The 57,016-nt window shown below is 38.9% G+C and carries 49 protein-coding genes; 46 read left to right on the top strand and 3 right to left on the bottom strand.

The window, feature by feature from the left end:
* Positions 1–307 precede the first annotated feature (307 nt).
* From COD92_RS18065 to COD92_RS17965, 21 genes are all read left to right on the top strand, one after another.
* On the top strand, positions 308–1,480 hold the full coding sequence (locus COD92_RS18065) for an ATP phosphoribosyltransferase regulatory subunit (protein WP_098530391.1): 1,173 nt from the start codon (positions 308–310) through the stop codon (positions 1,478–1,480).
* Positions 1,473–2,096, top strand: coding sequence for an ATP phosphoribosyltransferase (hisG, locus tag COD92_RS18060; RefSeq protein ID WP_098530390.1), 624 nt, complete (start codon positions 1,473–1,475; stop codon positions 2,094–2,096). Before COD92_RS18065 ends, hisG begins: the two co-directional genes overlap by 8 nt.
* Before the next feature lie 12 nt (positions 2,097–2,108).
* Positions 2,109–3,380: a histidinol dehydrogenase gene (hisD, locus tag COD92_RS18055; RefSeq protein WP_098530389.1), complete on the top strand. Its 1,272-nt coding sequence runs from the start codon at positions 2,109–2,111 to the stop codon at positions 3,378–3,380.
* Positions 3,381–3,398: 18 nt separating this feature from the next.
* On the top strand, positions 3,399–3,986 hold the full coding sequence (hisB, locus tag COD92_RS18050; RefSeq protein WP_098530388.1) for an imidazoleglycerol-phosphate dehydratase HisB: 588 nt from the start codon (positions 3,399–3,401) through the stop codon (positions 3,984–3,986).
* 40 nt (positions 3,987–4,026) lie between these two features.
* On the top strand, positions 4,027–4,653 hold the full coding sequence (gene hisH, locus COD92_RS18045) for an imidazole glycerol phosphate synthase subunit HisH (protein WP_098530387.1): 627 nt from the start codon (positions 4,027–4,029) through the stop codon (positions 4,651–4,653).
* Complete coding sequence (gene hisA / locus COD92_RS18040; protein ID WP_098530386.1) at positions 4,650–5,375, top strand: 1-(5-phosphoribosyl)-5-[(5-phosphoribosylamino)methylideneamino]imidazole-4-carboxamide isomerase; 726 nt, start codon at positions 4,650–4,652, stop codon at positions 5,373–5,375. The genes hisH and hisA overlap by 4 nt, the downstream gene beginning before the upstream one ends.
* Complete coding sequence (gene hisF, locus COD92_RS18035; protein WP_098530385.1) at positions 5,372–6,133, top strand: imidazole glycerol phosphate synthase subunit HisF; 762 nt, start codon at positions 5,372–5,374, stop codon at positions 6,131–6,133. Before hisA ends, hisF begins: the two co-directional genes overlap by 4 nt.
* Complete coding sequence (gene hisIE / locus COD92_RS18030) at positions 6,130–6,747, top strand: bifunctional phosphoribosyl-AMP cyclohydrolase/phosphoribosyl-ATP diphosphatase HisIE (RefSeq protein ID WP_098530384.1); 618 nt, start codon at positions 6,130–6,132, stop codon at positions 6,745–6,747. Before hisF ends, hisIE begins: the two co-directional genes overlap by 4 nt.
* A 273-nt stretch (positions 6,748–7,020) precedes the next feature.
* The gene (locus COD92_RS18025) at positions 7,021–7,776 is read left to right on the top strand and encodes a DeoR/GlpR family DNA-binding transcription regulator (protein ID WP_098530383.1); all 756 of its coding nucleotides are present in this window, start codon (positions 7,021–7,023) and stop codon (positions 7,774–7,776) included.
* Between the two features lie 121 nt (positions 7,777–7,897).
* Positions 7,898–8,653 (top strand): DeoR/GlpR family DNA-binding transcription regulator, encoded by a 756-nt coding sequence (locus COD92_RS18020; RefSeq protein ID WP_098530382.1) that lies wholly within the window; start codon positions 7,898–7,900, stop codon positions 8,651–8,653.
* A gap of 223 nt (positions 8,654–8,876) precedes the next feature.
* Positions 8,877–9,740 (top strand): sugar phosphate isomerase/epimerase family protein, encoded by an 864-nt coding sequence (locus COD92_RS18015; protein WP_098530381.1) that lies wholly within the window; start codon positions 8,877–8,879, stop codon positions 9,738–9,740.
* Between the two features lie 279 nt (positions 9,741–10,019).
* Positions 10,020–10,409 carry a tautomerase family protein gene (locus COD92_RS18010; RefSeq protein WP_098530380.1) on the top strand — a complete coding sequence of 130 codons (390 nt, stop codon included), beginning with the start codon at positions 10,020–10,022 and terminating at the stop codon, positions 10,407–10,409.
* A 212-nt stretch (positions 10,410–10,621) separates the two neighbouring features.
* Positions 10,622–12,085, top strand: a complete 1,464-nt coding sequence (locus COD92_RS18005; protein ID WP_098530414.1) for a CoA-acylating methylmalonate-semialdehyde dehydrogenase — start codon at positions 10,622–10,624, stop codon at positions 12,083–12,085.
* 95 nt (positions 12,086–12,180) lie between these two features.
* Positions 12,181–12,999, top strand: a complete 819-nt coding sequence (iolB, locus tag COD92_RS18000) for a 5-deoxy-glucuronate isomerase (RefSeq protein ID WP_098530379.1) — start codon at positions 12,181–12,183, stop codon at positions 12,997–12,999.
* Positions 13,000–13,017: 18 nt separating this feature from the next.
* On the top strand, positions 13,018–14,016 hold the full coding sequence (gene iolC / locus COD92_RS17995) for a 5-dehydro-2-deoxygluconokinase (protein ID WP_098530378.1): 999 nt from the start codon (positions 13,018–13,020) through the stop codon (positions 14,014–14,016).
* Positions 14,017–14,029: 13 nt separating this feature from the next.
* Positions 14,030–15,940 carry a 3D-(3,5/4)-trihydroxycyclohexane-1,2-dione acylhydrolase (decyclizing) gene (gene iolD, locus COD92_RS17990; RefSeq protein ID WP_098530377.1) on the top strand — a complete coding sequence of 637 codons (1,911 nt, stop codon included), beginning with the start codon at positions 14,030–14,032 and terminating at the stop codon, positions 15,938–15,940.
* 92 nt (positions 15,941–16,032) lie between these two features.
* Entirely contained in the window at positions 16,033–16,899 is an 867-nt protein-coding gene (gene fba / locus COD92_RS17985) for a class II fructose-1,6-bisphosphate aldolase (protein WP_098530413.1), read from the top strand.
* A gap of 60 nt (positions 16,900–16,959) precedes the next feature.
* Positions 16,960–18,168: an MFS transporter gene (locus COD92_RS17980; protein ID WP_098530376.1), complete on the top strand. Its 1,209-nt coding sequence runs from the start codon at positions 16,960–16,962 to the stop codon at positions 18,166–18,168.
* 463 nt (positions 18,169–18,631) lie between these two features.
* On the top strand, positions 18,632–19,780 hold the full coding sequence (locus tag COD92_RS17975; protein WP_098530375.1) for a Gfo/Idh/MocA family protein: 1,149 nt from the start codon (positions 18,632–18,634) through the stop codon (positions 19,778–19,780).
* Positions 19,781–19,793: 13 nt separating this feature from the next.
* Positions 19,794–20,675 carry a sugar phosphate isomerase/epimerase family protein gene (locus tag COD92_RS17970; RefSeq protein ID WP_098530374.1) on the top strand — a complete coding sequence of 294 codons (882 nt, stop codon included), beginning with the start codon at positions 19,794–19,796 and terminating at the stop codon, positions 20,673–20,675.
* A gap of 247 nt (positions 20,676–20,922) precedes the next feature.
* Entirely contained in the window at positions 20,923–22,341 is a 1,419-nt protein-coding gene (locus tag COD92_RS17965; protein ID WP_098530373.1) for a sugar porter family MFS transporter, read from the top strand.
* A gap of 82 nt (positions 22,342–22,423) precedes the next feature.
* Here the strand turns inward: COD92_RS17965 and COD92_RS17960 are convergent, their stop codons facing one another.
* Positions 22,424–23,260, bottom strand: a complete 837-nt coding sequence (locus COD92_RS17960; protein ID WP_098530372.1) for a helix-turn-helix transcriptional regulator — start codon at positions 23,258–23,260, stop codon at positions 22,424–22,426.
* A gap of 508 nt (positions 23,261–23,768) precedes the next feature.
* Between COD92_RS17960 and COD92_RS17955 the strand changes: the two genes are divergently transcribed.
* From COD92_RS17955 to COD92_RS17885, 15 genes are all read left to right on the top strand, one after another.
* Positions 23,769–24,791 (top strand): Gfo/Idh/MocA family oxidoreductase, encoded by a 1,023-nt coding sequence (locus COD92_RS17955; RefSeq protein ID WP_098530412.1) that lies wholly within the window; start codon positions 23,769–23,771, stop codon positions 24,789–24,791.
* Positions 24,792–24,867: 76 nt separating this feature from the next.
* On the top strand, positions 24,868–25,893 hold the full coding sequence (locus COD92_RS17950; RefSeq protein ID WP_098530371.1) for a LacI family DNA-binding transcriptional regulator: 1,026 nt from the start codon (positions 24,868–24,870) through the stop codon (positions 25,891–25,893).
* Positions 25,894–26,103: 210 nt separating this feature from the next.
* Positions 26,104–27,552, top strand: a complete 1,449-nt coding sequence (locus COD92_RS17945; protein WP_098530370.1) for a sugar porter family MFS transporter — start codon at positions 26,104–26,106, stop codon at positions 27,550–27,552.
* A gap of 160 nt (positions 27,553–27,712) precedes the next feature.
* A complete protein-coding gene (locus tag COD92_RS17940; protein WP_098530369.1) occupies positions 27,713–28,540 on the top strand; it encodes a sugar phosphate isomerase/epimerase family protein in 828 nt (275 codons plus the stop codon).
* A 301-nt stretch (positions 28,541–28,841) separates the two neighbouring features.
* On the top strand, positions 28,842–30,338 hold the full coding sequence (locus tag COD92_RS17935; RefSeq protein ID WP_098530368.1) for a sugar ABC transporter ATP-binding protein: 1,497 nt from the start codon (positions 28,842–28,844) through the stop codon (positions 30,336–30,338).
* A 4-nt stretch (positions 30,339–30,342) separates the two neighbouring features.
* Entirely contained in the window at positions 30,343–31,359 is a 1,017-nt protein-coding gene (locus tag COD92_RS17930) for an ABC transporter permease (protein WP_098530367.1), read from the top strand.
* A gap of 96 nt (positions 31,360–31,455) precedes the next feature.
* The gene (locus tag COD92_RS17925; protein ID WP_218011280.1) at positions 31,456–32,451 is read left to right on the top strand and encodes a sugar ABC transporter substrate-binding protein; all 996 of its coding nucleotides are present in this window, start codon (positions 31,456–31,458) and stop codon (positions 32,449–32,451) included.
* A gap of 157 nt (positions 32,452–32,608) precedes the next feature.
* The gene (locus tag COD92_RS17920; RefSeq protein ID WP_098530365.1) at positions 32,609–33,616 is read left to right on the top strand and encodes a LacI family DNA-binding transcriptional regulator; all 1,008 of its coding nucleotides are present in this window, start codon (positions 32,609–32,611) and stop codon (positions 33,614–33,616) included.
* A gap of 82 nt (positions 33,617–33,698) precedes the next feature.
* Positions 33,699–34,718 (top strand): inositol 2-dehydrogenase, encoded by a 1,020-nt coding sequence (iolG, locus tag COD92_RS17915; protein ID WP_098530364.1) that lies wholly within the window; start codon positions 33,699–33,701, stop codon positions 34,716–34,718.
* A 154-nt stretch (positions 34,719–34,872) separates the two neighbouring features.
* Positions 34,873–35,769: a myo-inosose-2 dehydratase gene (gene iolE / locus COD92_RS17910; protein ID WP_098530363.1), complete on the top strand. Its 897-nt coding sequence runs from the start codon at positions 34,873–34,875 to the stop codon at positions 35,767–35,769.
* 235 nt (positions 35,770–36,004) lie between these two features.
* Positions 36,005–36,913, top strand: coding sequence for an AraC family transcriptional regulator (locus COD92_RS17905; RefSeq protein ID WP_098530362.1), 909 nt, complete (start codon positions 36,005–36,007; stop codon positions 36,911–36,913).
* 318 nt (positions 36,914–37,231) lie between these two features.
* Positions 37,232–38,173, top strand: coding sequence for a sugar phosphate isomerase/epimerase family protein (locus COD92_RS17900; protein ID WP_098530361.1), 942 nt, complete (start codon positions 37,232–37,234; stop codon positions 38,171–38,173).
* A gap of 57 nt (positions 38,174–38,230) precedes the next feature.
* The gene (locus COD92_RS17895) at positions 38,231–39,430 is read left to right on the top strand and encodes a Gfo/Idh/MocA family protein (protein ID WP_098530360.1); all 1,200 of its coding nucleotides are present in this window, start codon (positions 38,231–38,233) and stop codon (positions 39,428–39,430) included.
* A gap of 279 nt (positions 39,431–39,709) precedes the next feature.
* Positions 39,710–41,059 carry a sugar porter family MFS transporter gene (locus COD92_RS17890; RefSeq protein ID WP_255286647.1) on the top strand — a complete coding sequence of 450 codons (1,350 nt, stop codon included), beginning with the start codon at positions 39,710–39,712 and terminating at the stop codon, positions 41,057–41,059.
* Between the two features lie 263 nt (positions 41,060–41,322).
* Entirely contained in the window at positions 41,323–42,522 is a 1,200-nt protein-coding gene (locus COD92_RS17885) for an FtsW/RodA/SpoVE family cell cycle protein (protein WP_098530358.1), read from the top strand.
* Between the two features lie 132 nt (positions 42,523–42,654).
* Here COD92_RS17885 and COD92_RS32090 read toward each other — a convergent pair whose 3' ends face one another.
* Positions 42,655–42,825 carry a hypothetical protein gene (locus COD92_RS32090; RefSeq protein WP_176541195.1) on the bottom strand — a complete coding sequence of 57 codons (171 nt, stop codon included), beginning with the start codon at positions 42,823–42,825 and terminating at the stop codon, positions 42,655–42,657.
* A 273-nt stretch (positions 42,826–43,098) separates the two neighbouring features.
* Between COD92_RS32090 and COD92_RS17880 the strand changes: the two genes are divergently transcribed.
* The 4 genes from COD92_RS17880 to COD92_RS17865 all read left to right on the top strand — a co-directional run bounded on the left by COD92_RS17880 (position 43,099) and on the right by COD92_RS17865 (position 47,986).
* A complete protein-coding gene (locus COD92_RS17880; protein WP_098530357.1) occupies positions 43,099–43,959 on the top strand; it encodes an AraC family transcriptional regulator in 861 nt (286 codons plus the stop codon).
* A gap of 333 nt (positions 43,960–44,292) precedes the next feature.
* Positions 44,293–45,216 (top strand): sugar phosphate isomerase/epimerase family protein, encoded by a 924-nt coding sequence (locus COD92_RS17875; RefSeq protein ID WP_098530356.1) that lies wholly within the window; start codon positions 44,293–44,295, stop codon positions 45,214–45,216.
* Between the two features lie 28 nt (positions 45,217–45,244).
* Positions 45,245–46,411, top strand: coding sequence for a Gfo/Idh/MocA family protein (locus COD92_RS17870; protein ID WP_098530355.1), 1,167 nt, complete (start codon positions 45,245–45,247; stop codon positions 46,409–46,411).
* 153 nt (positions 46,412–46,564) lie between these two features.
* Positions 46,565–47,986 (top strand): sugar porter family MFS transporter, encoded by a 1,422-nt coding sequence (locus COD92_RS17865; RefSeq protein ID WP_255286646.1) that lies wholly within the window; start codon positions 46,565–46,567, stop codon positions 47,984–47,986.
* Positions 47,987–48,070: 84 nt separating this feature from the next.
* Here the strand turns inward: COD92_RS17865 and COD92_RS17860 are convergent, their stop codons facing one another.
* The gene (locus tag COD92_RS17860; RefSeq protein ID WP_098530354.1) at positions 48,071–48,934 is read right to left on the bottom strand and encodes a sugar phosphate isomerase/epimerase family protein; all 864 of its coding nucleotides are present in this window, start codon (positions 48,932–48,934) and stop codon (positions 48,071–48,073) included.
* Between the two features lie 281 nt (positions 48,935–49,215).
* Here COD92_RS17860 and COD92_RS17855 point away from each other — a divergent pair, with 281 nt between their 5' ends.
* The 6 genes from COD92_RS17855 (at position 49,216) to trxB (ending at position 56,700) form a co-directional block, all read left to right on the top strand.
* Positions 49,216–50,082 (top strand): helix-turn-helix domain-containing protein, encoded by an 867-nt coding sequence (locus tag COD92_RS17855; RefSeq protein WP_098530353.1) that lies wholly within the window; start codon positions 49,216–49,218, stop codon positions 50,080–50,082.
* A gap of 186 nt (positions 50,083–50,268) precedes the next feature.
* A complete protein-coding gene (gene iolE / locus COD92_RS17850) occupies positions 50,269–51,183 on the top strand; it encodes a myo-inosose-2 dehydratase (protein ID WP_098530352.1) in 915 nt (304 codons plus the stop codon).
* 29 nt (positions 51,184–51,212) lie between these two features.
* Entirely contained in the window at positions 51,213–52,640 is a 1,428-nt protein-coding gene (locus COD92_RS17845) for a sugar porter family MFS transporter (RefSeq protein ID WP_098530351.1), read from the top strand.
* Positions 52,641–52,738: 98 nt separating this feature from the next.
* Entirely contained in the window at positions 52,739–53,773 is a 1,035-nt protein-coding gene (gene iolG, locus COD92_RS17840) for a bifunctional inositol 2-dehydrogenase/D-chiro-inositol 1-dehydrogenase (RefSeq protein ID WP_098530350.1), read from the top strand.
* Between the two features lie 392 nt (positions 53,774–54,165).
* The gene (locus tag COD92_RS17835; protein ID WP_098530349.1) at positions 54,166–55,659 is read left to right on the top strand and encodes a tetratricopeptide repeat protein; all 1,494 of its coding nucleotides are present in this window, start codon (positions 54,166–54,168) and stop codon (positions 55,657–55,659) included.
* A 90-nt stretch (positions 55,660–55,749) separates the two neighbouring features.
* Positions 55,750–56,700: a thioredoxin-disulfide reductase gene (gene trxB, locus COD92_RS17830; RefSeq protein ID WP_098530348.1), complete on the top strand. Its 951-nt coding sequence runs from the start codon at positions 55,750–55,752 to the stop codon at positions 56,698–56,700.
* Positions 56,701–57,016 lie beyond the last annotated feature (316 nt).

Genomic DNA, 57,016 nt, shown 5'->3' with positions numbered 1-57,016 from the left:
CTCGAGGTCATGAGCCAATCCGTCCAAAAGGTTAAAAAGCAACGTTTCGGCCAGCTGGTCTTATGCTTGTCGGGGCTGACCAAGGCGCTTGAGCTTTGGTTCCTAAAATAACACAAATTCTGCTGAATCTCGCGAAAATTTGCAAAATTTATGCGTACTCGATGTAAAACTAGTTTAAAATATAAGAAACTTAAGTATTTTTGATTGACGGGTCGTGAGTAAAAAGGTAAACTTTAGTTTATTAGCACATTAGCAGACTAAAGGATTTTTAAAATAATCGCAAATCAGAAGATAAAGGATGAGCAGAATGAGCCGCTTGTTTATGTTTGAAAAGCCGCTGGGGATGCGGGACACATTACCTGAACTATATGAAAAAAAGCATCAAGTCCGCACCGGGGTGGCAGATACCCTGAAACTGTGGGGTTACCAATTTATCGAAACCCCAACACTTGAATATTACGAAACCGTTGGAGCAGCCTCTGCAATCGCAGACCAGCAGTTATTTAAACTGCTCGACAAAGAAGGGCATACTGTCGTACTAAGACCTGATATGACCGCTCCGATTGCCCGGGTAGCTGCCTCTAAGCTTTTAAACGAAGATCTTCCCGTAAGATTAGCCTACTCTGCCAATGTCTTCCGTGCCCAGCAGCGCGAAGGCGGACGTCCGGCAGAATTTGAACAAATCGGCGTTGAATGCCTCAATGAGGAAACTGTTTCTTGTGATGGAGAGGTTATTGCCCTGCTGATTTCTTCATTAAAAAAAGCAGGACTTGAGCAATTTCAAGTCTCAATCGGACATGTAGGCTTTGCGAACGAACTGTTTGTTCAGATCCTTGGTACAAATGGCAGAGCCACCACATTACGAAAATATTTATTTGAAAAAAATTATGTAGGCTACCGCGAGCACGTAAACTCGCTTCCACTATCATCCATTGATAAAAAAAGACTCTTGCAGCTTCTCGAATTACGAGGAGGAGAAGAGATCATTAGTTTGGCTCTCGATATCATCGAGAATGACAAAGGTAAACAGGCCATCCTTGAACTCAAGGAATTGTGGGAGGTTATCAAAGATTATGGCGTGGCAGAATATGTGAAATTTGATTTTACGATTGTCAGCCATATGAGTTATTATTCCGGTATCCTTTTTGAAGCCTATGCCGGAAATGTGGGCTTCCCAATTGGAAATGGCGGCCGCTATAGTTTAATAGAGAAATTTGGCAAAACAGCGAGCGCGACTGGTTTTGCCGTCCGAATGGATATGCTCCTAGAAGCACTTCAAGGCGGGCAGCTGGAAAACACGACACACTGCATCTTCTTCAGTCAGGAAAGACGTAAGGAAGCATTCGAACTGGCTGCAAGCATGCATGAGCAAGGGCAAAAAGCTGTCCTACAGGATATCACCGGCGTTAGAAATCTTGATGCGTTTACGAAACGGTTTGCCGAGACAACCTATTTAATTGGAGGGCGCGCCAATGAGTAACCTATTAACAATTGCGATGCCAAAAGGGCGGATTTTTATAGAGGCCGTAGAACTTCTCCGAAAAGCAGGTTACAAGCTGCCGCCGGAATTTGATGATTCACGAAAGCTGATTATTGACGTTCCCGAAGAGGGCTTACGATTTATTTTAGCAAAGCCGATGGATGTCGCTACCTATGTAGAGCACGGTGTAGCTGATGTCGGAATTGCCGGGAAGGATGTACTACTAGAAGAAGAGCGCGATGTCTACGAACTTCTCGATTTAAAAATCAGCTACTGCTATTTGGCAGTTGCCGGCCTTCCAGATACAAAAATGAATGAAGTTGCTCCTCGAGTCGCAACCAAATATCCGAATGTGGCTGAGGCTTACTTCCGCGAGCAGGGAGAACAGGTTGAAATTATTAAATTAAACGGTTCGATTGAGCTAGCTCCGATCATCGGCCTATCTGACCGGATCGTTGATATTGTGTCAACCGGACGGACATTAAAGGAAAATGGGCTTGTAGAGTATGAAAGAATCAAGGATGTGACCTCACGAATTGTGGTCAATCCTGTCAGTTACCGCCTTAAAGATCAGCAGATCGATGATATGGTGAAACGACTTAGTGAAGTAGTGTAGGGGGCAATAGAGATGAAAATCTTAAAAGTAAATGAACTGGTTTCCATCAAACGGTCGATTGAAGCAGGCACCTCCGAGCAGCTCGCCGTTGTTAAAGGGATTATTACCGAAATCCGTAATCGCGGCGATGAGGCGTTAAAAGAGTTTACGGAAAAATTCGACCGTGTTCAATTACCTTCTTTTTCGGTGACCGAAAGTGAAATAGAAGCTGCTTATTCGCAAGTAGATCAAGAGTATATTGACATCGTACGAGAAGCAGCGGAGAATATTAAGTCTTTTCATGAAAAGCAGCTCCGCCCGTCCTGGATGACTACTGAAGAGAATGGAACAATTCTTGGTCAAAAAATCACCGCGCTTGATTCAGTGGGGGTGTATGTACCAGGCGGCACGGCGGCCTATCCATCTTCCGTTTTAATGAATGTGATTCCGGCGAAGGTAGCTGGGGTGAAGCGGATTGTGATGGTATCTCCTCCAGATGAATCAGGGAAACTTCCTGCAGCGGTGTTAGTTGCCGCAAAAGAAGCAGGTGTCAAAGAAATTTTTAAAGTGGGCGGGGCTCAAGCGGTTGCTGCTCTTGCTTATGGAACAGAATCGATTGCTCCTGTTGATAAAATCACCGGCCCTGGAAATATCTTTGTCGCGCTAGCCAAACGCGAAGTCTTTGGTGATGTGGATATTGATATGATTGCCGGTCCTAGTGAGATTGCCGTTTTAGCAGATGATTCAGCCCGTGCTGATGAAGTGGCGGCTGATTTGTTATCACAAGCCGAGCACGACCCGCGCGCCTGCAGTGTTCTTGTCACACCTTCGCTTGCGTTAGCAGAGGCGGTTTCTTCGGAAGTGGAAAAACAGCTTGCTGTACTGCCACGCAGGGATATCGCTTCTCGTGCCATTGCCGATTACGGTGCGATTTATGTAACAGCTGATCTCGACGAAGCGGTCGAAACGGTAAATCAATTAGCCCCGGAACATCTGGAAGTAATCACCGAAAATGCGATGGAGCTGCTGGGGAAAATTCGTCATGCCGGAGCCATTTTTATCGGACGATATAGCTCAGAGCCGGTCGGCGATTATTTCGCCGGACCGAACCATGTCTTGCCGACAAATGGAACAGCACGGTTCTCCAGCCCGCTGAATGTCGATGATTTTCAGAAGAAATCTAGTGTAATTATATATAGTGAAAAGGCTTTGAAGGAGAACGGAGCTAAAATCGCAGCCTTCGCCCGGATGGAAGGGCTCGAGGCCCACGCTCGTGCAGTTGAGACAAGGCTGAAGAATAAATAAGTTAAAGGAGCACCAGATATGGAAAGATCAGCAAGTATTGAACGATATACAGGCGAAACACAAATTAAACTAGCGTTTGATATTGATGGAGAAGGCCAGTCCAATTTGGAAACCGGCGTCCCGTTCATGAACCACATGCTAGATTTATTCACCAAGCACGGTCAATTTAATTTAACCGTCGATGCCAAAGGGGACATCGAAGTCGATGACCATCATACAACTGAAGATATCGGTATCTGTTTGGGCCAGGCCCTCCGAGAAGCCCTTGGTGACAAACGCGGCATCAAGCGTTACGGAAATGCATTTGTACCAATGGATGAGACGCTTGCACAGGTAGTCGTGGACCTTAGCAACCGCCCGCACCTCGAAATGCGCGCAGAATTCCCAAGCCAAAAGGTGGGAACATTTGATACTGAGCTTGTTCACGAATTCCTCTGGAAGCTTGCCCTAGAGGCCCGGATGAACCTTCATGTCATCGTCCATTATGGTCAGAACACCCACCATATGATTGAAGCCGTTTTTAAGGCATTAGCGAGAGCGTTAGACGAAGCAACGACCGTTGATCCACGCATCAAAGGCGTACCATCAACCAAAGGAATGCTTTAAAGCGAGCAAGGGCAAATACCGACTAAGGAAGGTGACAGAGATGATTGGAATCGTAGATTACGGGATGGGAAACCTGTTTAGCGTCAGCAAAGCCCTTGAGCGGCTAGGAGCAGATTATTTCATTTCCGCTGATAAAGACGAGTTACTCAATGCCGATGCACTCATTCTCCCGGGAGTTGGTTCCTTCCGTGATGCAATGGAACGCTTACAGGTAGATACGATAAAGGAATTCGCTGCAACCGGTAAGCCGCTATTAGGCATCTGCCTTGGCATGCAGCTGCTTTTTGAAGAAAGTGAAGAAAATGGTCCGACAAAAGGACTTGGATTGCTTCCGGGTAAGGTCCGCCGTTTTCCAGGTACTACACCGGCAGGCGAAACCTACAAGGTACCGCATATGGGCTGGAACAGGCTTGAATTTGTTCAAGATTCCCCTCTTTTAAACGACCTAACCGAAGATTACGTTTATTTCGTGCATTCCTATTTTGTTGATGCCGACCGTAATGAGGCACTGTTAGCCAAAGCTGACTACCATGAACAAGTATCCGCAGTAGTAGGACGGGATAATATTTATGGCATGCAATTTCACCCTGAAAAAAGCAGCAAACTGGGGATGGCTCTTTTAGATAACTTTTTAAAAATGGCTTCGGAAAGGGAGACGGTTCGATGAGTTTAACGATTTATCCGGCAATTGATATGCGCGGAGGAAAATGTGTCCGTCTCCTCCAAGGGGATTACGATCAAGAGACGGTTTATGGGGATTCCCCTTTTGAAATGGCGAAAAGCTTTGCCGCAACTGGTGCCGAATGGATCCATATGGTCGACTTGGATGGAGCCAAAGACGGCAAGCGCGTTAATGACCGATTTGTCATTGAGGCCGCACAAAACCTTGAGGCAAAGGTTCAAATTGGCGGCGGGATCCGCTCGGAAGAGGACATCCTGCATTATCTTGAAAACGGTGTGGATCGCGTCATTATTGGTAGTATTGCGGTATCTAACCCAGAGTTCGCCATCGAAATGATTCAAAAGTATGGCGCAAAAATCGCGGTAGGCATTGACGCGAAAAACGGATATGTCGCCACACATGGCTGGCTCGACACATCATCCGTTAAGGCGTTCGAGCTTGGGAAACGTTTTGCCGATGCAGGTGCGGAGACCTTTATTTTTACTGATATTGCAACAGATGGAACGCTGGCAGGTCCGAATATTGACGCTGTTTGCGAAATGGCTGAAGTGACTGGGAAAACGGTGATTGCCTCCGGCGGCGTCAGCAGTCTAGCTGATTTACAGGCCATTGCAAGCAAAGGAATCAGCGGCGCGATTGTGGGCAAGGCCCTTTACGAAAATCGCTTTACTTTAAAGGAAGCATTGGAAGAGGTGGGAGTAAAGTGACATTAACCAAGCGAATTATTCCCTGCCTTGATGTAAAAGACGGCCGGGTCGTGAAAGGCATTCAATTTGTCCAGCTCCGTGATGCTGGTGATCCGGTAGAATTAGCGCGTTTTTATGATGAACAAGGGGCGGACGAATTAGTATTTCTCGATATTTCCGCATCCGTTGAGGGCCGGAAAACAATGGTAGAGGTCGTTAAGGCGGTAGCATCAGAGCTTGCGATTCCGTTTACCGTTGGCGGTGGAATCAATGCCTTAGAGGATATGAAAAGAATTCTCCGCGCCGGTGCCGACAAAGTGTCGCTTAACACTGCAGCAGTCTTAAATCCTGATCTCATCAGAGAAGGAGCCAGTTACTTTGGCTCCCAATGCATTGTGGTCGCGATCGATGCGAAATTTGATCCTGAGATCGGGACATGGCGTGTCTATACCCATGGCGGCCGTACACCAACAGAGAAAAAAGTAGTCGAGTGGGCAGTCGAAGCTGCAGAGCTTGGTGCCGGAGAAATCCTGCTTACAAGTATGGACAGCGATGGTGAAAAAGATGGCTTTGACCTAGAACTAACAAAAGCGGTTAGTGAAGCTGTAACGATTCCTGTGATCGCTTCAGGCGGAGCAGGGAATGCCGACCATTTTGCTGAAGCCTTCATAGAAGGTAAGGCCGATGCGGGGCTTGCTGCCTCCATTTTTCATTACAAAGAAACATCGGTTGATGAGGTCAAGAGCTTTTTAAGGGAAAAAGGAGTGAGCATACGATGAACGTGAAATTTGATGAAAAGGGGCTCGTCCCCGCCATTATCCAAGATGCTGATACAAAAGAAGTGTTAACCCTCGCTTATATGAACGAGGAATCTTTGAAAAAAACAATCGAAAGTGGGGAAACATGGTTTTACAGCCGTTCCCGCCAGGAATTATGGCATAAAGGTGCAACAAGCGGCAATACCCAAACCGTTGCCAGCATCAATTATGACTGTGATCAAGATGCATTACTAGTTCAGGTGTATCCGAAAGGTCCTGCCTGCCATACAGGCGCCGTCAGCTGTTTCTCTGAACGGGTTGTCGAAGGGAAAGCAAATTTAGCAGACTATCAGATCCTTCAATCTTTAGAAAAAGTCATCTTAGAACGCGAGAAAGAGCGCCCAGAGGGTGCCTATACCACATACCTTTTTGAAAAAGGCGTCGATAAGATTTTGAAAAAGGTCGGCGAAGAGGCAGCTGAAGTGATTATTGCGGCAAAAAACCGTGATCATGAAGAACTTCGCTGGGAAGCCGCCGATTTGCTTTATCACCTCCAGGTTTTATTAGTAGAACAAGGGCTTCCGTTTAAAGAAGTACTGCGAACACTAGAAGAAAGACACAAAGACCGGTCCTAATGGGACTCGGTTTTTTTATTTTGCGTGAAGAAATCAATAAACCCTATCTATCGGACAAAATCGAGTGGCAGGAAATGGAATTTTTCCAATAGAGCCGATAAACACTTCATCTTGCATTTATTCCTTACCCTACGAAATAATATTTGATCAAAAATTACAATATTTATCCACTATAAATAATATTTTTTAAAAAATAATAGTGAAGTTTTGGGTAAATATTGATAATATATTTGTATAAATCGAAATTAAATGATTCATAGGGGGTGAAATGAATTGATTAAAGAAAAGCGCATAAAAAAGATCCAAGAATATGTTTTAGAATACCATTCAGCCTCATTAGACGAATTAGTTAATATATTTGATGTATCTAAAAATACCATCAGACGTGATGTGCAAGAGTTAGTCGATCGTGGAGAGTTAAAAAAGGTTTATGGCGGAGTATCGGTGATTCATAAAAAACTTGAATCCTTTCAAGATAGAAAAAGGCGTAACCAGGAACAAAAGGGATCCATTGTCAAAAAGGCCGCAAGTTATGTGGAGAATGGCGATATTATCTTCATAGATTCGGGGACCACCACCATTGAAATGTTTGAGTATTTAAAAGAAAAACACATCACCATTTTTACAAATAGTATCGACTTGATTATTCGTGCCTTTCCGTATGAGCATTTAAATATCATTTCGATTGGCGGGATGCTTGATCCTAAAACCAATTCGTTTGGCAACCCGCGAAATCTTGATTTACTAAGGGACTACAATATTAAGAAAGCCTTTATGGCCTCTACCGGTATCTCCCTATCAAACGGAGTAACCAATGCTTCCCCATTAGAAAGTGAGTTAAAAAAGACGATTGTGAGCAGGAGCAGAGAGGTGTATTTATTGGTCGACCACGATAAATTTGATAAATGCGGTTTAATGACCTACTGCAGTTTAAGTGAAATCGATTATATCATTACCGACACCACTCCGAACGAGTCTTATCAGAAATACGCTAGTGAAAACGGCATCCATCTTATCGTCGGCCATTAAAGGAATCCTGACATTCTTTTTTTAAAAAGAAGAGAAGTTTTGGTTATTTGTTGGTTATATATATGTTATACTATAATGTAAACGATAACAAAAAACTTATTGCAAGACTAGGGTGAAATAGATGATTAAGGAAAAGCGTATAAAAAAAATTCAAGAATATGTACTCGAACATCAATCCGCCTCATTAGACGAATTGGTTAAAGTTTTTGATGTATCTAAAAACACCATCAGACGTGATGTACAAGAGTTAGTCGATCGCGGGGAACTGAAAAAAGTGTACGGAGGGGTATCCTCCATTCATAAAAAGCTGGAATCTTTTCAAGAAAGAAGTGTACGGAATCAAGAACAAAAAGAATTAATTGCGAAAAAAGCCGCAAGTTTCATCGAAGATGGAGATTTTATTTTCATAGATTCAGGGACAACGACCATTGAAATGTTTGAATATTTAAAGGAAAAACATTTAACCATTTTCACCAATAATATTGATTTAATTGTTAGTGCGATTCCCCATGAAAAAATAAATGTCATTTCAATCGGTGGAATGCTTGAACGCAAAACCAGTTCATTTGTGAACCCACAGAATATGGATTTACTAAAAGATTACAATATTAAGAAAGCCTTTATGGCTTCTACCGGTATCTCCCTATCAAACGGTGTAACAAATGCATCTCCACTAGAAAGTGAATTAAAAAAGACGATTGTGAGCAGGAGCTCAGAGGTCTATTTATTGGTAGATCACGATAAATTTGATAAGTATGGCTTAATGACCTATTGCAGTTTAGATGATATTGATTATCTCGTTACCGATAAGGTGCCGAATGATACCTATCAAGAATACGCTAAAAATCATAACATCCAACTTGTCCTTGCTGACTAGATAGCTAGATCACTCCCCCTCTTTATCGGCTAACGCCACGTATGGATGGGGATCTTTTTTTGCACTTTTCTTAAAAAAATGAAAAAAGATATTGATTGTAGGAACGATTAGTATTAATATGAACTTATAGATAACCAAAAGTTAACCAACATATACTAAAAATATTGGTTTTCCGAAGGAAAAATGAAAGCGCTTTGGCCTACAAAGAAAGGGGAGCAAGAGAATGCGTTTAGCATACGATCCGTCACATTATCGTGACAATACTAATTTAAAAGAGACTATCGATGCAGTTGCTAGATTAGGGTACGAATGGGTAGAGCTATCTCCACGTAAAGATTTTATTTGGTTTTATGAATATCCAAAGGTTGATAAGCAGTTGATAAAAGATTTAAAAAGATATTGCTCAGATGCGGGTGTTCGAATCTCTTCCGTACTTCCAGTTCAACAATGGTCTTCACCAAATGAACAAGAACGCCAAGCGGCCGTAAGAAATTGGAAACGCTGTATTGAAATCACTTCTGATTTAGGAGTAGATTTAATGAACAGTGAATTCGCTGGTGACAAAAGCCGTCCAGTTGAAAGTGAAGCTGCTTTTGTAAAATCCATGGAAGAGCTAATGCCTATTTTTGAAAGAGAGGGTATTAAATTAAATCTACAATCCCATCCTAATGATTTTATTGAGTTGAATACAGAGGCCATCCGAATGATACGCGCATTCGATAAAGATTGGATTAAGTTAGTATATTCTGTAGCACATGCTTTCTTTTACGATGATGGGATCGGCGATGTGGCCCAACACTTAGATGAAGCAGGAGATTTACTTGCACATGTTCTAATTGCTGATACTCTTAATCATAAAGCTGCATTTGGCTTGCGGTATATTATTAATCCGCCAAATGCAAACGTAACCATCCACCAGCATTTGAATCCTGGTGAAGGGGAAATAAACTTTGAAGCCTTATATCGGAAATTAAGAGAAATGAAATTTGATGGAATTGTAACGAATTCAGTATTTGCTTATCCTGATAAACCAGAGTGGTCTAATGAACTAACGTTGAAATCTATTAAAGAGGGATTATATATTTAGAATAAAAAGCCTTTCTTCGATTATGAGGAAAGGCTTTTTTGACATCAGCCTTATTGTTAATTTTGAAAGCTAATTTCCGCTCCAGGCGGCTTCGCTCCAATCAACATGTTATAAATCTGTATTTGTTTGTATCCAAGTTCTTCTAACTTTTTAAAGTAAGATGAAATTATCGGTTGAATCCCAAAATAGTGTTATGATATAATCAAAATATAACCAACATATACTCAATAATTAATTAAAAAGTTGGTATTAGAAATAAAGCTAATTGGAGGGGATCGAATGCCGTTAATTAGATTTGACTTAATAGAAGGACGAAATGAAAACGAGTTGAAACAATTATTAGATGTTTCCCACCGTGCTGTTGTGAAGGCGTTTGGTGTCCCTGAAAGAGATCGTTACCAAATCGTAACCCAGCATCCAGCAAATGAGCTAATCATTGAAGACACTGGTTTAGGATTTGAGAGAAGCCGCAATGTAGTGATTGTTTCTGTCACAAGTACCCAACGAAGTGATAAGCAAAAAAAGGATTTTTATCATCTATTAGTGCAAGGGTTAGGAGAAGAGTGCGGAATCGAACCGAATGATATCATGATTTCAATGGTAACGAACGGGGCTGCTGACTGGAGCTTTGGATTTGGTGAAGCACAGTTCTTAACTGGTAAACTGTAAGCAAAATTCCCAAATAATAATAAAAAAACAGTTGACTGAAAGCGTTTTTAGTATTAAGATGTAATCAAAGATAACCAAAACATAACCAACATGTGATAAACACTTGAAAGTACTTTACTAGTTTTATCAGCCAACTAGATGATTTTGCAATCTAATATACTCAAAAACTACAATGGATATTTCTTAAGGAGGAAGAACATATGACTAATGTAATGGTGAAGGTAGAAAAACTAAAAAACTATATAAATGGTGAATGGGTAGAAAGTAAAACAGCACAATTTGAGAATGTCTACGATCCTGCTAAAAAAGAAATTATTGCCCAAGTTCCTCTTTCAACAAAAGAAGAAGTTGATTATGCTGTAGAAGTAGCAGCAAAGGCATTTGAAAAGTGGAAAAACGTACCGGTGCAAAAGCGGGCGAGAATTTTATTTGACTTCCACCAACTTTTACAAAAAAATAAAGAAGAATTAGCCCGTATTATTACGGTTGAAAATGGCAAAAACCTTTCTGAAGCATTAGGTGAAGTAGGACGCGGAATTGAGAATGTAGAATTTGCCGCTGGTGCTCCAACACTCATGATGGGAGATTCGCTTACTAACATTGCAACAGATGTAGAAATCACAAATTATCGTTATCCAATTGGTGTAGTTGGCGGGATTACCCCATTTAACTTCCCAATGATGGTGCCATGCTGGATGTTCCCAATGGCGATTGCGGTTGGTAACACCTTCGTTCTTAAACCATCTGAAAGAACACCGCTTTTAGCGCAAAAACTTGCACAACTATTAGAGGAAGCCGGTCTTCCTAAAGGTGTCTTCAATGTTGTTCACGGTGCACATGATGTGGTAAATGGACTGTTGGATCACCCAGAAGTAAAAGCCATTTCCTTCGTCGGTTCAAAACCTGTCGGAGAATATGTTTACAAACGTGGAAGTCAAAACCTTAAGCGTGTTCAAGCCTTAACAGGAGCTAAAAACCATTCAGTCGTTTTAAATGATGCGGATTTAGAACTTGCTACAACCAACGTTATTGCGTCTGCCTTTGGTTCAGCTGGTGAACGCTGCATGGCTTGTTCTGTTGTAACCGTAGAAGAAGGAATTGCCGATGCATTTCTTGATAGATTAGTAGAAAAGTCAAAAGAATTAAAAATCGGTCACGGCTTGGATGAAGGCGTATTCTTAGGCCCAGTGATCCGCGAAGAAAATCAGAAACGGACATTAGGGTATATCCATAAGGGTATTGAAGAAGGTGCGACATTAGTATGTGATGGCCGAGGAAACCTTCCTGAAGAAGGATATTTTGTAGGACCAACTATTTTTGATGATGTTACAACTGATATGGCGATTTGGAAAGATGAAATCTTTGCTCCAGTCCTATCAATCGTTCGTGTTAAAAACCTAAAAGAGGCTGTGGAAACAGCGAATCAATCAGAATTTGCAAATGGTGCATGTCTGTATACTTCAAACGCTTCAGCGATTCGTTACTTCCGTGAAAATATTGATGCAGGTATGCTTGGGATTAACTTGGGTGTTCCAGCGCCAATGGCATTCTTTGCATTCTCTGGCTGGAAATCTTCCTTCTATGGAACATTACCTGCAAACGGGAAAGACAGTGTAGACTTTTATACACGTAAAAAAGTAGTTACAGCTAATTATAAAGCTCCATCATTTGAATAAGTTTCGAGCAACTGTAACATTCGGCTATTATCCTGCTATGTTGCTAGGATAATAGCCATTACTAGAATTCACATAAAATAGGAGGAAACTACAAAGTGAGTAAATTACTCCGAAAACCAAATCTTAAAGAAACGTCACCAGGTGTAACCATCGTTCATGAAGTAACAAGTGAAAATTCTTCATTAGAATATGTGGGGTTTAAAGTAATTGACCTTACTCCAGGTAGTACATATACAGAAGAACTAGCTAAAGTAGAATGCTGCATTGTCGCACTAACAGGGAAAATCAATGTTTCCGACCATGAACAAGCATTTAAAAATATAGGTACTAGAGAAAGCGTATTTGAAAAGAAACCAACAGATAGTGTTTACGTATCGAATGATCGTTCTTTTGAGGTGGAGGCTGTGAGTCAAGCTCGGGTTGCTCTTTGCTACTCCCCATCCTTTAAACAATTGCCTACAATGTTAATTAAAGCGGAAGACAATGGAATTGAAAATAGAGGGAAATATAGCAATAAGCGTTTAGTTCATAATATCTTACCAGATTCAAACCCTTCCGCAAATAACTTACTAGTGGTAGAAGTATTCACAGAAAGCGGAAACTGGTCAAGCTATCCGCCACATAAGCATGATCAAGATAACTTGCCGAATGAGTCATTTTTAGAAGAAAGCTACTATCATGAAATGAACCCACGTCAAGGATTTGTCTTCCAACGTGTATATACAGATGACCGTTCTCTTGATGAAACCATGGCAGTAGAGAATGGCGACGTCGTGTTAGTACCTGCCGGATACCATCCAGTTGGGGTTCCTGATGGTTATGAATCTTATTACCTGAATGTAATGGCAGGGCCTACACGCATTTGGAAATTTCACAATGAGCCAGCACACGAATGGATCCTAAACCGTAAATAAAGGAGATGTTATAAAAAAATGAACCTTCAATTTCATTCTGATAGAGAATTTGACCTAATCGCCATCGGCCGTGCATGCATGGACCTAAACGCGGTGGAATACAACTGTCCAATGGAAGAAACGATGACATTTAAAAAATATGTCGGCGGTTCACCTGCCAATATTGCGATTGGATCCTCGAAGCTTGGATTAAAAGCAGGATTTATCGGCAAAATTGCCAATGACCAGCACGGACGATTTATTGAGCAGTATATGCGCGGTGTTGGCGTGGATACATCCAACATGGTGATTGATCAAGAAGGACATAAAACGGGATTAGCGTTTACAGAGATTAAAAGTCCGGAAGAATGCAGTATTTTAATGTACCGTGATGAAGTGGCTGACCTTTATTTACAGCCATCTGAGGTAGATGAAGACTATATTAAAAAAGCAAAAGTTCTTCTTGTCTCAGGTACAGCTTTAGCTAAAAGCCCTTCCCGTGAAGCAGTCTTAAAAGCCATTCATTTAGCCAAAAAAAATGATGTGAAGATTGTTTTTGAATTGGACTATCGTGGATATACATGGGCATCACCTGAAGAAACATCTGTTTATTATTCATTAGTAGCGGAGCAGGCAGATGTTGTGGTGGGTACACGTGATGAATTTGATGTGATGGAAAACGTTGCAGAGGGCAGCAACTCTGAGACTATTAACCATTTGTTTAAATACTCTCCAGAATTAGTAGTGATTAAGCACGGTGTAGAAGGATCATATGCTTATTCCAAATCAGGCGAAACATTCAGAGGCCATGCCTATCTAACCAAAGTATTAAAAACGTTTGGCGCAGGCGACTCTTACGCATCTGCATTTCTTTACGCTTTAATCACAGGCAAGGATATTGAAACCGCTCTTAAATTCGGCAGTGCCTCTGCAGCTATTGTGGTAAGTAAACACAGTTCTTCAGAAGCGATGCCAACCGTTGCTGAAATTGAACAATTGATTGCTGAAAGATCAGAAAAAGCTGAACAAACAGTTTGAGGTGAGAATAGCCATGGGGAAAATTAGATTAACGACCGCGCAGGCACTTATTAAATTTTTAAATCAACAATATATCTATGTCGATGGTAAAGAATCTTTATTCGTTGAAGGTATCTTTAATGTATTTGGACATGGAAATGTTTTGGGGATTGGGCAGGCACTTGAGCAATACTCAGGACATTTAAAAGTAATTCAAGGGAAAAACGAACAAGGCATGGCACATGCAGCGATTGCCTACAGTAAACAAATGCTTCGTCAAAAGATCTATGCCGTCACAACGTCTGTTGGACCAGGTTCAGCCAACTTGGCCGCAGCGGCTGGAACGGCATTGGCAAATAATATTCCTGTATTGTTTATCCCTGGTGATACTTTTGCAACCAGACAGCCTGATCCCGTTTTGCAACAGGTAGAACAAGAATATAGCTTAGCTGTCACGACAAATGATGCCTTAAAGCCAGTCTCTAGATATTGGGATCGGATTACACGCCCAGAACAGTTAATGCCAAGCTTGCTTCGTGCCTTTGAAGTGATGACCGACCCAGGAAAAGCCGGTCCGGCAACGATTTGTATTGCGCAGGATGTAGAAGGGGAAGCGTTTGACTATGACGAAAAGTTTTTTGAAAAACGCGTCCATTATGTGGATCGTAAAGCACCGGTAGAGCGAGAGCTTAAGGGAGCGGCAGAACTGATTCGTGCAAGTAAAAAACCAGTCATTTTAGTGGGCGGAGGAGCAAAATACTCTGAAGCACGTGATATTTTGATCTCACTTTCAGAGAAACATAATATTCCGTTAGTAGAAACACAAGCCGGTAAAGCAACAGTAGAGTCCAATTTTAAAAATAATCTGGGTGGAATGGGAATTACCGGTACACTTGCAGCCAATAAAGCAGCACGTCAAGCCGATCTATTTATTGGAATTGGAACAAGATATACCGATTTCGCCACTTCATCAAAAACTGCTTTTGACTTTGATCAAACCAAGTTTTTAAACATCAATGTCAGCCGTCTGCAAGCATATAAAATGGATGCCTTCCAAGTTGTTGCAGATGCAAAAACAACATTAGAGCAATTGGGTGCGTTATTAGAAGGATATGAAAGTGATTTTGGCGGTGAAATTGCTGAACTGAAAGCGGAATGGAATGCGGAACGTGACCGTTTGAGTCAAGTAAAATTCCAACGTGAAAATTTCCTTCCGGAAGTACAAAATCATTTTTCACAAGAAGTACTAAATGAATATGCGGATGCGCTAAACACAGAGCTGGCTCAGACGACTGCTTTACTAGCCGTAAATGAGACCATTGCACCTGATAGCGTCATCATCACTGCAGCCGGCTCCCTTCCAGGAGACGTACAGCGGATATGGAATACATCTGAACCCAATACGTACAATGTTGAGTACGGATACTCGTGCATGGGGTATGAGGTGTCCGGTGCATTAGGGGTAAAATTAGCGGAGCCAACGAAAGAGGTCTATTCCCTTGTAGGGGATGGCAGCTTCCTATTGCTGCATTCTGAATTCATTACTTCGATTCAATATGGACAAAAAATCAATGTTGTCCTCTTTGATAATTCAGGATTTGGATGTATTAACAATTTACAAATGGATCATGGCGGCGGAAGTTACTTCTGTGAATTTAGAACCCATGATAATAAAATCTTAAATATTGATTATGCAAAAGTGGCGGAAGGATATGGTGCAAAAACCTACCGCGTCAATACAGTCGAAGAATTGAAAGCGGCTTTAGAAGATGCTAAGAAACAGGAAGGCTCAACTCTAATCGATATTAAAGTTCTTCCTAAAACCATGACGGACGGCTATGATAGCTGGTGGAATGTCGGTGTGGCAGAAGTATCTGATAAAGAAAGCATTCAAAAGGCATTTGAGTTAAGAAAGCAAATGTTAGAAACCGCAAAACAATACTAATAAGCTAAAGCAACGTGAGGTTGGATCAAATTCCCATGAATTTGATCCGCCTTGATTAGTTTGAAAATTCAGATAAGAGGGGTGGGATGGAAATGATCGCAACAACAAGATTAGTTCCGATGAAAGAAATGCTTGAGAAAGCAAAAAAGGAAAAGTATGCAGTCGGACAATTTAATATCAATAGCTTTCAATGGGCAGAAGCCATGCTAGAAGCGGCTGAAGAGGAGCGGTCTCCTATCATTGTGGCCTCATCCGATAGACTAGTAGATTATTTGGGCGGATTTAAGACGATCGCTATGATGGTAAATCGAATCGTAGAGGAAAAGAAGATTACGGTACCAGTCGCCCTGCATCTTGATCATGGGAATAGTGTAGAAAGATGTAAAGAAGCGATTGACGCTGGATATACCTCCGTGATGATTGACGGTTCGCACTATTCCATTGAAGAAAACATTGCCATGACAAAGCAAGTGACTGACTATGCCCGGCATCATGGTGTGACAGTCGAAGCAGAGGTCGGCACCGTGGGCGGTAACGAGGATGGTCTGATCGGCGGCATTAATTACGCGGATCCACAGGAATGTTTACGTCTTGTCCAGGAAACAAACATCGATGCACTGGCAGCAGCCCTTGGCTCTGTACATGGCCCATACCAAGGAGAACCAAAGTTAGGGTTCGCTGAAATGAAGGAGATTTCAGAATTAACCAATGTACCGCTTGTATTACATGGCGGTTCAGGAATCCCATTACACCAAATTCATCAAGCAATTGAATTGGGGCATGCCAAAATTAATGTGAATACAGAATGCTTGCAAGCATGGGCAAAAGCTGTTCGTAATGTACTCGAAAATGACAAAGAAGTGTACGATGCCCGGGCGATCCTTACACCAGGTAAGGAAGCTGTGAAAGAAACAGTCAAAGCGAAGATAAGAGATTTTAAATCAAGCTATAAAGCATAATTCAACCGGGCGATCTTTGCCCGGTTTTTTCTTAAATATTATTTAATTGGAAGTGGTAGGTTGAATACATTACGATCGAATAGAAACAAATATCTATTTATTGCCGTTTCCTTTCTGTTGTGGTTTCCGCAATTTCTCTATGTTCCTATTTTTGCACCCTATATGGAATCATTGGGCGGAAAGTATACATTTATTGGAATCGTATTAAGCAGCTACGGGATTATGCAGCTATTATGCAGACTTCCGATTGGGATCTTTTCTGATGTAAAAAAAGTTAGGAAACCATTTATCATTTTTGGCATGCTGGCCAGCCTGTTAAGTTGTGTAATTTTTTTACTAACAGATAGTTTAGGATGGATTCTCTCAGCCCGCGCACTTGCAGGAATTTCAGCGGCTACGTGGGTGGCATTTACCGTCCTATATCCAAGGTATTTTGCTGATCATGAAGTACATCGGGCGATGGGGAGTATTTCATTTATTGTCGTTCTTGCCCAGTTTTTAGGGATGAGTTTTAGTGGTTCAATCCTAGGTGAATGGGGATGGAAGGCCCCATTTTGGATAGCCGGATCTTTCAGTTTCCTCGGTGTAATTCTATCCCTTTTTATTTTTGAACCAAGTGAAGGAATAGAGAGGGAACCGCTAAAGGTGAAGGAATTAGTGACTGTAATTAAAGAACCATCATTGATGAAGGTGGCCCTCTTATCGATTTTGGCACATAGTATTATTTTTTCAACAATGTTTGGATTTACATCCAACTATGCACTACATATTGGCTTTCATGCAAGTGAGCTTTCTTACATCGTGTTTGCATTTATGATCCCTCATGCCATTGCGACTCTTTTTATAGGAAAGGTACTTGTTCCCCTTTTGGGTGAATGGAATGCCCTAAAAACGGCCTTTTTCTTTGCCTCCGTGTTTACGTTACTGATTCCGTTCGTTCAGAGTAAAGAGTTATTTTTGGCCGTTCAGATTTTTAGCGGATTTTCACTGGGCTTAATTTTTCCGTTGCTGTTAGGATTGGCCATTGAAAAAATTGTACCCGAAAAAAGAGCGACGGCGATGGGTGCCTACCAGGCGATTTATGCTATTGGCATCTTTGCGGGGCCGTTTTTTGCAGGAATCTTTAATTCACTTATGGGAATTAAAGCAGGGTTTTATTTTGTCGGTGTACTGGGATTAGTGGCTACGCTCCTCATCATCATTTGGGGGAAGGATCATGCAAAATTGGCAGTAGAAAAATCCGTCAAAAAAAGTAAGGCTGGTGCCTAGGAATTGTCGATGTGTCCTTGTATTTTAGAAATTAGGATGGAGAGTTTATGAAATATATTGATGTAATTTATGGAGGAAGAGAATATTGATTGTTATTCGAGTACGCTTCCGGTTATTGTGAAATACAAGAAAAAAACAATCAATACAATATTAAATTAGTACATGTTTCCGAATTAGAAGAACGTATCCTGCTAGATTTTTAATAATTTGAACAACATAATTTAGTATTAATAAGTTCCGTTTTTTTGGAAAAAAAGCTTCCCCTTTTTATTTGAAGAGGGGAATTTTTTACTTTTAAAGTGGATCTCTCTTTCAAAACATTTCAAAGTTTTGAATACTCTTACATAGAGCAAGATGTTTAAGTAAATGAGCAATATCACTTAATGTAATTGTGTATTTATTGTAATAAAATTAAAAATGTAGAAAGCAATAAATAATAGTAATTTGAGAGGGAGAGAAACATATGAAGGAAATCAGAATAGGACTTGTTGGTGCAGGATGGATGGGGAAGGCCCACACTAATTCATTTTTAAATGCTTTAATGTTATTTGGACCGGACTCCGGAAAACCGGTTTTTGAAGTGGTAGCAGATGTAAGTATTGAGGCAGCTAAGATAGCGTGCGAGAAACTTGGATATTCAAGATGGGTTGAAAGCTGGCAAGATGTTGTTACGGATCAAAATGTGGATGTTGTTGATATTGCTACGCCAAATGCATTCCACTATGAGGTGGCAAAAGCAGCTTTAGAAAACGGAAAACACGTTTACTGTGAAAAACCATTAACTCTTACAGCAGAGCAATCGTTAGAACTAGCCGAACTTGCTAAGCAAAAGGGAGTCGTTAATTATGTTGGTTACAACAATGTGATGAATCCTGCAAACGCTTATATTAAGGAACTTGTTTCTTCTGGTAAACTAGGAAAAATCATGAGGTTCTCAGGAACTTACGACCAGGATGGACTATTGGATCCAACATTGCCGATTACATGGCGTCACATCAACAAACATTCTGGCAGCGGTGCCCTTGGTGATCTTGGCTCACACCTGCTTAGTGTTTCTCAGTTTATCCTAGGAGATATCAAAAGTGTAAATGCCTTATCGAAAATCGTTATTCCAAAAAGACCAAAACAAGCCGGTTCATCGGAACTTGCAGATGTAGAAAATGATGACTTGATTAATATTCTTGCAGAATATGAAAACGGAGCAATTGGCACAATTGGGGCAAGTCGTGTTGCAACTGGGCGCAAAAACTATCTTTCATTTGAAATTCAAGGAACCGAGGGTTCGGTCTACTATTCACTAGAAAGAATGAACGAAGTGAATGTCTACTTCACGTCCGATAGTAGTGCTGATAGAGGTTTCAGGAATGTATTCCTCGGTCCTGATCATAAAGGATACAATGCCTTCTATCCTGCATCCGGGATTGCGATTGGGTACAATGATATGAAAGTATTAGAGGCACATGAACTGCTTTCTGCCATTACAGAAGGCAAGCCATACGCGTGTGATTTTGAGTTTGGTTATAAAATTGATAGAACAGTAAGCGCTATTTTAGAATCTGCCGCAGAAAGAAAGTGGGTAGAAGTAGAAAAGCAAGTGGCAGCAGTCATTTAAAGGAGGAGAGAACATGAACGTCAAAATTGGAACAGCACCAGATTCTTGGGGAGTATGGTTTCCTGAAAATGAAAAACAGACACCATGGGAAAGATGTATGAATGAAATGGCTGAATCTGGATATGCAGGGATTGAACTGGGACCCTGGGGATACCTTCCGAATGAACATGATCGATTAAAAGAAGAACTTGAAAAAAGAAATCTTGAATTAACCGCAACAACCCTAGTGGGAGATCTTACATCCGATAGTAAAACAGAGGAACTGATTGCTTTGCTGGATGAGATGGCCAAGCTTCAACTGAAATTTGAGAGTGCCAAATATGTGGTATTGATTGATGATTGTTATACCGATCTTTTTACCGGTGAATTGGTAAGACCGCGAGTTTTAAACGGTGCAGACTGGGATAAGTTTATTACCAACATCTTAAAAATCCGTGACCATGCGAAAGTAAATTACGGTTTGGAAGTGGTTTTTCATCCTCATGCCCAAAGCCATGTTGAAACGGAAGAGCAAATTGAAAGACTCTTGAATGACACCGATATTAATCTCTGTTTGGACACAGGTCATCATGCATACGCTGATGGGGATCCAGTTACTTTTATGCGGAAGTATCACGCTCGTATTCCTTATCTTCACATAAAAAGCTGTGATCTAAGCGTTAGAGAAAAAATGCAAGTACAGGGCTGGTCCTTCGCAAAAGCGGTGAGTGAGGATATCATGTGTGAGCCGGAACTTGGTGTTGTCGATATGCAAGCTTTCGTGCAAGTATTAGAAGATATTGACTTTACTGGTTGGGCAATCGTTGAACAGGATATGTACCCTGCCCCCTTTGAGAAACCATTCCCTATAGCAAAAAGAACCAGAAAATACTTAACAACAATTGGTATGAGCTGAAGCATGAGAGCCTGGTTGACAGGCTCTCATGCTTCTAAAATGATAATGGTAATGCCATTTTCAGATCATGACAATACTAATATAATACTCTTAAATTATATGTTTTTTATCATAAATGGTAAGCGATTACAATGGTGTTTTAATGTGATTGGACTACTCAAGCTGAGAACCGGATGGATCTATATATTGCTAAAATACATAAAGTAACCAGACTAACATGTAAACTAATGCAAAGGGGAATATTAACATGGAAAGTATCAGAGTTACGGATAATTCAGTTCAACTGGAACATGCAAAGAAAAAGGACCCAGAAAAATTTTTGAAGTTAGTCACCATTGTATCAACCTTTGGGGGACTATTATTTGGCTATGATACAGGAGTTATTAATGGTGCCCTTCCATTTATGTCTAAACCCGATCAATTAAACTTAACTCCTTTCACTGAGGGCCTAGTAGCAAGTTCTTTAGTATTAGGTGCTGCTTTCGGTTCATTATTTGGTGGGCGTTTATCGGATAATAAGGGGCGTCGGAAGGCCATAATGTATCTTGCAATTTTATTTTTGTTTTCTGCATTAGGCTGCGTCATTGCACCAAATACAAGTGTAATGGTTATTTTCCGTTTTATATTAGGACTAGCGGTAGGTGGCGCTTCAGTAGTAGTTCCGTCTTATCTTGCCGAAATGTCACCTTCAGAACGCCGTGGCAGGTTAGTAACTCAAAATGAATTAATGATTGTTACTGGACAGTTTCTTGCGTACGTATTTAATGCAGTTATTGGAAATGTTTTTGGAGATACAGGGCATGTATGGCGTTACATGTTAGTGGTTGCTACATTACCAGCTGTGGCGCTTTGGATTGGAGTAATTATTTTACCGGAAAGTCCTCGATGGTTAGCTTCCAAAGGAAGAGTTGGGGACGCACTAAGAATACTTAAACAGATTCGTAACGAGAATGTGGCTGAAAAAGAATTAGATGAAATTAAAGCACATATCTTAGAACAGAAAAAAGTAAAAATAGTGACATTCAAAGATTTGGGGATACCTTGGATTAGACGTATTGTAATTCTTGGTATGGGGATTGGAGCTATATCACAATTAGTAGGTATAAACTCTATCATGTACTACGGAACACAAATTCTACAAGATTCTGGTTTTGGAACAAAAACAGCATTGATCGGAAACGTAGCAAACGGATTAATTTCTGTTATTGCAGTTATTTTTGGTATGTCCATCATGCACAAAGTGAATAGACGGACTATGTTTCTTACAGGTTTAATCGGTGTAACCATTGCACTTATTTTTATTGGGATTGCAACTCTAACGCTTGCTGGTTCGCCAATGTTGCCATACGTAGTATTATCAATGACAATACTATATTTAGCTTTCTTTCAAGGAGCTATTGGTCCTATGACATGGCTTACATTATCAGAAATTTTTCCTGCCCGTTTACGTGGTATGGGTATGGGAATAGCAGTTTTGTTTTTATGGATTTGCAATTTTTTAGTAGGTATGTTCTTTCCTGTTCTTTTAAATGGAATTGGACTATCAGGAACATTTTTCATATTCGCTGTATTTGGTATTTTGGGTGTCATTTTTATAGCAAAATACTTACCTGAAACAAGAGGGCTATCATTAGAACAAATAGAAGATAATTTTAAGGCTTTATAGGAAAGCAATATCGGCTCACGATAAAAATCACTTCAAAATTTGAAGTGATTTTTTAAATTGGGCGTCCAGTCCCGATAGGCTCCTAGAATTGTATTTCTCTAAACTGTTTTGGTGTTAGGTTCGTATGCTTTTTAAACGTTGTGATAAAGTGGGTATCACTATTGAATCCTGATGTAATAGAAATCTTCTTAATTGAAAGATTAGTGTTCTGAAGCAATTGTTTCGCATGGTTTATGCGATAGTTAAGTACGTATTCATATGGGGAGTATCCAGTATATTTTTTAAATACACGAGAAAAATGAAAGGGAGTTAAATTGACGTATTGAGCCAGCTCCTTTAGATTGATATCCGTATTAAAGTGGTTTTCAATAAATGCAATCGCCTGCAAAATAATTTTTTCTTGAATATCGGTTGATTCATTTGAAATCTCATTCAATTCATACATAATTTTATGAATGTTCATCGAAACAAAATGCTCATTGATATTCCCCTTTTCAGCCATATTAAGAATTTGATCCATGCATTCAGGAATGACAAAATTATTCTCGATTGAAAAAATGCATCCACTTTTCTCAAAAAGAAAATCAAAATAATGTTGACTAGCAATGCCTGAAAAATGAAACCATTCAAAGAAGACATTTTCATTTGCCAGGTATGTATGCGGTTCATGGCAATTGAGAAATACGAGAGTGTTCTTTCTAGCTTCAAATTCCTGACCTCTATATCTAATGGTCATGGATCCTTTCCTAATCAACATAATGAGATAGTTGTTGTAATTTTTTCTTTCCACGATATATTTATCATCACAGTGAAATAGTCCAGAATCATGCAAACAGTAAAGTGTCTTCTTGGCAAATTCACTTGGAATATGAAAAAAAATTTCAGATTTTTGCAATACACCTTTTTCAATGATCTTCATATATTTCTCCTATAATTCGAAATGAATTCAATATTTAATCTTGAAACACTTAGCCGTGTTAATTTAAAAGCAATATTATTAAGTAAATGAGCAATATCATTAAAAGTATTTATATTTGTATTATAATAAAACAAAATTAAAGATAGCAATAAATAATAGTTTTGATTACATAACAACTAAGGTAAGAAAGAAGAGTAGTGCAAATAAAGGAAAGAACTTTCCTAGTTTATTTTTTTAAGGATATTTCTTTAAAATCACCTTAAAGCCAGTTTGGTTTAATTAAAGAAACAGGATTTTAAAAATGGAAGACCAGTATTGCATAGGAATTACCTAATTACCAACCTTTCTTTAATATTTTTAGTAAGTGTCTACCATAATTTAAATTTATAAAATTTTCTTAAAAATAAAATAAAAGTGATTGACGATTTTAATGTAAGTGATTACAATGAAAATAAGTTAGGAAAGAACTTTCCTAAATTATTTCTTAGGATGATGAGGTGTGATTGAAATGAGTCAATTAAAGGTTGGGTTATTGGGTGCTGGCAGAATGGGGGCTTTTCACGGAGAAAGTATAGCAAAACGAATACCAGATGCTATTTTATATGCTGTAGCCGATCCATTTCCCGGGGCAGCAGAAAAAATTGCAAATGAATTAGGATTAAATATAAAAACGTATACTGATCCACTTCAAATGATGCAGGACCCTAATGTAGATGCAGTTATTATCGCTTCACCAGCACGAACACATGCAAGTAATGTTATTGCTGCTGCAAAAAACGGAAAGGCTGTTTTTTGTGAAAAACCAATGGCTATAACACTAGAAGAAGCTGATGAAGTTCTTCAAGTTGTTAAGGAGATGAAAGTGCCATTACAAGTTGGATTTAACCGTCGCTTTTCAAAAGGTTTCAAAGGCGCGCATGAAGAAATTGTTGCTGGAAAAATTGGTACACCACAATTATTACGCTCTTTAACAAGAGATCCAGCATTAGGTAATCCAAATAAACCTGAGTGGACTATTTTTTTGGAAACACTTATTCATGATTTTGATACACTTTTATACTTAAATCCAAATGCTAAACCAGTTGAAGTATTTGTCATGGCAGATGCTTTGGTAGCGCCAGAATATAAAGATAAAGGTTTACTCGATACAGCTGTTGTAAGCATTCGATTTGATAATGGCGCTATTGCTGTTGCAGAAGCAAGCTTCCAAGCAGTGTATGGGTATGATGTCCGTGGGGAAGTCTTTGGTTCTGAAGGGATGTTACAGATGGGAAGCATTCGCGAATCAAGTATGACTAGGTATACAAAAGAGGGAGCGAGTTATAATACTTTGCGCTACGATCAGGACTTGCTTTTTGATGCTTATGTAGATGAATTAAAAGATTTTGTTGATGCAGTAAAGAACAATAAACCGACTTCTGTTACTGGAGAAGATGCTCGTTCTGCATTGTTAATCGCTCTTGCATGTATAGAGTCGTATAAGGAGAAAAAGCCAGTTAAAGTAGAAAATGATGTTTTAATGACTGTTTAAACGGATAAAAATTGCCCTTTTTCCTAATAACTTTGTTTATAATGAAAAATAGAAATTGGGGAAAGGGAGATTAGCATTGAAGCCAACCATTTATGATGTTGCAAAAAAAGCAGATGTTTCTATATCGACTGTATCAAAAGTATTAAACGGAACGGGAAGTATCAGTGAAAAGACTAGGAAACGAATTTGGGAAGTAATTGATGAATTACAGTTTCAGCCAAGTATTGCTTCTTCCGTTAAAAAGGCAATGAAAACAATCGGTTTGTTGATTCCTGATATTTCTAATCCATTTATGGCTGAAGTTACAAGAGCAATTGAGGACAACGGTCGTAAAAAAGGGTTTAATGTCATTATATGCAGCACTGATAATGACAGTACCAAAGAAGATGAATATATTTCCATGTTGAAACAAAAATATGTAGATGGAATGATTATTGCAACTGGTTTAAAAAATAGGCGCGCTTTTCAACAATTAATAGAGGGTGATATTCCAGTTGTCATGCTTTCGCGTGATGTTCCTAATTTACCCATTCATATAGTAATGGTAGACGATTTTCAGGGTGGGTATGAAGCTGGTACATATTTAGCACAGTTAGGCCATCGAAAAATAGCCATGATCGTAGAAAATATCAATATTCCTTCCATAAAAAATAGGGTAAAGGGATTTAAAGAAGGATTAATAGATTCTGGGCTATCTTCTGAGGATTTAACCATCCTATATAGTTCCTTAGATTTGGATGAAAGTGGACGAGTGTGCTTGAATTTATTGGAAAATCAAGAAAACAGGCCTACAGCCATTTTTGTTTCGACAGAGTTACTTGCTTTTGGTGTTTTCCGTGCAGCAAGAACTCTAAAGATACAAATCCCTAATGAGTTATCTATCGTTGGATTTGATAATAGTATTTTGGCAAAACTTAGTAACCCTCCATTAACGACTATCGCTCAACCTATAGAAGAAATGGGGGCTAAAGCAGTAGAGTTGCTTGTTGATGAAATTACCAATAAGAAAGAACGATCTAATAAAGTGATGCAACGGGTAGTTATGTCTCCGCTCTTAATTGTTCGTGATTCAACGGCTCCAATTTCTAAGAATGAAAGATAAGACCTTCCAGGAATGATGTCAGTTTCACATCATAACAGGATTTCACTCCATTTTAGATAGAAAAGGGAGATGCCTTAAAAGAAACTTGTAAGCGCTATATAGTTTGAAAACCAATGGAAGTTTACTATTAGAATTTTTGTGATCTTAAATAGATTTTACAGTTGTTTTGCCCAAGAGTTAATCACTTATAAATATAAGGGGAATTTCTATATGGAGAATATTTCAAATAAGGGTGCGCAATTGGATCATTTTACTAAAAAGAACCCAAAAAAGTTTTTGAAATTAATTACCACTGTATCAACATTTGGGGGGCTATTATTCGGATACGATACAGGAGTTATGAATGGTTCACTCCCATTTATGGCAAAGCCCGAACAATTAAATCTTACCCCTCTTACAGAAGGGCTTGTAGCAAGTTCTCTAACGTTAGGAGCTGCTTTTGGTTCAATAGTGGGAGGACAGTTATCAGATCGAAAAGGGCGCAGAAGCCTAATACTGTATCTCGCTATTATATTTTTATTGGCAACAATGGGCTGCGTTACTGCACCAAATGCAACAGTAATGATTATTTTTCGCTTCATTCTAGGACTTGCTGTCGGAGGTTCTTCGGTAATCATACCATCCTATCTTTCGGAAATGTCTCCGTCGGAACTTCGGGGCAGGATGGTTACGCGAAATGAATTAATGATTGTTACTGGGCAATTTCTAGCATATGTTTTTAACGCCATTATTGGAAATGCCTTTGGAGATACAGGACATGTTTGGCGTTATATGTTAGTTGTTGCAACTTTACCGGCAGTGGCATTATGGTTTGGAGTAGCTGTTTTACCTGAAAGTCCTCGATGGTTAGCCTCAAAAGGAAAAATGGCTGAAGCATTAAAGGTACTGCAAATGATTCGTAATGAGAGTATTGCACAACAAGAATTAAATGAAATAAAAGCACATATTCAAGAATCGCAAAAAGTAGAAAAAGGATCACTAAAAGATTTAAGGGTACCTTGGGTTCGATATATGGTAGGAATAGGGGTTGTAGTTGGGTCAGTAGCTCAGTTAGTGGGGATAAATTCCATTATGTATTATGGAACTCAAATTCTGGAAAATGCTGGTTTTGGAACCAAGACAGCTTTGATTGCAAACGTAGCAAATGGATTAATTGCCGTTATTGCTGTTATCGTTGGTATGTATCTTCTTAACAAAGTGAATAGACGGACGATGCTGCTTATTGGTTTTATTGGTGTTACATTGGTTCTAATAGCGATTGGGATTACTAATATTGCGCTAACTAGCTCACCGATTTTACCATTTATCGTATTAACATTGACAGTAACATACTTAGCTTTTTTTCAAGGGTTTATTGGACCTTTAGGCTGGCTCGTAATAGCTGAAATTGCCCCTGTTCGCCTACGTGGTCTTAGTATGGGGATTGCTACATGCTCCCAATGGATTTGCAATTTTCTAGTAGGACTATTTTTCCCTACTCTTTTAAGTACACTCGGACTGTCAGGAACATTTTTCTTATTTGCTGCGTTTGGATTCATTGGGGTAATATTTGTTGCGAAAAACTTACCAGAGACAAGAGGGCTTACATTGGAACAAATAGAGGATAACTTTAGAGATAAATATGATGTAAATCAGAGTAAGGTTAGTAAAATAGGTTAAAGACCGTTTATAAATTTGGATATCCAGGCGTTTTGTATTTTCAAGTACTAGAATAATATATAAATAACAGACTGAAAATTCCATTTATTTTGAAATATGGTAGAGTACTAGATTCTATAAAAGAAATATTAAATAAAATTAGTAACTAGGAGGAAGTAGTATGAGTAGAGAATATGGTTTATGTTTATGGACTTTTGGTGATATTTCTGTTGAAGAAAAGTGTAAATTAGCTAAGGATATTGGTGTAGATGGTGTAGAAGTTCAAGGAGATCTTACGCAAGATCCGAAGGAGCTTGCAAATATCTTGTCTATATACGGGTTAAAGGTCTTATCGGTTACACCTGATAATGTGGATATCTCCAGTGAAAATGAAGATATAAGACTAGAGGCAGTGGGTTACTTTTTAAATCTATTGGATTGGGCAAGCGATTTAGGTGCAAAACGAATTTGTTTACATGGCGATGTGGGAAAAATAACTGGAAGTGGAGATCTCGAGAAGGATTGGGAGCTCCTAGTAGAAAGTTCTAGGATAGTGATGAAGAAAGCCGAAGCTTTAAAAATTGAAGTAGTGTTCGAAGTGTTAAATCGCTATGAAAACCATCAAATTATTACAAATCAAGAGGCTCTGAAACTACTTGATTCTGTAAATAGTCCGAGTTTAGCTATTCTTTTAGATGCCTATCATATGAATATTGAGGAAGCAGACCCTATTGATGCATTAAGAAAAGCAGGAAGTAAGTTGGGAGTTTATCATGTAGCTGATTCTAATCGTCAAGCTGTTGGAAATGGCCATTCCAATATAAAAAACCAAGTTGAAGCATTACATGAAATTAATTATACTGGGCCAATCATTATGGAGATGACTGCAGAAGGTCCAAATCCTTTTACAGCTGTTAAAGGACCAGATTATCTTCAGGTTCTGACCGATTACTATAAATCTTCATTAGAAAAACTAAAGGCATGGGATACCTTAAAAGTAGAAATATAAACATTAAATCAATATAAGATAACTACTATATAATAAGGAAAGATATCCATTTTTAAGCAAAATAACACTAACTTTATCACCATATACCAAAAACATAATAATTTTTTGTTAATTTAGAAAAAAAGGAATTGAAATTTCCAATAGGAGTAGGTTACAATATAACCATAAGGAAAGCGCTTACCCTAATTAAATCAAATGATTACTTGATTTAAAAATCATAATGTTCTTCTATTATTTGGGTAAGCGCTTTACTAGAAACCAATTAAAGCCAAAATGGATAATTGCAGAAAGGAGACCATATATGGTTAGCCTCCTTGAAATTAAAGGAATTAAAAAAAGTTTTGCTCAAAACCATGTATTAAAGGGAATCGATCTTGACGTAAAACCGGGTGAAGTACATGTTCTGCTGGGGGAAAACGGTGCAGGAAAGTCTACTTTAATCAAGATTCTAACAGGCGTGCATCAAAAGGACGCAGGAGAAATCTATTGGGAAGGGAACTCGGTTATACTAAATACCCCAGTTGATTCCATGAAGCTAGGCATTGCTACCATTTATCAAGAACTAAATGTCATTCCTGAACTAAAAGTCTATGAAAATATCTTTCTTGGCAGAGAATTAAAACACGGTGGAAAAATGTCCTTGCTTAACCATAAAGCAATGCGCAAAGAAGCCGAGCGCTGCTTGGAAATGCTTGGCCAAAGCCCGAAACTTGCAGATAAACAACTGGGAACACTTGGTATTGGACAACAGCAGCTAGTTGAAATTGCAAAAGCCATTACGTTAGATGCGAAATTAATTATTATGGATGAGCCTACCTCCAGTTTAAGCGCCCAGGAAGTAGAACAGCTCTATAAAGTGGTCGAAGAGCTTAAGAAAAAAGGCATCGCCATTATCTTTATTTCCCATCGACTTGAGGAGATTAAACAGCTTGGTGATCGGATAACTATTCTCCGAGATGGATTTAAAATTGAAACTTTGCCAGTTAAAACAACAGATAGTGATTACTGGATTGAACTGATGGTGGGACGATCGTTAGATGAAAAGTTTCCAAAGCAGTCCTTTACCCTTGGAAAAGAAGGCTTTCGAGTTGAAGATTTAATCGTAGCAGGCACGACCGAACCGGTTAATTTTTCAGTCCATTATGGAGAAATTGTTGGAATCTCTGGACTTGTAGGTGCGGGCCGTACAGAATTGGCCAGATCCATTTTCGGTGTTGATCACCATAAAGGTGGGAAAGTCTTTATTGACGGTCAGGAAATGAAGATCAAATCTCCACGCGACGCCATAAACGCAGGGATCGCTTTTATTACAGAGGATCGCAAAAGTGAAGGTCTACTGCTTGATATGACGCTTGACTTTAATATTGCTATAGCGAATATGGACAAATTTAAGGGCAGTACAGGTTTGCTGGATGTAAAGGAAATGCGCAAGGAAGCACAAAAGTATGTAAAAGAGTTAAAAATTCGTCCTGGTAACATTGAACTTCACTCCAGGAACTTGAGTGGCGGAAATCAGCAAAAGGTTGTTATTGCCAAGTGGTTATGCACACATGCGAAGGTATTTATCTTTGATGAACCGACAAGAGGGATAGACGTAGGGGCAAAAGTTGAGGTTTATCGCTTGATGAATCAGTTGGTTGAAAACGGTTCCATTGTATTGATGATTTCTTCGGACCTTCCTGAAATTCTCGGGATGTGTGATCGAGTGCTTGTAATGAGTGAAGGAAAATTAACTGCAAATTTGCCGATTGAAGAGGCTTCGCAGGATCGAATAATGAAAGCGGCTACAGGGGGATGAGAAAATGAGTCAAGTTCAATTAGTGACAGAATCAGAAAAGAATCTTTCAGTGAACACGGATCCAAAAGAAAAGATCACTTTAAAGAAAGTAATTGGTAAGCTGGGACCTTTATTAGCTCTTGTCATCTTGATTGTCATCCTGACCTGCCTATCAGATAAGTTTTTAACCGTAAATAACCTTATGAATATTGCCAGTCAATCATCCATTAATGCGTTAATGGGGCTTGGGATGCTTTTAGCCATCTTAACAGCAGGGATTGACTTGTCAGTTGGTGCAATTCTTGCCGTATCGATCATGTTAATGGGGATTATTACTGTTAACCTGCATATGAACCCATTTATTGGTATGATCGTTTGTCTTGGTGTAGGGACTTTATTAGGCTGGGTAAACGGAGTGTTATTAACGAAGCTGCATTTACCGCACCCGTTTATCTCTACGCTCGGTACACAATTCATCGGACGAGGAATTGCTCTTATAGTAACCGCTGCCGCACCGATTGCTGGTTTCCCGGCTGCCATTCAATTTGCCGGAAATCAATTTGTTGGTCCAATTCCGGTGAGCTTTCTTCTTGTCATTGCTGTTTATGTACTGTTTCACATTTTCCTTACAAGGTCAAAGACAGGCCGCTATATTTATGCAATCGGGGGCAATAAGGAAGCCGCCCGTCTGTCTGGAATAAACGTCGACCGGGTGCTGATGATTGTTTATTCACTTAGTGGTTTAATGGCGGGACTTGCGGGATTAGTAATGGTAGGGCAAGTTAACTCGGCGTTCCCACTTGCAGGACTAAACTATGAAACGAATGCCATTGCAGCTGTTATTATTGGCGGCGCCAGCTTTTTCGGCGGAGTAGGTACAGTTTCCGGCACATTAATCGGGGCGTTAGTCATTGCTGTGCTTCAAAATGGCCTTAACCTTCTTAACGTTTCCGCAGATGCTCAACTTGCGGTAATCGGATTGGTTATCATTGCGGCAGTGTATGTTGATGTTCTTCGTCAACGCAAAAGTAAGAAAAACTAATTCTGTGTGAAAAAGTTGATTGAATAAAATATCATCAAAGAATAATGCTCGAGAGAATGCGATTTCTTAAACTTAAATTTTAAGGGGGCAGAAATGATGAAAAAACTTAGCGGAATTTTAATGATGAGTGTATTAGGGGCCGGATTAGTAATGGGGGGATGCAGCAATTCAAATTCTTCGGGGGCAAGCAAGACTGCTTCTGGTTCTAATAAGTCTGCTTCAAATGAAGAAGTAAAGGTCTCTGTTGTTCTTAAAGCTTTAAATAGTGAATATTGGAAGCTGGTCCAGCGTGGTGCAATGGATGCGGGTAAAAAAGATGGAGTTACTGTAGAAGTAATGGGGCCTAGTGCTGAAACGGATGTACAAAAACAAGTTACACTCATTCAAGATCAAATTACCAATAATGTGAATGCTTTGGTAGTCGCACCGAGTCAACCCGCTACCGTACTAAATGTTCTTCAACAGGCCAATAGAAATAAGATTCCTGTCATTTTGGCAGATACAGATGCAAACTATTCCGAAAAAGTTAGTTTCGTAGGAACAGGAAACTTAGTGGCTGGTCAAGAAGGTGGAAAATACATGGCCAATAAACTTCATAAAGGAGACAAGGTAGCCATCATTCGTGGAGCTTTAGGTGATAAAACCCACGATGACCGGAGCAATGGAGCAGAAAAAGCCCTGAAAGCAGCTGGTATTAATGTCGTGACGATTCAACCTGCTGATAGTGACAGAGCGAAAGCGATGAATGTAATGCAAAATATTCTTCAATCAAATCCAAAAATTAAAGCAGTATTCGTAACAAGTGAGGATATGGCATTAGGTGCATTACGTGCTGTTCAATCAAAAAACAGCAAAGTAATGGTTGTTGGGTTCGATGGAACATCAGAGGGACTAAATTCAATCAAAGCAGGCGGGCTGGATGCTGAGGTAGCCCAGGATCCGTATAAGATTGGTTATATGGCGGTAGATGCAGCGGTTAAAGCGATTCATGGAAAGTCAGTTGACAAACGGATTGATTCCGGTGCTAACGTGATTACTAAAGAAAATGTGGATGAGTCACTTTCTAAGATTAAACAATATGTAGGTAATTAATGGCTAATGTGATTTCAAAAATGTTTGTGAAAGCTTAAAGATAAGACAGGAAATTTGTTTTATAAAAGAGATTCCAACATAGCATCGCATCCCCTGTTAATCCTTTGTGGTAAAATAATATCAACATAAGGATTTTGGAAAGGGAGTTTGGAGCAAAATGAAGCCTACGATCTATGATGTAGCTGAAAAGGCAGGAGTCTCGATCGCAACCGTTTCCAAGGTGATTAACGATACAGGCCGTATTAGTGAGGAAACGCGAAATAAAGTTCTGAAAATAATGGGTGAGCTTGAATATCAGCCAAGCAGTGTTGCTACGGCATTAACAGGTAAAAAAACTTTTACAATCGGTGTACTTGTTCCTGATATTTCAAATGCCTTTTTTGCCGAAGTTGCCCGAGCGTTGGAAAACAACGCCAGGGAAATGGGCTATTCCATTATTTTGTGCAGTACAGATTACCAGATTGAACGCGAACATGATTATTTAGAATTACTACAAAAAAAACAGGTTGACGGGATTATTATTGCGACAGAGCCTGAAGATTGGAAAGCTTATAAAAGTCTTCAAAAAAGGGCTATACCACATTTAATGTTTTCTGTTGACAGCCTCCGTTTTTCATCACATATCGTAACAACGGATGATGTACGAGGGGGATATATGGCAGGAAGGTACCTCCTTGATATGGGGCATAGAGAAGTTGCTATAATCGCAGAGCAAAACCGGGCCAGCGGCAGAATGCGTCTTGAAGGCTTTAAAAAATCCCTCACTGATAAAGGGGTTGCCTTAAAGGATGAATGGACTTTGAATGCCATGTCTAAATTAGACGATGCAAAAGCTGCAGCAAGGAAGATATTGCAAATGGAGAATAGGCCGACAGCAGTGTTTGCTTCAACCGATTTAATTGCGGCAATTTTCATAAAGGAAGCCCGAAAAGCACATATTCGCATACCAAATGAAATATCAATAGTAGGCTTTGATGATACGATTTACGCGGAATTAACGGAGCCTGGCTTAACGACGATTGCCCAGCCAAAGCAGGAGTTGGCAAAATTTGCGATGGATCAGCTTTTAAAGCTAATAAAAGACCCAAGGATTCCGCAGCAGCGAATTATGCTTTCACCTAGGTTGGTCGAACGTAAATCTGTAAGAAACTTAAATAATCTCTAATGACGCTGATTGACATTTCGGCGTGCGGATGGGGTAAGCGCTTAACCAAAACCATTATGTTAAATAAATAGGAGGAATCACAATGACATCATTAACAGTAGGAATAATTGGCGCAGGCCGAATTGGAAAATTACATGTAGATAATTTAAGAAAGATACCACAAATTCGTATTAAAAGTGTTTCAGATGTTTTTATAGATCACCTTGAATCATGGGCAAAAGAAAAACAAATTGAGGTTTTAACATCTGATTATCACGAGTTGTTAAATGATCCGGAGATTCAAGCCGTTTTCATTTGTTCGCCAACCAATACTCACGCAACAATCATTAAAGAAGCAGCACTTGCCGGTAAAGATATCTTTTGTGAAAAACCAGTAAGTTTTTCCGTAGAAGAAACAGAAGAAGCATTAGCTGTGGTTGAAAAAGCGGGGGTAAGGCTGCAAATTGGTTTTAACCGCCGTTATGATCCGAATTTTCGAAGAATTCAAACACTTGTAAAAGATGGGCAAATTGGTCAGCCGCATATTTTACGAATTACTTCGCGTGATCCAGAGCCTCCAGGGGTTGACTATGTGAAAGCTTCCGGCGGATTGTTTATGGATATGATGATCCACGATTTTGATATGGCACGCTATGTAATGGGCAGTGAAGTTGTCGAGGTTTCTGCTGCCGGAGCAGTGCTGGTGGATCCGGCAATTGGTGAAGCTGGCGATATTGATACCGCTATCGTAACATTGAAATTTGCCAATGGTGCACTGGGAGTAATTGATAATAGCCGTCAGGCAGTGTACGGATATGATCAGCGTCTTGAAGTTTTCGGTGAAAAAGGAGCAGCACAAGCTGATAACAATCGTCCTACTACTGTTGAAGTATCAAGCGCTGAGGCTGTTACGTTAGATAAGCCGCTTTACTTTTTCCTTGAGCGTTACAACCAAGCATATATTGATGAAGTAGTAGAATTTACTCGCTCTATTCTTGAAAAGAAAGAAATTGCCTGCACAGGCTTTGATGGCTTACAAGCGCAAAAAATCGCGAAAGCAGCAAAAGAATCGCTTGAAAAGGGTATCCCTGTTCAATTAAATATTACCGCTTCAGTAATTTAATAAAAATAAAGAATTGATACTATGAACCTCCTAATAGTAGAAAAAATCCGTTTGGTCTGATGCAGTTAGGAGGTTTTTTATTAACTTACAAGCCAATGAGACGAATAGGTCATAATGGGAAAACACAGGAGAATGAATGCAGGAGGATAAGACAATGTTTAACACAAATCAAGTAAAATTGGCCATTGCCCCAATTGGTTGGACGAATGATGATATGCCTGAACTCGGCAGCGAAGTTACCTTTGAACAATGCATAAGCGAAATGGCTCTTTCTGGTTTTTCGGGAAGTGAAGTGGGAAACAAGTACCCGCGAGACACTGAGGTTTTAAAAAAGGCCCTATCTTTAAGAGGATTAGAGATTGCAAGTGCTTGGTTTAGTTCCTTTTTAACCTCAAAGCCATTAGAAGTAACGGAAAGAACTTTTATAGTACACCGTGATTTTCTTCATGAAATGGGTGCAAAAGTAATTGTTGTCTCAGAACAAGGCAACAGCATCCAAGGCCAAATGGAAATACCGCTATTTGCAAATAAGCCTAAAAATACGGAAGAAGAATGGAAGCTCTTATTGGAAGGGTTGTCTCGCCTTGGCGACCTGGCGGCTGAAAAGGGCATGAAAATTGTCTACCACCACCATATGGGTACAGGCGTGCAAACTGCATTAGAAATCGACCGCTTAATGGAAGGAACCGACCCTGAAAAAGTATCCCTTCTTTATGATACAGGACATCTTGTATTCTCAGGAGAAGATCACCTGGCAGTGTTAAAAAAATACGTTAATCGAATTCATCACGTTCACTTAAAAGATATCCGTATGGAAATTGTTGAAAGAGTACATAGTGAAAAAATGAGCTTTTTGCAGGCTGTAAAAGCAGGAGCTTTCACCGTACCAGGAGACGGCGTCATTGATTTCAAACCCGTATTTGAGGTGCTAAGTGAGGCAGGCTATAAAGGTTGGTTTGTCGTCGAGGCCGAACAGGATCCGGCAATTGCCAATCCATTTGAATATGCAGTGAAAGCAAGGAAGTACATCAGGGAAACAGCGGGGTTGTAAATTACACAGAAAAGAGTTTGTTTGTCTAACAATCTGTTGAAAAAAGTAATGCTGGCGTCTAGAATGGATTTAAACTATAAAACAAGTGTATATGACAAGACGGAATAATAAAGAGAGATCCATAGACTATAAAAATTTAATAATAAAGATAAGTTGGATAGTCTAAAAGGCTATCCAGTTTTAATTAAAATATCATATAAAGTGTTTACGTCTACTTTGAGAAGGGGTGTTTATATTGGATTTAAATAAATATCTATCCGGAAAAACTTCCTTGAATGATTATGTCCATCGTTTAAACCAAAATAATGCCTCTTTTCAAGTTCATTATTGGGGAGTCATGCCGAAACATTATGACAATCAATTACATAAACATTCCTTTTTCGAAGTGTGTTATGTAGTCGAAGGGGAAGGAACCTACTTAGACGACCAAAGTACCTTTACACTTCAAGAGAATACGCTTTTTTTATCGAGACCAGAAATTTTACACCAAATAAAAAGTGAGAAGGGTTTGTCTTTATTATATGTGGCCTTTGACCTAATTGAATCGGAATCGAGTGAAAACTGGATCAAAATCATGGAGGCTGCCAAACAATGTACCCAAGTCATTTTACATGATAAAGATGAAATGGAAACAGCTTTATTATGGAAATCACTGCTTATCCAGGCAACAAAGCGCCAAAATGAGTTTTTTGAAGAAATGCTCTCCAATATTGCTAATTCTCTTATTCTCTCCATATTGCAGGATTTTGTTCCAGCTTTGAATAAGAGTAATCATAAACACGATCCCGAACAGCATTCCGTCCTCCTTACACAGGCGCAGTTATATATTCATGACAATCTATCAAATTCATTGAAGCTTACGGAAGTAGCCAAACATTTACACATATCCGGAAGACATTTGTCTCGTATTTTTGTATCTGAATTAGGAGTAAGTTTTTCAAAGTACGTTCAAGACGAACGAATAAACAAAGCCATGATGTTACTCAAAAAATCAAATTTATCGTTAAAAGAAATTGCTGAGGAAACAGGATTCATGAATGTTCAATATTTTACCCGTGTTTTCACTTCCATGATGCAAATATCACCAGGAAAGTTTCGATCTCTGTTTGTAGACCAAAATACAACTACCTATTCGCATAGCTGACACCCCCACTATTTATATTGGGGGTGTTTTTTTACGATTAAAAATTTATTCATTTAAAGAAAGATGTCCTTAAAGTATAAAAACATGTCTCTATAATTTAATTACTATTCTGAATTCCTTTTATATAATTAGCTATGTAAACAAGGTTATGACAATATCATAGAAGGTGATTCATTGGAAAATACAGACATGGGAAAATGAAAGCGAATTCCTCAAAAAGAATTTATTTGCAAGATGTCCTTAAATGTAAAAACTAAACACTTTATGCAATAAAGGATTCAGAATACACAGCGATCAAAACAAGGAGGAAAGAATTCTATGAAATTATCATATGTAACAGATAGCTTAGGCCACTTGCCGTTTGAAAAAATGCTTGATACGGTGGCTGAAATGGGCATTGACACCATTGAGATGACAACAGGAGGCTGGTCACCGGCTCCACATTTGCGTTTAAATGAATTGCTGGAAAACGAAGCAAAAAGAAGTGAGTTTCTAGGCGAACTAGAAAAACGGAATATTAAACTTTGCGCACTGAATTGTTCCGGAAATCCTTTAGATCCAGGTGAACTTGGAAAAGAGCATAGAGAAGTAACAGAAAAAACAATGGAACTAGCTGGTCTACTTGGTGTCAAGAAGGTTATTATGATGAGCGGTCTGCCAGCTGGAAGCCCAGAGGATAAAATCCCTAACTGGATTACCTATACAGTTAGTTGGCCACCAGTTTTAAAAGATATTTTAGATTATCAATGGAATGAAGTAGCCATTCCCTATTGGAAAGAGTTAGTGAAAAAGGCTGAAGCCTGCGGTGTTGAAAAAATTGCCCTTGAAAATTTCAGTTCAATGTTAGTGTATAATCCGGAAACGTTATTTAGATTACGAAATGCAGTTGGCCCTATGGTTGGATTGAATTTAGACCCAAGCCATTTAATCTGGATGGGGGCCGATCCGATTTTATCAGCCAGAGAACTAGGAGCAGCGATTCACCATGTTCATGGTAAAGATGTAAGAATTGAAAGACATTTATCAGCTGTGAATGGTGTATTGGAAACAAAAGAAGTTACGGATACAGCAAATAGAGCCTGGAATTATGTGGCTGTCGGCTGCGGCCAAGATTTGCAATGGTGGAAAGAATTCTTCTCTGTTGTTCGGATGATGGGATATAACGGTGAAGTTTCCCTAGAAATGGAAGACTTGACCATGTCTGTTGAAGCAGGAATCAAAACGTCGATAGATGCTTTAAAACAAACACTTAGCCTTTAATTTCGCAGAAATTTCTGAAAAATATTTAAAATTATACAATTGAGAGGAGTTTTTACAATGTTAAATGGAGAGAAAAGAATTGCAAGACCACTACGCTGGGCTATGATCGGAGGCGGGAGAACTGGACAGGTAGGTTATAAACACCGCATTGGTGCACTAAGAGATAATACTGCATACCAATTAGTAGCAGGTGCATTTGATATTGATGCTGAAAGAGGAAAAGACTTTGGTGTTAATCTTGGTGTCGATGAGAATCGCTGCTATCCTGATTATAAAACAATGTTTGCAGAAGAAGCTAAACGGGTAGATGGTATCGAGGTTGTATCCATTGCCACTCCTAACGGAACCCATTATGAAATTACGAAAGCAGCATTGGAAGCTGGATTGCATGTTATTTGTGAAAAACCTTTGTTCTTTACTGTCGCAGAGGGTGAGGAGATAAAAGCCCTAGCAGAGAAACTAGGGAAAATTGTGGGAGTTACTTATGGTTTCTCTGGAAATCAATTGCTGCTTCAAATGCGGGCCATGATTGAACAAGGCAAGATCGGTGATATTCGTGTGGTTGATTTACAGTACACACATGGTTTTAGTGCAACCGAACAAGGTGATAAAACAAATGCTGCCCAAAAGTGGCGTGTAGATCCTAAGGTTGCAGGCCCAAGCTTTGTTTTGGGAGATCTCTCCACACACACTTATTATATGTCCGAGTTGATTATGCCGCAGATGAAAATTAAAAAATTATTATGTGATCGGCAGAGTTTTGTTGGAAGCCGTGCTCCTTTAGAGGATAATGCTTTTGTTTTGATGCAATATGAAAACGGAGCAGTAGGCAGACTATGGACATCTTCGATCAATGCAGGGTGTATGGACGGCCATAGAATTCGCATTGTCGGATCGAAAGCAAGCCTAGAATGGTGGGATAGCAAACCAAATGAACTAAGATACGAAGTGCAGGGAGAACCTATCCAAACGTTAATTCGTGCAATGCCTTATTTAGATGAAACCTGTAATGCGGATGAGCGTTTGGGAGCATTGCATCAAGAAGGGTTAACCGAATCTTGGGCTAATATTTATCTGAAATTTGCTATTGCCATTGATGCCAAAAATCGCGGTGATGAGGAAACATTGAAAAATCTGGTATACCCTGATATTAATGCTGGAATTGAAGGAATCCGCTGGATTGAAAACTGTGTTCGTTCTGCAGACAACGGATCCGTTTGGGTAGAATATGAGAGCAAAAAACCACAGCTAGTGTAAAAAAATTTTATAAAGGCCGGGGGGCAATTACCATAGATTGTTCCCCGGTTAGATTAAAGATTTTTTTATCTCATAAGCAAAATGAAAGCGTTTTAAATCAATCCGTTAGCAAGGATCTTAATGGGAGTCTATGATTTCAATCTGACTTAATCAAGGAATTTGCAGAAGAAATTGTTATTAAACAATTAGACAAAGGGGAAATGTACCTTGCAAAATCTCAACGTTTCGGAGAATCCAGTTCAACTCGAACATGTCCAGAAAAAGAATCCAAAAAAGTTCTTGAAATTAATTACTACTGTATCAACATTTGGGGGGCTACTATTTGGTTATGATACAGGAGTAATTAATGGAGCACTTCCATTTATGGCTAAACCTGACCAATTAAATCTTAATGCATTTACAGAAGGGTTAGTAGCGAGTTCATTAATCTTAGGTGCTGCTATTGGTTCATTAGTGGGAGGCCGATTATCAGATAAAAAAGGGCGCAGAAGCCTAATCATGTATCTAGCTATTTTATTTTTATTTTCAACTCTAGGCTGCGTTATTTCACCCAATGCATCCATCATGATTATTTTCCGCTTTTTGCTGGGGCTTGCTGTCGGTGGTTCTTCAGTCATAATACCATCCTATCTTGCGGAAATGTCTCCATCGGATCGGCGGGGCATGATGGTTACTCGAAATGAATTGATGATTGTAACTGGGCAGTTTCTAGCTTATATATGTAATGCAGTCATCGGAAATGTCTTTGGTGATACAGGACATGCTTGGCGTTATATGTTAGTAGTTGCAACATTACCAGCTGTGGCTTTATGGATTGGCGTGGTTATTTTACCAGAAAGTCCTCGATGGTTGGCATCAAAAGGAAAAATGGCTGAAGCACTAAAAGTGCTTCAAATGATTCGTAATGAGGGAGTAGCACAACAAGAATTAAATGAAATAAAAGCACATATTCAAGCAGAGCAAAAAATAGAAAAAGTGACGCTACAGGATTTAAGGGTACCTTGGATCAAGCGTATTATCTTACTAGGGGCTATCATTGGGGGAGTATCCCAGTTAGTTGGTATAAACTCTATTATGTATTATGGAACACAAATTCTAGAAAATGCTGGTTTTGGAACAAAAACAGCTTTGATTGCAAATGTAGCAAATGGGTTAATCGCCGTTATTGCTGTTATAGTTGGTATGTCCCTTACGAACAAAGTCAACAGACGGACAATGCTGCTTACAGGTTTAACCGGTGTAACAGTTGTTCTTATTACGATCGGTATTTCTACTTTCGCGCTTGCTGGTTCACCGGCCTTGCCATTGGTAGTTTTATCTCTGACAGTCCTATATTTAGCCTTCTTCCAAGGAGCAATTGGTCCTTTAGGGTGGCTCATTATTGCTGAAATTTTCCCTGTTCGTTTACGTGGAGCTGGTATGGGGATTGCTACATTGTTCTTATGGCTTTGTAATTTTATGGTAGGTCTATTCTTCCCTACACTTTTAAAGGTTGTCGGACTTTCAGGAACATTTTTCTTATTTGCGGTGTTTGGGTTCATTGGGGTAGTGTTTGTAGCGAAAAACTTGCCAGAGACAAGAGGGTTATCCTTAGAACAAATAGAGGATAACTTTAAAATGAGAGCATAGAAAATTAAATGAATAACTGAACCGCGGAGATGGTCTAGAGGACCGCTCCGCGTTTTTTTTGTATAGGTTTCTTTAAGAATTAACACTAAGTTCATATAAAAATAATCAACCTTTAGTTTATTTCTAATAAAAATATAATCATTCTTTGGTAGATTAAAGTCAAAATAACCTTTTCTTATACTTTGTAAGATTTAGTCTTATTTTTTTATACATAACAACAAAACATTTTCGGAAATCTATTTTTAAAAAAAGAGGAGGAAATGATGTTTAGGAAAATACTAAGATCGTATGATTATTCTTTAGTTATTGCAATCACTTTATTATCTCTCTTTAGTTTGGTCATGGTCTATAGTGCAAGCATGGCTACTGCTGTACAAAGGTATGGTGTTGCAAGTGATTATTTCTATCAGAAACAAAAAGTATTTCTAATAATAGGTGCTTTTTTCTTTGTTATCACTTCTTTATTCCCTTATAAGGCCCTGAAAAACCGAAAAATACTTATATACATGGTTCTTTCATCCCTTGTTGTTTTAATGGCTCTCTTTGTCTTTGGTCATGTGGCTGGGAATGCACAAAGTTGGTTTAAAATTGGACCGATTAGTATTCAGCCTGCAGAATTTGTTAAACTTTGTGTGATAGTTTATTTATCTGCTATGTATGCTAAAAAGCAGGAATATATAAATCAATTTAAAAAAGGGGTTGTCCGTCCATTAATCTATTTAGGAATAGTTTGTTTATTAATAGCCATTCAACCAGATTTCGGGACAGTGGAGTTAATTTTATTATTTTCTGGAGCAATCATCATTTCGTCAGGCACAAGCATTAAGAATTTAGCCAAACTAGTTACAATTGGTGTTATGGTACTGTTACCATTTGTTCTTCTATTTTATAAGAAAATTTTTACATCTGTTCGAATGAATCGATTGGAAGTCTTAAATGATCCGTTTAAATTTCAACAAACATCGGGCTACCATCTTGTAAATTCATACATAGCAATTGGTTCTGGTGGGATAAATGGCTTAGGATTGGGAAAAGGTATCGAAAAGCTTGGTTATTTACCAGAATCGCATACAGACTTTATTATAGCTGTTATTGCGGAAGAGTTAGGAATATGGGGTGTTGGTTTTGTTATCATTACATTAGCGTATATTGTGTTAAGAGGGATATATATTGCATTGCAATGCAAAGATCCTTTTGGAAGTTTACTAGCAATCGGTATTTCAAGCATGATTGGCATCCAAGCTTTCGTTAATATTGCTGGTGTCTCTGGCCTCATCCCACTTACCGGTGTTCCACTTCCATTTGTTAGTTATGGAGGATCTTCTCTTATCCAATTAGCGATTGCTGTTGGAATTTTAGTCAATGTTTCAATGTTTGTTAATTATGAAAAGAAATATAAAAACAAAAAGAATCAAAACGGTAAAAATAATAATAGGAAAAATGTATATAATTTTACAAAATAGATGGGACAATTTAGAGGGCAACCGCCCAGCTTTTAGATGAGTTATGGGAAACCTATTGCCCAATTTTTATCAGTGAGAAAAATTCTGCAGCTGAACCTTAATATTAAATGAATAACATAACACGGAGATGGTCTAGAGGACCGCTCCGCGTTTTTTTGTATAGGCTTTGTTAAATGAAATTATTTTTTTCTCACTTAAAGGAGACATACTTTCATAAAAAACGATTCGTGCTTCTCCATATTGATCCATAGAATTGTTAAAAGATTGTATTGTATGTTTAAGGAATTCCATTATTCTTTTCATCATGATTCCTCCCTAGGAATAAACTGGTTAATTTAATATTGTACCTTGGTAGTCTCTTTAGCAATCATCATGAAAACGAAAACAAGTGCGGAAAAAGCGTTAACATTCATAATGAAAGCGTGTAAATGTGAATTAATCTCAATATTTCTCTTTTTTTACCTACTCAAAAAATAAGTTGTCATTTGTGGTATTCATCCTTTAAAGTCTAGGTAGAAGGTAATTCAAACTTTGGGTTAACAGTCTCATTACTGCAATGTTTTAGGAGGACTCATAATGACTCAGTATTTTGTAAAAAAGGACTTTAATCCAACATTCGAGAATGGTTCAATCCCCAAATTGCTCTATATTTGTAATGTTGATCCAACCCACACAAGCTTACCCAGAACGATGCATATGCACAATGATCTATTGGAAATTATTTTTATCAAAGAAGGAAATGGCAGTCATTTGATTGGTGAACGACAATATAAAACGCTTAAAGGTGATATTTTAATATATAACGAAGGCGTTCTTCACGATGAATATGGAAATCCGGATACAAATATGAGCGTTTTTTGTTTAGGGATTACAAATGTGAAGCTGCCTTGGTTACCAAGGAATCATTTGGTTTCAAAGGAATCTTCATATGTTTTGCGTAGTGGAAAGGATGCTTCGAAGATGGAAGCATTGTTAGAAATGATGTATTCACAAATTTCTGAGGGAAAAACTGGAGCAGAGGAAATGTGCAGTTATCTGCTGCGTGCACTTCTGACGCATATCCTACAAATCCCGCAGGAAAACCACGTCTTATCAAAATCAGAGGAGTCAGTTTTATCTAACACCATCAAGGCTTATATGGATGAACATTATTTAGAGGAAATTTCATTGAATTCTCTTTCGGAAACACTTCACATAAGTCCCTATTATTTGGCACATCTTTTCAAGGAAACGACTGGGTTTTCTCCTATTCAATATATTATTCGACGTCGAATCGGCGAAGCACAGTCCCTACTTATTAATACAAACGAAAGTGTTACAAATATTGCTGGTATAGTTGGCTACGATAATACCAGTTACTTTACGACCCTCTTTTCTAAAACAGTCGGCATGTCTCCCAAAAAATACCGACAGCTATGGATTAAAAGTGAAGGGTAGAAACCAGTCTATTCAAATATATGAAAGCTAAAAAGCACTAGTCACTAGTGCTTTTTATTTTTTCTCTTAGTTCTCCTCTTAATAGGTAACAGTGGCCTTCAAATTCTAAAACGTACTATATTAGCAACTAAATAACAGGATTCTACATTTCTCGGGAAATTTAAAGAATCTCTCGTTAAAAAACATTCAAAATCTTTCAAAAACTACAAAAAACAAGATAGTGAAACTTTTTATTATTTATGTAGAAAAAACCGCTTAAATTAAACAAGATAGTGAAAGCGGTTAACAAAGGCTGGATTTATAATTAATTTATAAGTTTTGGAGGTGTTTCAATTGAGTATAAAAATTTCAGGAGCGCCTTGCTGCTGGGGTGTGGATGATCCAAAAAACCCTAATCTGCCGCCATGGGAGAGAGTTTTAAAGGAGGCATCGCAAGCTGGTTATAAGGGTATTGAGTTAGGACCATATGGTTATATTCCTATGGAAATTGATAGAGTACAAGCAGAGCTCGACAAAAATGACTTAACGATCATCGCAGGGACCATCTTTGATGATTTAGTATCAGAAAGTAATTTGGAAAATTTGTTAAAGCAAGTAGACGATATCTGTTCTTTGATAACAAACCTTCCGCCTTCCCCAAAGGAGGAAGGTCAAAACTTCCTAACTCCCTATCTGGTCATTATTGACTGGGGGCATGATGAAAGGGATTATAATGCCGGCCATTCAGATCGGGCACCAAGATTACCCGCAAAGGATTGGAATAGAATGATGAGACATATTCGTGCTCTTTCAGAACGGGCATGGAATACGTATGGTGTACGTTCGGTGATCCATCCGCACGCTGGCGGTTATATGGAATTTGAAGATGAAATAAAGCAGCTTTTAGAAGATATTCCTTATGAAATAGCAGGACTTTGCTTGGATACAGGGCATCTCTATTATTCAAAAATGGATCCGGTTCAATGGCTTAAAGACAACAAGGACCGTCTGGATTATATACACTTTAAGGATATTGATCTAGATGTTTACGATCAAGTTATGGAGGAACATATTCGATTTTTCGAGGCCTGCGCCAAAGGAGTCATGTGCCCAATCGGACAGGGCATCATAGATTACAATTCCATTCATTCTTTGTTAAAAGAGATCAATTACCATGGTTATATCACGATCGAACAGGAACGGGACCCTAGAAACGCTGATACCAGTTTACGTGATGTAAAACAAAGTGTGGATTATTTAATGAGTGTTGGATATTAATAGATTTTGAAAAAAGGAGAATGAAAACATGATTAATGGTGAAAAAAACGTTGAGCAGCCCATCCGCTGGGCAATGGTAGGTGGTGGACGCGGAAGTCAAATTGGCTATATCCACCGTTCAGCTGCGTTACGTGATCATAATTTTGAATTGGTTGCGGGTGCCTTTGATATTAATCCAGAACGCGGAAAAGACTTTGGAATGAATTTACATGTTGATCCAGAACGTTGTTATCCTGACTACAAAACAATGTTTGAAGAAGAAGCAAAGCGTGATGATGGGATTCAAGCAGTTTCTGTTGCTACTCCAAACGGAACACATTATGAAATCACGAAAGCAGCTCTAAATGCTGGACTTCACGTTGTGTGTGAGAAACCTCTATGTTTTACCACTGAAGAAGCACTTGAATTACAAGAAATTGCGACAGCAAAAAATCTTGTTGTTGGCGTTACATATGGTTATGCTGGACACCAGATGATTGATCAAGCACGAAGAATGATTGAAAATGGAGATTTGGGAGAAATCAGAATCGTAAAAATGCAGTTTGCACATGGTTTCCATTCTGCTGCAGTAGAAGAAAATAGTGAAAGCACGAAATGGCGTGTTGATCCAAGGGTTGCAGGTCCAAGTTATGTTTTGGGTGATGTAGGAACACATCCATTGTACATATCCGAGGTTATGCTGCCAAACTTAAAAATTAAAAAATTAATGTGTTCCCGCCAGAGTTTTGTTAAGAGCCGTGCTCCACTTGAGGATAACGCATTTACCATTATGGAATATGATAACGGTGCTGTTGGTTATGTTTGGTCTTCCTGTGTAAATGCAGGTTCAATGCATGGGCAAACGATTCGTGTGATAGGTTCGAAAGCTAGCATTGAATGGTGGGATGAACATCCTAATCAATTAAGATATGAAGTTCAAGGTCAACCGGCACAGATTTTAGATCGTGGTATGGATTATCTCTATCCACAAGCACTTACAGATGATCGTATCGGTGGAGGCCATCCAGAAGGACTATTTGAAGCATGGTCAAATCTATATACTCGTTTTGCCAAGGCGATGGTTGCAGCAGATCGCGGAGAAGCGTTTGATACATCTTGGTATCCAGGAATCGAGGCAGGGGTAGAAGGTGTTCGTTGGGTTGAGAACTGTGTACGCTCTGCAGATAATGGTGCTGTATGGATTGAATACCAATAAACATAAGGTTTCATTACAATCAAGGCCTTTGATGATCTAAAAGGCCTTATTGTATAAAACTAAATGAAAACGCTTTAACAATCTGTCAGTTTTATAGAATGAGAGGCTTAAGGGGAAAGATAATTAAAAAATAAAACCTTGGGAGGAAAATACATGGGTAATCAAGTAGGGAATTTTAAACGTAATTTACGAACGATTATGATTTCTGCAACATTTGGGGGACTTCTTTTTGGATATGACACTGGAGTTGTTAATGGCGCTTTACCTTTTATGGCAAAACGTGACCAGCTTAATCTTACACCAACTACAGAAGGGCTTGTGACCAGTTCGCTTCTTGCAGGTGCAGCAATTGGTGCTTTACTAGGAGGGAAGCTGCAAGACCGTTATGGCCGACGTAAAATGATCCTTAATCTTTCATTATTATTCTTGATCACAACACTGGGAACTACATTTGCTCCCGATGTTTCAGTAATGGTTACCTTTAGATTCTTGCTTGGACTTGCTGTTGGAGGAGCATCATCAATGGTACCGTCCTTTCTGGCAGAGATGGCACCTGCCGAGAATAGAGGACGAATGGTGGCCCAGAATGAAATAATGATAACCGGCGGACAATTATTAGCTTATGTTTTTAACGCTATTCTTGGTGTAACAATGGGGGATACAGGACATGTTTGGCGTTACATGCTCTTTATTTGTGCAATTCCAGCCTTTATGTTATTTATAGGTATGCTCAAGGTCCCTGAGAGCCCAAGGTGGCTGGCCTCAAAAGGGAAAAAGGATGAGGCGCTAAGCGTCCTTAAACAAATCCGTGACGAGAAACGAGCTATTGCAGAATTTAAGGAAATTGAAGAATCCGTAAAAAGAGACGCAGATCTCGAAAAAGCAACGATTAAAGACTTTTCTACACCATGGTTACGCCGTATTTTGTTGATTAGTATTGGAATTTCCGTCGTGAATCAAATTACTGGTGTTAATTCCATTATGTATTATGGTACGCAAATTCTAGAACAGGCTGGTTTTGGTACGAAGACTGCATTAATTGCAAACATTGCAAATGGACTTATTTCCGTTCTTGCTGTAATATTCGGTATTTGGATGATTGGCAAGGTGAACCGCCGTCCAATGTTGATAATTGGTTTGTCTGGCACAACCACCTCACTTTTATTGATTGCAATATTTTCAATGGTACTTAAAGGTTCTCCTGTACTGCCGTATCTTGTACTTTCTTTGACTGTCTTATTCCTAGCTTTTATGCAAGGTTGTATTGGACCGGTAACATGGTTAGTTGCTGCGGAAATATTCCCACAAAGATTAAGAGGCCTTGGTAATGGTATTAGTGTATTTTTCCTATGGGCTGTCAACTTTGTTATTGGTTTTTCATTCCCTATTCTTTTAAGCACCATCGGTTTATCCGCTACATTCTTTGCTTTCGTTGTAATTGGCTTATTGGGAATTGCTTTTGTCTACAAATTTATGCCAGAAACAAATGGACTTACGCTTGAAGAGTTGGAGGAGCAGTTCCGTTCAAAGTATGATAAAGGTAATATGAAAAAATCTTTTAGTCAGGCCCAGTAAGAAGAACTTTAAAACTAAAAATGTATTAAATAATAAAAAAGGCATAAAGGATTTTTTCTACAAAAGATCCTTTATGCCTTTCGATCAATTATGAACAGCGTGTTTATGATAGTACTTTTCCAAAACTTCCAAGGTCGTTTCTTTTGCTTTTTTGATAACTTCTTCAGGATCCATTTGATAATATTCTGGCCTGAATAACTCAACGGATGCGACAAAATCATAATTCAATTCTTTTAATCTTTTCAAATGCGCTTCTAAATCAATCACACCGTGCCCAGGCCATACTCTGTCACTATCACGCATTTGGCCAATTGGAAAACCCTCAACATCGTTTATATGGAAAATAAACAATTTATCTGCTGTTTCATCTGTTACATCTTCTAATCTTGACCCCATTCCAGTGAATTGGAAAGTATCATACACTAGACCAACATTATTTCGATTAACCGCTTTTACAATACTGTATGCTTGTGCGAATGTATTAACCGTATTCTCCTGAATTCCGATAAACTCAATCGCAATCTTTACTCCGTATGGTTCGGCTAAATCAGATAGATGGGTTAAAACTCGAATACAACTTGCATTTACTTCTTCCGTCAATGTTTTTCCTTTTTCCGTCACATCAATATTAGAAGGTACCACGCAAATATATGGACAATCTATTTTTTTACAAATCTCCAAGTATTCTTTGAATTCCTCAATAATCTTCTCTTCGTCTTCTTTCGTACGGTTATTAAAAAAGCATAATGCGTTCAATGAAAGTGGTTTAAGATGATGGGTATCAAAATAGGCTTTTAAATCATCTAATGTATATTCTTTAAGATAATCTTTTAACTGATCAATTGAACGAATTTCGATAAAATCGTAACCGTGTTTTTCACAATACTCTAAATTCTGTTGAAGAGAAGCACTTTCGAATGTTGTTCCTTCATTAAATGATAATTTCATTGGTAAACCTCCATTTTTCAACTTATGTATGCGATTTCAGTTTAATAGAAATTTTCTTTATTTACTCTATATAATCTTGCTCTAAAATTGTGTTTTGGTGCTATTTTATAATTTGTTTGATAACTTTTGGTAATAAATTGGGCGTTTACATGATATTTAGAGAATATTCACTGTGCTTGGTATAAAATATTGGAATAGTACCTAAAAATAGACCATTCCTTTTTGAGTTAGTATAAAATATACTATATTGTTATTGTTTACAATTAGTGAGAGGTGAAAAAATGAATTACTATATTCCAAAAGTAGAACCTGGCATCAAGTCAAAAAAGGGATTATATTTTTATGAACCTTCCGCTTTAACGAAAGAATTATATCATTATGTCCTATGGGGCGGTGAATATGTAGTAGATGTTCCCTATAGCATTAAGCGTGATTATATGAATTCCTTTATCCTTTTTTATATAAAAAAAGGATCGATGCATTTCCACTATCTGGGTCAATCATTTGTAGCCTCAAAGGATGAAATTGTTCTTTTGGATTGTAAAGAAAAGAATAACTATTATGTATCTGAAGAAACGACCTTCCAATTTATTCATTTTACAGGAAACCACATACAGGATATCTATAATGAGTTATATAAAAGAAAGGGATGTGTTTTTAAACTGCCTGTAGAAAAAAATAATATCCCGAATATTTTATCCCTTATTGCCTCAAACAGGGAAATAGACTTTAAGATATCTTTAGAAATTTATGAACTGCTGGGTAATTTAGTAGAAAGTACTCGTAATACGTTTGAAAACAGAGATGCAAACGTTGCAAAAGCAGTACCAACCGAAATTCAAGCGGTACTGACTTATATAAGTGAGAATTACTCATCTAAAATTTCCGTCGACCAGCTGAGTGAAATATCCAATTTAAGTACCTATCATTTTTGTCGTACGTTTAAAAAGTATATTGGAACCAGTCCTCACCAATATGTACTAAATTACCGATTGATCCAAGCTAAGAATCAATTGGTGGGAACCAATCTTTCAATCGAGCAAATAAGCATGGATTGTGGATTTAATAGTATTGGTCATTTTATTAAGGTGTTCTCCCAATCTACTGGAGGCATCACTCCTGGGAAGTTTAGAAAACAATGTTTTTAATTACATCTCTCAAAAAGATATCCAACTAAGTGGGTATCTTTTTGTTAGTTTTTGATGAACTAATTAAATTTTAGCAAGAAATGATAATTTCATAGCAATTTTTTATAATACATTGAATCTCGATTACTTATAAAATAGGGACAACCGGTTAAACAGTCCTACTTTTAAAAGGAAGAAGGTTAAACGATGGAAAATAAAAAAATTGCATGGGGGATTGCTCCGATTGGTTGGCGAAATGATGACATTCCAGAAATTGGGGCAGAGAATACCTTATCACACTTACTAAGTGATATTGTAGTAGCAGGCTTTGAGGGAACAGAAGTTGGCGGCTTTTTTCCAGAACCTAACGTATTGAACAAAGAGCTTCAACTTCGCAACCTAAAAATTGCGGGACAATGGTTTAGCAGTTTTATTATTCGTGACGGTGTGGAAGAAGCCTCTAAAGCTTTCCATAAACATTGCGAGTATTTGAAAGCGGTTAACGCAGCTGTTGCTGTTGTATCAGAACAAACCTATAGTATTCAAGGTACTGATAAAAATGTTTTCAATGAAAAGCCATACTTCACAGATAAAGAATGGGATCAGTTAGGCCAAGGACTAAACCAATTAGGAAAAATTGCTGAAGAATATGATTTGAAGCTAGTTTTTCACCATCATATGGGGACGGGCGTACAAACATTAGCCGAGATTGATCGTCTTATGGAAAACACCGATCCTAATCACGTTCATTTGCTGTATGATACCGGACATATTTACGTATCAGATGCTGATTATATGACTCTATTAAATAAACATATCAATCGTATCCAACATGTTCATTTTAAAGATGTACGTCAAGCGGTAAAAGAACAATGTGAAAGAGAAGGAAAGTCCTTCTTACAATCCTTTTTGGCAGGAATGTTTACCGTTCCTGGTGACGGCTGCATTGATTTTACAGAGGTATACAAGACGCTTCTGGAAACGAATTATTCAGGCTGGATTGTCATTGAAGCAGAACAAGACCCCTCAGTTGCACATCCGTTGGAGTATGCCTTGAAAGCCCGTAATTATATTAATGAAGAATTACTGCCATTAGAAAATGGTTCATTGATTAAAGCTTAATAAAAAAACGAACCCTGGGGAGGGAGAATATGAGTAATCAGGCGATTAAAAAAACACGTGATTACGAAAAAGCTTTAAAAAAGATTACGGTTATATCTACATTTGGGGGACTTCTTTTTGGTTATGACACCGGTGTTATTAACGGGGCATTACCTTTTATGGCAAAACCTGACCAGCTAAACTTGACACCAGCGACGGAAGGTCTCGTTACAAGTTCATTACTTTTTGGAGCTGCGTTTGGATCCGTATTTGGCGGGCGTTTATCCGACCGTTTTGGCCGCCGCAAAATGATTTTAAATCTCGCTTTACTATTCTTTATTGCTGCAATTGGATGTACGCTTTCACCGTCTGCCGGTGTTATGATCGTCTTCCGATTCTTGCTGGGATTAGCCGTTGGGGCTGCATCTGTTATGGTGCCATCCTTTTTAGCAGAAATGTCTCCGGTCGAGAAGCGGGGCAGGATGGTTACCCAGAACGAATTAATGATTGTTTCCGGTCAGCTGTTAGCGTTTGTATTTAATGCCATCCTAGGAAATACGATTGGTGAGGGAGCTTCACATGTTTGGCGTTATATGTTAGTGATTGCGTCACTTCCAGCTGTTGTATTATGGTTTGGAATGTTAGCGGTTCCAGAGAGCCCGCGTTGGCTAGCATCCAAAGGAAAATGGGGAGATGCATTAAGGGTCCTTAAAGAAATACGGGAAGCAAACGCTGCGGATTCTGAACTTAAAGAGATGAAAGAAAATATTGCTCATGAATCAGAAATTCAACATGCGACATTTAAGGATTTAAACGTACCATGGGTCCGCCGGATTGTTGGAATTGGAATCGGGATTGCCATTGTACAGCAAATTACAGGTGTTAACTCTATTATGTATTATGGGACTCAAATTCTTGAAAAATCCGGTTTTTCAACCAATGCGGCACTTATGGGGAATATTGCCAATGGAGCGATCTCAGTCATTGCCACTTTCGTTGGAATCTGGTTATTAGGGAAAATTGGCCGGCGTCCAATGCTAATCGCTGGATTGACGGGTACAACAACTGCTCTTGCTTTAATTGGGGTGTTCTCATTAGTACTTAAAGGGTCACCAGCACTTCCGTTGGTTGTACTTAGCTTGACTGTTACCTTCCTTGCATTCCAGCAGGGTGCTATTTCTCCGATAACCTGGTTAATGTTATCAGAAATCTTCCCATTAAAATTACGTGGTATTGGAATGGGTGTAACAGTATTCTGCTTATGGATCACAAACTTCCTTGTTGGGCTGTTTTTCCCAATCTTACTAAGTGCAGTAGGCTTATCGATCACATTCTTTATTTTCGCAGTGTGTGGTATTGCCGCTATTATTTTTGTGAATAAGATATTGCCAGAGACAAGAGGAAAGTCACTTGAGCAGTTAGAAAGTGATTTCCGAAGCTATGAACAAAAAAGTCATAAACAAGCTTCTAATCAATAATGTTATAAAACTATAATTGAATTATGAATTAACTGAAAAATGAAAGCGTTGCCTAGTTATATCCATTAAATATGTAAACATAAAAGGAGAGTATCAACATGACTTTAAGATTTGGTGTAGTAGGAACAGGAGCAATTGGAAGAGAGCATATTGATCGAATTACAAATAAATTATCTGGTGGAAAAATAGTAGCCGTAACAGATGTTAATCAAGAGTCTGCAAAGCAAACGGTTGAAATCTATCAATTAGATGCGGTAGTTTATCCAGACGATAAAGCGCTCATTGCGGATAAGAATGTGGATGTAGTCCTTGTCACAAGTTGGGGTCCTGCCCATGAAGCAACAGTTGTCGCTGCAGTGGAAGCTGGTAAATATGTATTTTGTGAAAAACCTTTAGCAACCACGGCTGAAGGCTGTATGCGAATTGTCGAAGCAGAAATGAAGCAGGGTAAGAAATTAGTTCAGGTTGGATTTATGCGCCGTTATGATAGCGGATACGTACAATTAAAACAAGTGATTGACAAGAATGAAATAGGTGCGCCATTGATGATTCGTGCTGCACACCGCAATCCAATCGTTGGTGAAAACTATACAACGGATATGGCAGTAACGGATACATTAATTCACGAAATTGATGCACTTCACTGGTTAGTCAATGATGACTATAAATCCGTTCAAGTTGTTTTTCCAAGAAAGACCAAATATTCACATGATAAACTGCAAGATCCACAATTATTTACAATTGAAACGAACAGTGGCATTGTCATGAGTGTGGAAGTATTTGTGAATTGTAAATATGGCTATGACATTCAATGTGAAGTGATTGGTGAAGAGGGAATCGTAAAACTACCTGAATTCTCCAGTGTTGTCATGAGAAAAGATGAAAAATTAAGCACAGGCATTTTAAACGATTGGAAATACCGCTTTATGGATGCATACAATGTGGAAATTCAAGACTTTATTGATTCCATTACAAAAAAAGGCGAGCCCGAAGGACCAACTTCATGGGATGGCTATATTGCAGCAGTTACATCTGATGCATGTGTAAAAGCTCAACAAACAGGTGAAAAAGAAGCGATTACCCTTCAAGAAAGACCAGCATTCTATAATGAAAAAGAACTTCAAACGGTGTAATCCTTTAGAGCATATTACAGTTAAATAGTTTATAAAAAGGAAATGGAGTAATCCATTTCCTTTTATTCGATTTGGGTTAATCTTGAATGTTGATTTCCTCTCCAGGCGGCTTCGCTTTCCGCGGGCGTGCCGGAGAGCCTCCTCGGCGCTAAAGGGTCTCCCCTGCTCCGTACCTCGGTAGGAGTCTTCACCGCCTTCTGCTACAATCAACAGCCTTTGATTTAAATGGTATCTGCCTATTTAGGAGAGAACACCTCACAATTCCAACATGTGTACTTTATATGGCGCAAGCAGTCGATTTCAATCCATAAGTTAAATCCACCACCCCCTTCTCGAACACCCACTAAATATGCTATACTACATAAGTTATGTTGAAAAATGTGGAGGACTTCATGGTGAAAGAAGCGAAGGCAAGAATTCAAAAGGGAAAAATATTATCATTTGTTCCAACGGGCGAATATTATTTCAAGAAGGGTGTTAAGGCATACCATCGAAGAGATTTTATCAAAGCCAAAAAATATCTTGGGCGGGCGATTCAGCTTGAGCCGGGTGAACCAATGATTACTTGCCAGCTGGCGATTGTATCGACAGAACTTGGCGAATTCGAACATTCCAACCGACTCTTGCATCAAATCCTTGAAGAGCTTGATCCAGAAATGGCGGAATGCCACTACTTTTTAGCAAATAATTATGCCCACATGGGATTTTTTAAAGATGCGTATCATCATAGCAAATTATATCTTCAGCTAGATCCGGATGGTGACTTTTCCGAAGACACCGAAGATTTATTAGAAGTCCTCACCTTGGAAGCGGAAGAATTCGAGGATGAGCTATATGAGCAGGATGACTTAATCATCAAACAAGAACAGGCCCGAGAACTGCTGGAATCCGGCTATTTCCCAAAGGCGATTGAGCTATTGAAAGATGTTGTTAAGGAATACCCGGAATACTGGTCCGCTTATAATAATTTAGCATTAGCCTATTTTTATTTAGGAAAAGTGGAAAAAGCGGAAGCGATTCTAGTAGATGTATTAGAACGTAATCCTGGCAATCTACATGCCCTCTGTAACAAGCTTGTGTTTGCCCATTACCAGGGGCAAACAGAGAAAGTGACGGAAATGCTTCTTGTTTTGAAGAAAATTCAGCCCCTTTTAAGTGAACATCAATACAAACTTGGTGCGACTTTTGCGTTAGTGGGCGAATACGAACTAGCCTACCAATGGCTGAAAAAACTATATAAACATGGCTTTGACGGAGATGGCCCATTTTATTATTGGCTTTCCTATTCCGCTTTTTACACAGGCTTCGAAAATTTTGCAAAAAGCATTTGGAAAAAGGTGCTGGAGCTTAGTCCTGGTAAAGAAGGTTCAGAACCATGGAACCTAGAAAAGACAGGAGTAAACGGATTTGAAGAACTGTCAGAATCGATTTTTCAAAAACTTGATAGTGACTATGTTGAGGAGAGGTTGTTTGCGCTCTTTTTGACAACTGTCTCAAGTAAAAAAGAAGAAATCATCAGTTCCAAGCGTCTGTTTCAGAATCAGAAGTTTACCAAGTTGGAAAAAGATTATCTCTCCATGATTCGATTGGGGAAATCATCAAAGACCGAGGATGCTCAAGAAGTGGCTGAACTATTTTATGAAAAACACCAACCCATTGGGACGATTGAGTCCGGGTTGTATCTTCTCTGGTTTTCTATTTTTGTGGAAGCTTCAAAAGCTGGAGTCGACTTAAAAAATAAACGTGCCTGGGCTGGAGCGGTCGAATATTTGTGGCATAAGCTGCGGAGCGAGAAAGTTTCACAGCAGGAAGTCGCTGACCGGTATGGTTTGTCTACTGCCACAATCGGTAAATATGTAAAATTGGTTAACAACTATCTGAACTAAGCATATTCGTGGACTATAATTCAATTGTTTTATACGATTAAGTGGGAATACTAATACTTAATCGTATTTTTTTATATAGGAGTGAGTTACATGACTGAAGATAAAATTTATGATGTCATTATTGCCGGCGCTGGTCCTGCAGGGATGACGGCTGCCGTTTATACATCTCGTGCAAACATGTCCACACTTATGATTGAACGCGGTATGCCGGGCGGGCAAATGGCCAATACTGAGGATGTTGAAAACTATCCAGGCTTTGAGAGCATTTTAGGGCCGGATTTATCAACCAAGATGTTTGAGCATGCTAAAAAGTTTGGTGCTGAATATGCTTATGGTGATATTAAGGGAATTGAAGACCATGGCGATTACAAAATTGTTAACGCTGGTTCAAAACAATACAAAGCCTACTCTGTCATCATCACAACAGGTGCTGAATATAAGAAAGTCGGAGTTCCGGGTGAAAAAGAATTAGGCGGACGCGGCGTTTCTTATTGTGCGGTTTGTGATGGAGCATTCTTTAAAGGAAGAGAATTATTTGTAATTGGCGGCGGCGACTCTGCAGTAGAAGAAGGCGTTTATTTAACCCGTTTTGCCTCAAAAGTAACGATCGTCCACAGACGTGACCAGTTACGTGCGCAAAAAATCCTTCAAGACCGTGCTTTTGCGAATGAGAAAGTTGACTTTATTTGGAACCATACGATTAAATCGATTAATGATAAAGATGGGAAAGTCGGCAGTGTAACGCTTGTTTCAACGCAAAACGGCGAAGAACAGGAATTACCGGCAGATGGTGTTTTCATTTATATCGGAATGGTTCCACTGTCAAAACCATTTGAGAATCTTGGTATTACTAATCAAAATGGCTATATTGAAACAAATGACAGAATGGAAACAAAGGTGCCTGGTATTTTTGCTGCGGGAGATATTCGTGAAAAAATGCTTCGTCAGATTGTTACCGCTACAGGTGACGGCAGTATTGCTGCTCAAAGTGCTCAGCATTATGTAGAAGAACTTAAAGAAGAATTGAAATTAAAAAAGTAATATATAAATTAAAAGCGTAACCTTTTTATAACTCTCCTGTAACAGTAGTGAAATAAAGATGGTGTATAATTAGGGAAATTGACCCCCTTTAAAATATATACCTTTCTGCACAGGCCCAGCAGCTTGTGCTCTTTTTTTGTTTTCTAGGTGTTTGAATTTGAAAGGTTCAGCTCTAGTCCATCCACTGCCGCTATCCAGGCGCTTCCGCTATTCTTAGAAATTGTAAGCCAATCCGTCCAAAGGTTAAAAAGCAACCTTTCGACCGGCTCGTCTTATGCTTGGCTACAGAAAGCTATCGCTTTCTGTACGCATTAAG

The organism is Bacillus sp. AFS037270 (assembly GCF_002585305.1).
Note: the sequence above shows the minus strand (reverse complement) of the source record. Positions and strands in the feature narration are given on the sequence as shown.

Coding starts and splice junctions, on each gene's coding strand:
- COD92_RS17970 (WP_098530374.1), top strand. CDS start 19,794: ATGAACGTCAAAATTGGAACAGCACCAGATTCTTGGGGAGTATGGTTT.
- COD92_RS18015 (WP_098530381.1), top strand. CDS start 8,877: ATGCGTTTAGCATACGATCCGTCACATTATCGTGACAATACTAATTTA.
- COD92_RS17965 (WP_098530373.1), top strand. CDS start 20,923: ATGGAAAGTATCAGAGTTACGGATAATTCAGTTCAACTGGAACATGCA.
- COD92_RS17930 (WP_098530367.1), top strand. CDS start 30,343: ATGAGTCAAGTTCAATTAGTGACAGAATCAGAAAAGAATCTTTCAGTG.
- COD92_RS17945 (WP_098530370.1), top strand. CDS start 26,104: ATGGAGAATATTTCAAATAAGGGTGCGCAATTGGATCATTTTACTAAA.
- hisH (WP_098530387.1), top strand. CDS start 4,027: ATGATTGGAATCGTAGATTACGGGATGGGAAACCTGTTTAGCGTCAGC.
- iolE (WP_098530363.1), top strand. CDS start 34,873: ATGTTTAACACAAATCAAGTAAAATTGGCCATTGCCCCAATTGGTTGG.
- COD92_RS17870 (WP_098530355.1), top strand. CDS start 45,245: ATGATTAATGGTGAAAAAAACGTTGAGCAGCCCATCCGCTGGGCAATG.
- COD92_RS17845 (WP_098530351.1), top strand. CDS start 51,213: ATGAGTAATCAGGCGATTAAAAAAACACGTGATTACGAAAAAGCTTTA.
- hisD (WP_098530389.1), top strand. CDS start 2,109: ATGAAAATCTTAAAAGTAAATGAACTGGTTTCCATCAAACGGTCGATT.
- COD92_RS17940 (WP_098530369.1), top strand. CDS start 27,713: ATGAGTAGAGAATATGGTTTATGTTTATGGACTTTTGGTGATATTTCT.
- hisA (WP_098530386.1), top strand. CDS start 4,650: ATGAGTTTAACGATTTATCCGGCAATTGATATGCGCGGAGGAAAATGT.
- iolD (WP_098530377.1), top strand. CDS start 14,030: ATGGGGAAAATTAGATTAACGACCGCGCAGGCACTTATTAAATTTTTA.
- COD92_RS18020 (WP_098530382.1), top strand. CDS start 7,898: ATGATTAAGGAAAAGCGTATAAAAAAAATTCAAGAATATGTACTCGAA.
- COD92_RS17885 (WP_098530358.1), top strand. CDS start 41,323: ATGTTTAGGAAAATACTAAGATCGTATGATTATTCTTTAGTTATTGCA.
- hisG (WP_098530390.1), top strand. CDS start 1,473: ATGAGTAACCTATTAACAATTGCGATGCCAAAAGGGCGGATTTTTATA.
- iolG (WP_098530350.1), top strand. CDS start 52,739: ATGACTTTAAGATTTGGTGTAGTAGGAACAGGAGCAATTGGAAGAGAG.
- COD92_RS17960 (WP_098530372.1), bottom strand. CDS start 23,260: ATGAAGATCATTGAAAAAGGTGTATTGCAAAAATCTGAAATTTTTTTT.
- iolG (WP_098530364.1), top strand. CDS start 33,699: ATGACATCATTAACAGTAGGAATAATTGGCGCAGGCCGAATTGGAAAA.
- COD92_RS17975 (WP_098530375.1), top strand. CDS start 18,632: ATGAAGGAAATCAGAATAGGACTTGTTGGTGCAGGATGGATGGGGAAG.
- COD92_RS17880 (WP_098530357.1), top strand. CDS start 43,099: ATGACTCAGTATTTTGTAAAAAAGGACTTTAATCCAACATTCGAGAAT.
- COD92_RS17920 (WP_098530365.1), top strand. CDS start 32,609: ATGAAGCCTACGATCTATGATGTAGCTGAAAAGGCAGGAGTCTCGATC.
- iolC (WP_098530378.1), top strand. CDS start 13,018: ATGAACCTTCAATTTCATTCTGATAGAGAATTTGACCTAATCGCCATC.
- COD92_RS17855 (WP_098530353.1), top strand. CDS start 49,216: ATGAATTACTATATTCCAAAAGTAGAACCTGGCATCAAGTCAAAAAAG.
- trxB (WP_098530348.1), top strand. CDS start 55,750: ATGACTGAAGATAAAATTTATGATGTCATTATTGCCGGCGCTGGTCCT.
- COD92_RS17925 (WP_218011280.1), top strand. CDS start 31,456: ATGAAAAAACTTAGCGGAATTTTAATGATGAGTGTATTAGGGGCCGGA.
- COD92_RS17955 (WP_098530412.1), top strand. CDS start 23,769: ATGAGTCAATTAAAGGTTGGGTTATTGGGTGCTGGCAGAATGGGGGCT.
- COD92_RS17935 (WP_098530368.1), top strand. CDS start 28,842: ATGGTTAGCCTCCTTGAAATTAAAGGAATTAAAAAAAGTTTTGCTCAA.
- COD92_RS17860 (WP_098530354.1), bottom strand. CDS start 48,934: ATGAAATTATCATTTAATGAAGGAACAACATTCGAAAGTGCTTCTCTT.
- hisIE (WP_098530384.1), top strand. CDS start 6,130: ATGAACGTGAAATTTGATGAAAAGGGGCTCGTCCCCGCCATTATCCAA.
- COD92_RS17865 (WP_255286646.1), top strand. CDS start 46,565: ATGGGTAATCAAGTAGGGAATTTTAAACGTAATTTACGAACGATTATG.
- COD92_RS32090 (WP_176541195.1), bottom strand. CDS start 42,825: ATGAAAAGAATAATGGAATTCCTTAAACATACAATACAATCTTTTAAC.
- COD92_RS18010 (WP_098530380.1), top strand. CDS start 10,020: ATGCCGTTAATTAGATTTGACTTAATAGAAGGACGAAATGAAAACGAG.
- COD92_RS17835 (WP_098530349.1), top strand. CDS start 54,166: ATGGTGAAAGAAGCGAAGGCAAGAATTCAAAAGGGAAAAATATTATCA.
- COD92_RS18065 (WP_098530391.1), top strand. CDS start 308: ATGAGCCGCTTGTTTATGTTTGAAAAGCCGCTGGGGATGCGGGACACA.
- COD92_RS17895 (WP_098530360.1), top strand. CDS start 38,231: ATGTTAAATGGAGAGAAAAGAATTGCAAGACCACTACGCTGGGCTATG.
- COD92_RS17900 (WP_098530361.1), top strand. CDS start 37,232: ATGAAATTATCATATGTAACAGATAGCTTAGGCCACTTGCCGTTTGAA.
- iolE (WP_098530352.1), top strand. CDS start 50,269: ATGGAAAATAAAAAAATTGCATGGGGGATTGCTCCGATTGGTTGGCGA.
- hisB (WP_098530388.1), top strand. CDS start 3,399: ATGGAAAGATCAGCAAGTATTGAACGATATACAGGCGAAACACAAATT.
- COD92_RS18005 (WP_098530414.1), top strand. CDS start 10,622: ATGGTGAAGGTAGAAAAACTAAAAAACTATATAAATGGTGAATGGGTA.
- fba (WP_098530413.1), top strand. CDS start 16,033: ATGATCGCAACAACAAGATTAGTTCCGATGAAAGAAATGCTTGAGAAA.